We start from the raw sequence: 49,013 nt of genomic DNA, 5'->3' as shown, positions 1-49,013 counted from the left end.
CGCCATCGCCGCCGTCGCCGCCATCGCCGCCGCCGCCATCGCCGCCATCGCCGCCGCCGCCATCGCCGCCGCCGCCATCGCCGCCATCGCCATCGCCGCCAACGCCGCCATCGCCATCGCCGCCGCCGCCATCGCCGCCGCCGCCGCCGCCATCGCCGCCAGGACCGGGTTCGACGCCGCCGGTTCCCGTGCCGGCACCTGCGCCACCGCCGCTGCCGTCTCCGCCTCCCCCAGTGTCGCCACCGCCCGTGTCGCCACCACCACCGCCACCGGCGGAGGTGTCAGGCACCGCGTGTTCGTAGTCGTCCGATGGAGGCGCCTGTCCCAACTGGACCGTGCGTGGGTCGATGTCGCCGTCGCAGGCAGCCAAGACGGCCAGAGCGAGCAGGGAAAAACAGAAACGCGTCGGAGAAACCATGGCTATCGCCTGATCGGGTTGCGTGAGCGCGAAGTGTGTTGAGCCGTTCGGGGTGTGACTGTGGCCCAGTTCGCATTCTGCTCGGGGGCGGATGGCTTCGCCAGTTGTCGGCAATCTGTGTGCGAATGTGTGATCGATAAATGAGATAGCTGTGCTGGCGCTGTTGCAGCGTTGGGACACTGACGCCGTAGAGGACAGCGCGCGTTCGGGTGCCTACAATTACCGGTTAAACCACAGGTACAGCGTCATGTTCACGACCACGATCAGGGCCGCAGCAGTGGCGGCGTGTCTGCTCTCCTCGTCGCTGCTCGCCGGCCAGACCTTTGTCAGTGTCGAGTGGCCGCAGACTGCGGCTGCGCGCGAGACACGGGATGCGCTGCTGCGCGCCGGCACCCTGGAAAAACTCGTTGAGGTTGCGGACCGGTACACGCTGATGCGCGGTGAGCTCGGCGTCACGGTGGGGCACGCGTCCAAGAGTGGGTTCGATCCGACCACCAACACCATCGTGCTCAGCTATCGACACTGGCAAAGTGTGGTGCGTCGGGCCACGGCGGTTGGACACCTCGCCGAGGGGCAATCGCTTGGTACGCTCGCGGATGACGCGATGATGTACTCGGCGATCCACTTGCTGGCGCATGCCGTCATGGCGCAACAGGACCCGGCGACGCAGCGGCTGGGCGACGATGCCGTCTCTGATCTCGCGACCGTGATCCTGCTGGAGTTCGTGCCTGACGGCGCGCGCATCGCGCAAAACGCCATGTACCTGTACGACGACACCATCGCCGTGGCCGGTGAAGACAGCTACTGGCTGGACCACGGCCACAGCATCGAACGTGTCTGGTCGGGTACCTGCCACCGCGACGCCGACACCGGACGTGATGACCGCGCCGTGTGTCAGAGCAACTACAACCAGATGGTGGCGAGTTGGGCCTCGGTGTTCGAACCCGAGCAGGCTGAACGCATGCTCAAAACGGCGTCCCGTTGACCCGTTGAGCGCAGCGCCCGGCAACCGGACGGGCTCCGGAGGGCCGGGAACTCAGGACGCGGACTGACCGGTCTTCGCGGTGGCCCGTTGCAACAAGGCCTGGAGCTTGCGCTGGTAGCGCGTTTGCACGATGTCCACCAGTACCATCACGAAGATGACCAGGTAGAACGTGGCTTTGCTCAGCGGCTCGATGGCGTAGCCGAACAGGCTGAGGTGCGCGAGGTGGGCGCCCTCCGAGATGAGCATGACAGCGACCAGGAACAGGATGAACAGGCCCACCACCTCGTACATCCGGTTCTTCTTCAGGAAGTCGGTGACGCGGTCTGCCAGCCAGATCATCAGAACCCCGCCGATGATGATGGCCGTTGCCATGACCGTGAAATTGTCGGTCAATGCCATCGCCGACAGGATCGAGTCAAACGAGAACACGGCGTTCATCAGCACGATCCAGGTCAGCGCGGCGAAAAAGGATTTGCGTGGTCGATCGCCTGCCTCGTGCACCTCAATGACGAGCATGTGGCTGATCTCCTTGGTGGCGGTGTAGAGCAGGAACACCCCGCCAATCAACACAACCACGGCTTGCAGATTGAATGTCCCGACGATCACGCCGACCCACTCGATGTGGAAGAGCTCGGTCTGAAACTTGTCGAGCACCGACACCAGGGCCCAGAGCAGCACGATGCGCAGGATCACGGCGAGCGCAATACCAAGCTTGCGCACTTGCGACTGCTGTGCCTTGGGCACACTCTGTGATTCGAGCGAGATATACAGCAGGTTGTCGAAGCCGAGCACGGCTTGCAACATCACCAGCATCATCAAGGTGAAGAGATTTTCGAAGCTGAACAGGTCCATCGGTTGGGCTCTCGGCGGTCTGGCGGCGGGTGACGCTAGGGTCGGTTGAGACGCAGCGCCGTATCACTGTAGACCGATCGTAGCGACAGTTTGGTCTGGGTGCCAATGACCCCCGGGAGATTCATCAGATCGTCGAAATACAAGCGTTCGAAGTCCTGTGCGTCGCGGTAGGCCATCTTGACGATGTAGTCGGCGTCGCCGGCGATCAGGTGCACTTCCAGCACCTCCGGTATGGCCACAATAGCGCGCTCGAACTGCTTGAACAGGTCGCGTGATTGGCGCTCCATGCGGATCAACAGGAACGCGGTGCCGGCACGGCCCAGTCGCGTTCGCCCCAGCAGGGCGACGTAGCGGTCGATGACACCGAGGTCCTCAAGGCGTTTCACGCGGCGCAGGCACGCGGACGGGGAGAGATTGACGCGTTCGGACAGGTCGGCATTCGACATGCGCCCATCGTGCTGCAGCAGTTCGAGAATCCGTCGGTCGCGGTCGTCCAGTTCCACCGCGTCTGTGGTACCACGTTGCATGATCTGAATAATGTTCTGTGTTATTCGGGAATGTTAGAAGAAAATTGTTTTCCAGGGTGGAATTGTCGCCAAATAGCAACACTATACGGTATGGGGCGGTACAAACTGTGCGCGGGATTTGACAAGGCCGGAACGTCCCGGTCAGTCCGCCAACTGGAGTACGCCCCATGAAAATCGGATGCCCCAAAGAGATCAAGAACCACGAGTACCGCGTGGGTCTGACACCGACTGCCGCGCGCGAACTGGTGCGCGCGGGTCACAGTGTGACGATGGAGTCCGGTGCCGGTGCCGGGATCGGCGCGGACGATGCCGCGTACACCGCCGTTGGCGCCGGTGTGGTCGACACCGCCGAGGAGATCTTCGCCGAATCGGACATGGTCGTGAAGGTCAAGGAACCCCAGGCCGCCGAGCGCAAACAGTTGCGTGAAGGCCAGCTGCTGTACACCTACCTCCACCTCGCCCCCGACCCCGAGCAAACGCGGGACCTGTTGGCCTCCGGCGCGACCTGTGTCGCCTACGAGACCGTGACCTCCGCGCGTGGCGGTTTGCCGCTGTTGGCGCCGATGTCCGAGGTGGCGGGTCGGCTGTCGATTCAAGCCGGCATGACCGCACTCGAGAAGCCCCACGGTGGCCGCGGGCTGTTGCTCGCCGGTGTTCCGGGCGTCGAACCCGCGAAGGTCGTGGTGATCGGCGGCGGTGTGGTTGGGCGCAATGCCGCCGAAATGGCAGTGGGCCTGCGCGCCGACGTGACCGTGCTCGACCGCAATGTCGACACGTTGCGGGCGCTCGACGCCCAGTTCGAGGGTCGTGCACGCACTGTGTACTCGACCCACGATGCCCTGGAGCGCCACGTGCGCGAGGCCGATCTCGTCATCGGTGCGGTGCTGATTCCGGGGGCGTCTGCACCGAAGCTCGTCACCCGTGAAATGATCGCCGGCATGAACCCGGGCGCCGTGTTGGTGGATGTCGCAATCGACCAGGGCGGGTGTTTCGAGACCTCGCGCGCCACCACCCACGCCGACCCCACGTATGAGGTCAGTGGCGTCGTGCACTACTGCGTCGCCAACATGCCGGGTGCCGTGCCCCGCACAAGCACCTACGCGCTGAACAACGCGACCTTGCCGTACGCGATGGCACTGGCGAACAAGGGTGTCAAGCAGGCGCTGCTCGACGACGTGCACCTGCGCAACGGCCTCAACGTGATCGCCGGCAAGGTCACGCACGCCGAAGTCGGTGAAAGCCTCGGTTTGAGTGTCACGGACCCCGTCTTCGCCCTCGAGGCGGCCTGAGCGGCCGCCTGACCCGGTCAATCCTCGGGTGCGGTCCGTCACAGGGCGGACCGCTCTGAGTTGACCACCGCGGCAGAATCCGTCAGCGTGCGGTCCGACTGCGCTCGCCGTCATCGGCGAGCGTCGCTTTTGAGCAAACTGCCGCCCCGACGGCCCCCTATCATGCCGCCGCAGCCAGCGCGCGGGAGGGTCTCGCCGTGGGCATGTCGAAATCCACAGGGTGCAGGCCTGATGTCGCGCTACTCCGTTTTCTCCTTGGTGCGGAACGCACTGAGCTACCACCAGAACTGGCAACGCGCCTGGCGCAGCCCGGACCCGAAACGCGAGTACGACATCGTGATCGTTGGCGGCGGCGGGCACGGCTTGGCCACGGCGTACTATCTGGCCACCGAGTGCGGCATCACCAACGTCGCGGTGGTCGAGAAGGGCTGGCTCGGTGGCGGCAACACCGGCCGCAACACCACGATCGTGCGCTCGAATTACCTCTGGGATGAGTCTGCCGCGATTTACGACCACGCGATGACGCTCTGGCAGGGCCTGTCTCGCGAGCTCAACTACAACGTGATGTACTCCCCGCGAGGCCTGTTGCACCTTGCGCACAGCGTGCACGACATGCAGGAGATCCAGCGCCGCGGCAACGCGATTTACCTGAACGGGATCGACAGCGAATTCCTCTCGCCCGAGCAGGTCAAGGCGATGGTGCCCTACATGCAGATGGACGGCCGCTACCCGGTGCTCGGGGCGCTGCTGCAGAGGCGCGGCGGCACTGCCCGACACGATGCGGTGGCCTGGGGGTATGCGCGCGGCGCCGACGCCGCTGGCGTTGACATCATCCAGAACTGCGAAGTGACCGGCTTCGACATCCAGGACGGCGCCGTTGTCGGCGTTGAAACCACGCGCGGCCGCATCGGTGCGAAGAAGGTCGGGGTGGTTGCCGCGGGCCACTCCTCGGTCGTCGCGGAGATGGCGGGCTTTCGCATGCCGCTCGAGTCCTTCCCGTTGCAGGCGCTGGTGTCCGAACCGGTCAAACCGGCCGTAGACTGCGTGATCATGTCGAACGGCGTGCACGCCTACATCAGCCAATCGGACAAGGGCGAGCTCGTGATCGGGGCCAGCTCCGACGCCTACAACTCCTACACACAGCGCGGCAGTTTCGACGTCATTGAGGACACGCTGCAGGCCATCTGCGAGTTGTACCCCCTGTTCACGCGCATGCGCATGCTGCGCCAGTGGGGTGGCATCGTCGACGTGACGGTGGACCGCTCGCCGATCCTGACCAAGACGCCCGTGCGCAACATGTACTTCAACTGCGGTTGGGGCACTGGCGGTTTCAAGTGCACACCGGGCTCCGGCCACGTGTTCGCGCATTCGTTGGCCAACGGTGAGATGCACCCGATAGCGGCGCCGTTCTCGATGGATCGCTTCCACAGTGGTGCCTTGATTGACGAAGGCGCCGCGGCTGCGGTGGCACACTAAGGGGAAACGAGCATGCTGTTGATCACTTGCCCTTGGTGCGGCGAGCGCGACCAAACGGAATTCCATTGCCACGGCGAAGCGTTCATAGCCCGGCCTGCGAATGCACTCGACATGACCGACGAGGAATGGGGCGACTACGTGTTTTTTCGCAAGAACGTGAAGGGTATCCACTACGAGCGTTGGTCCCACGACCACGGTTGTGGTCGCTGGTTCATTGCAGTTCGAAACACGGCCACTGACGAGTTTTTGGGTTTCTACAAGCCGGGTGAAGAGATTCCGGCTTTTGAGTTGGAGGGCGCATGAGCGCGAACTACCGACTGCCAACGGGTGGCCGCATCGACCGCGGCCAGCCGGTGCGATTCGAGTTCGACGGCCAGAGCTACTCGGGGTACGCCGGCGACACACTCGCCTCGGCGCTGTTGGCCAACGGCGTGACGCTGGTCGGCCGGAGCTTCAAGTACCACCGGCCACGCGGCATCCTCGCCGCCGGCGTCGAGGAGCCAAACGCCCTGGTGCAGCTTGAACGTGGTGCCTACACCGAGCCGAACACACGTGCCACCAGTGTCGAGCTCTACGACGGCCTGCAGGCCGACAGCCAGAACCGGTGGCCCAGCCTCAAGTACGACATCGGCGTGGTCAACAGCTGGTTGTCGCGGTTCTTTCCGGCGGGCTTCTACTACAAGACCTTCATGTGGCCCGAGCGCATGTGGACGACCTACGAGCACGTCATCCGGCGGGCCGCGGGCCTTGGTGTTGCGCCGAAAGAGCCGGATCCGGACCGCTACGAGCACCGCTACGACCAGCCCGATCTGCTGATCGTCGGCGGCGGGCCGGCGGGCCTCGCCTGTGCGCTGGCCGCGTCTCGCGCGGGCAAACGGGTGGTGCTGGTCGACGAGTCGGCCGAACTCGGCGGTGCCCTGCTCGGCGACACGGCCGAGATCGACGGCAAGGCGGCCGTGGACTGGGTGGCCGACGTGGCGGCCGAGCTCGCGGCGGCGGACACCGTGCGTGTGTTGACGCGCACCACGCTGACGGGCTACTTCGATTACAACTACCTGATTGCCACCGAGCACGTGACAGCGCATCTCGGTCCGCAACGCAGCGACGCCGTGCCACGTCAGCGCCTGTGGAAACTGCGGGCAAAACAGGTGGTGCTCGCCACCGGCGCCATCGAGCGCCCGCTGGTGTTTGCCGACAACGACCGTCCTGGGGTCATGCTAGCGTCGGCCGTGCGGACCTACCAGCACCGCTACGGGGTGTTGCCCGGCCACGCCGTGGTCGTGTTCACCAACAACGACAGCGCCTATGCGACTGCGATAGACGCGGTGGGTGCCGGCCGCCCGGTGACGCTGGTGGATTGCCGTACAAGCGCCGGTGACGCGGTCACGGAGCGCGCCCGCAGCGCCGGTGTCGAGTTGGTGTTCGGCAGCGCCGTGACGGCCGTGCGCTACAGCGGCGGCATCCAGGGCGTCGACGTGATGAGCCTGAGTGCCGACGGGCGCACCGTGTCGGGGTCCGTGCGGCGCATCGACTGCGACCTGGTCTGTTCGAGTGGCGGCTGGAACCCGGCGGTGCACCTGCACAGTCAGGCTAAGGGAAAACTGCGGTGGTGCGAGGACACCCAGACCTTCGCACCCGCCGCAACCGCCCCCACCATGGCGCACGCGTCGGTGGGCGCGTGCAACGGCAGCCTGACCTTGTCGCACTGCCTTGAGGAGGGCTGGGCGGCCGGTGGTGGCGAGGGCGACGGCCCGCGGGCCGAGGCGGCGCCGGTCGGTGCGGCACTGCGCCCGCTCTGGGTGGTGCCAACCGACCACCCGCTTGGCGAGGGGCCGAAAAAGCACTTCCACGAGTTTCAGAACGACGCCACGGCCGCCGACCTGCTGCTCGCCCAGCGCGAGGGCTTCGAGTCCATCGAACACACCAAGCGCTACACCACCACGGGGATGGCCACCGACCAGGGCAAGACCTCGAACGTCAATGCGATCGGTATCGTGGCCGAGTCGCGCGGTGTGCCCGTTCCCTCGATCGGCGTGACCACCTTCAGGCCACCCTACACGCCGCTGACCTTCGGCGCCGTGGTCGGGCAGAACCGACGTCACCTCTTCCACATGGTGCGCAAGACGCCCATGCACGCCTGGTCCGAGGCGCATGGCGCGGTGTTCGAGGACGTCGGCGACTGGAAGCGGGCGCGCTACTACCCGCGCGGCGGCGAGGACATGGACGCGGCTGTGCGGCGCGAGTGCAAAGCCGTGCGCGACGGCGTGGGACTCTTCGACGCCTCCACGCTCGGCAAGATCGACCTGCAGGGGCCGGACACCGCCTGGCTGCTCGAGATGCTGTACACCAACGCGTGGCAGGGTCTCGCAGTGGGCAAGTGCCGGTACGGACTCATGCTCAACGAGCACGGTATGGTGTTCGACGACGGTGTCACCACGCGACTCGGTGAACACCACTACCACATGACCACCACAACCGGCGGCGCTGCGCGGGTCATGGGTTGGATTGAGGAATGGCTGCAGACCGAGTGGCCCGACAAGCGTGTCTACGCCACCAGCGTTACAGAGCAGTGGGCGGTGATGGCCCTGAACGGCCCGCGGTCCCGCGAACTGCTGCAGAAACTCACGGACGACGACGTCAGCAATGAGGCGCTGCCGTTCATGTCCTACAAGGCCGTCACCCTGGCCGGTGTGCCGGCTCGGGTGTTCCGCATCAGCTTCACCGGCGAACAGTCCTTCGAGGTCAACGTACCGGCGCGCTACGGTCGGCATGTCTGGGAAGCCCTGGTGGCAGCCGGGGCGGACATGGAACTCGTAATGTACGGCACCGAGACCATGCACGTGTTGCGCGCGGAGAAGGGTTTCATCATTGTCGGCCAGGATTCGGACGGCACCATGACGCCGGCGGACCTCGGCATGGACTGGATCGTCAGCAAGAAGAAGGCGGACTTTCTCGGCAAGCGCTCACTCAGCCGCAGCGACACCGCACGCCAAGGGCGCAAACAGTTGGTCGGCCTGCTGACCGAAGACCCGGAACTGGTGTTGCCAGAGGGCGCTCACATCGTCTCCGAGGTGCGCGCCGCGCCGCCCATGCCGATGCTGGGCCACGTGACGTCGAGCTACTACAGCCCGAACGTCGACGGCGGGCGCTCGATCGCGATGGCCGTGATCGCAGACGGGTTCAACCGCAAGGGGAGCACGGTCGACCTCGCGCTGATCGACGGCCGCGCCGTGCGCGCCAAGGTGGTCGATCCGGTCTTCGTCGACCCTGCCGGTGAACGGGTGAAAAGCTGATGACGACACAGAACGGAACACCGGCGGCGCGCACCGCGCTGCAGGACACCAACGCCCTCAACGGCGCCGTCAGCGTGCGCGAGCTGCCGTTGTCGGGAAAGATTGCCGTGCGGGGTGCCGCCGACGACGCAGCGTTTGCCGCCACCCTCGCACCCGGGGACAACCCCCTGCCGACGGCGGTGGGCGAGCGTGCCGAGGCCGACGGCGTGCGCGTGGTCTGCCTGGGACCGGACGAGTGGCAGGTGCACGTGCCGCTGGATCGGGTCGACGCCGAAGTGACGCGCCTGCGGGACGGCTTCGGCACGGCGCACAGCGCGGTGGTCGACGTCAGCGACTACTTCACCGTGCTCGAACTCGGCGGTGTGGCCACGCGCGAGGTGTTGGCCAAACTCACGCCGCTCGACGTCTCCGCCCAGGCCTTGCCCGCGGGCTCGACTCGACAGACGCGGATGGCAAAGTGCACCGTGCTGCTGACCATCCAGTCGGATCACTGCGCGCGCCTGCAAGTGCGTTGGAGCCACGCGGAATACCTGCACGACTACCTCGTCGAAGCGGCCCGCGAGTTCAACCTCTGACGGCAGCGGGTGGCGTTTCGCGCGCGAGCGGGGCGCCCCGGTCACGGGTACAATGACGGACCGAATCCGCGCTGTGCGGTGAACTGGCATCCAGAGGAACTCCGGTTGTGCCCTTCGATTTGCGAGCGAGCCTTCTGTCCCTGAGCCTGCTGGCCGTGCCCCTGGTCGGCGTGGGCATCACGCTCGAGGACTACGTCGACCCCAACAGCGAGTGGGAAGAGGCGTTTGTCGTCGGGCAGTTCTCGGCCAACAACCGCAACTTCAACGCCGAGCTGGCCAACCAGAGCCAATCTCAGGCCGCGATCGACAGCGGCACGGTGCTGCCGCGCGCCGATTTTCAATCGAGCTACAGCCTGACCATCAACGCCGATTACCGGCGGGTCTACAGCACCTTGCCGCTGGTCTGGAGCATCGAGGGCAACGCGACCGGCACGCTCTCGCGTGGCACCGCCGACGGGGCCGGGAGCGCGGACAACATCACGAGTTCGGCGGTCGGTCGCTACGACAGCTACCGCGACCGCAACCCCAATCAATTCTGGTTTGCCGGTGGCGAGTTTCGAGATGAAACGCCGGGTGCCGATGCGTTCGCCTTTGTGCAGGCCGGTGTCGGCTACGGACGGGTGATCAACGCCACCGCACTGGCACGGGCAATCCGCATGGTCTCCGTGCTGCAAGAGTACCGCCTGCTGACCATCTACCCGTCCGACGTGGTGCTGTTGCACCTCGCGCAGACGATCAACCGCGAGGCGGAATACCGTGCGCGTCTCGGCGAGGACGGCTACCGCGAGGCCTGGTACGACGACATCGAGGAGACGCTGCTCGGCGCGGGCCTGATCGACGGGCAGGGTCTCGGTGCGCTGGGTGTCATCAAGATCGACGAAGTGCTCAGCCGCGAGAACATCAACACGCGCGAGCACGGCTTTGTCACCCGCCTGGGTGTGGGCTACCTGGTGTCCGACCCCGGTGGCGACGACGGCGACGCCGCAGTCAACCTCAACTTCCGCTACGCCAAACCCTTCGGCAACCGCGGACAACTGATCGAGGATGCGAGTTTCAGCCGCTCGCTTGAACGCAGTGGCCAGGGCAGTTTCCGCAACCAGCTGAGCTACACCTACGAGATTTCCGACGTGGTGGACTGGGTCAACAACTGGAGTCACGTGCGCCAACAGAGCGACACCAGCGACACGCTGACCAGCGGGTTCATCTACGACATCAGCAACACCTTCGAGCTCGACCTCTCGGTCAGCGTGTCCCGCTCGGATGAGGATGCCGTCTCGGGGGTCAAAGGGCGCTTGAACACCGCGCTGCGCTACCGGTTGCGTTGACCGAGAGCGCCACGCGATCCGACGCCATCAGCTCGCCTTGCGCACCGGGCGACGGCGACCTGCACGGGCCGGTTTCGGTGTCGTTTCACCTCGGAACAGCCTGCGTGTCCCCTCGGATACCGACCCGAGGGAGGCTTCAATGGCGTCGAGTGTGGGCAGAGCGCCGCGCTCGTGCGTGTCGATCACGGTGCGCATGGCGGCCAGATGGGCCGGTGTGGTGCCACAGCAACCGCCGATGATGCGTGCGCCCGCATCAATAGCCAGAGCGGCGTACCGTTGCATGACCTCGGGTGTACCGGAGTAGACGATCTTGCCGTCAAGGTATTGTGGAATACCGCAATTGGCTTTCGCCACGAGGGCGTCGACGCCGAGTGGCGTCTCGCGTTGCGACGTGACAAGAGCTGCGACGACTTCTGACGCGCCGAGGCCACAATTGCCTCCCCAAGCCGCAGGGCGTGTGGCTTGTGCCGCTTGAAATTGCCGGACATCGGTTGGGGTGAGGCCCATCATGGTACGGCCATTGGTGTCGAAGCTAACCGTCATCACGAACGGCAGGCCCGTTTCGGCCGCGGCCGTTACCGCAGCCTCTGATTCCTCGCGTGACGACAGGGTCTCGAGCCACAGCACGTCGGCGCCGCCGTCGGCGAGTGCCAGCGCCTGCTCGCGGAAGATGTCGGTGGCCTCGGCCACCGTGCGCGGTCCACTCGGCTCCAGGATATCGCCGGTCGGGCCCATGGATCCCGCGATGGCCACGCGCCGGCCGCTGGCGTCGACGGCCTCGCGCAACAGGCGGGTCGCAGCCACGTTGAGCTCGCGCACGCGGTCCGACGCCCGGTGCAGTGCCAGGCGACTGCGGTTGCCGCCGAAGGTGTTGGTGAGCACGATGTCGGACCCGGCGTCGATGAAGGCCCGGTAGTGCGCGCTGATCCGATCGGGGTGATCGGTGTTCCAGAGCTCCGGTGCGTCACCGCTTTGCAAACCCATGGTGAACAGGTTGGTACCCGTCGCGCCGTCCGCGAGCAGCACGCGGCCGCTGGCGAGCAAATCCTCGAATGTGTTGGTCATCGCAGACTGCCGGATGGGGATCCTGCCTCGAGTGTAGGGCGCGGCGCGGCGGCTGGCGCTGAAGAAATTTCCACGCCCGATTGCAGACAATTCAACTCGACGTTGACAGGGCGCTGAAAAACCATTGTGAAGACCGGGCGTCCCCACCCAATTGCTTCGTTGCTGTCGCTCCGGCGCACCGGCTGCTCGAACCTCGCCTATCTGCCCGTGTGCCGGACCAGTGATATGTCTCGGCCTCTGCCGGAGCGCCGGGCCGGCTGCTCGCGCCTCGCATGTGGTCTTCTCGCGACGTTTTTCAGCATCCGGTTAAGAGCGCCGCCAGGCTGTCGTACCCGTCCACGTCGGCGTGCGGCGGCGGCGCCGTGGGGTGGGCCCACGCCAGTTGGTCGGGGTTGTACCAGACGCCGTGGCAACCGAACTGCTGGCAACCGATCACGTCCGTGACCGGGTTGTCGCCAACGTGCGCGAGTTCCGCTGCCGGCACCGACACGGCCTCGCAGGTCTGTTTGAAGATCCGCGCGTCCGGTTTGGCCGCGCCGGCGTCCTCGGAGCGCACAGACGCGCTGAAGTAGGTCGCCAGGGGCGTCTTGAACACGTCGGCGTTGCCGTTGGTGCAGGCCACCAGCGGGTAGCGGGCGGCCAAGGCCTCGAGAAAGGCCTCGCAACCCGGGTAGGGTGTGACCGCGTTGCGCAGTGCCAGAAATTCCTCGAGCAGCGCGTCGCCGCCGTCGCGGTAGCCGAAGGACGCCAACAGCTCGTCGAAAAACACCCGACGCAACCGCGTCAGGTCGTGGTGCAAGGCCGGGTGCGCCTGAAAGAACGCCATCCGACGCGCGCGCAGCGCGTCGAAATCGAGCGCGTCAGACACCGCGCTGTAGCGCGCCTGGATGCGCGCGTAGATCGCGGTCTCGGCTGCGATCAACACCGGCTGCACGGGCCATAGCGTGTCGTCCAGATCGAAGGAGATGGCCCGCACACGGGTGAAATCGGGGTGGTGAATGCGCACAGTCGGCAGGTCGCAGCGTCGGAGTCAGCCCTACACTATAAGCCTCTGCCGCGCGGATGACACGCGATCACAGTTCGGGACCCCACATGAATTTCAACGCGCTGGACCTGATCGGTCTGCTGGTTTTTTCACTTGGCTGGTTCGGCTACGTCAGCCTCGCCGACGGCGTGTACCGCGACCGCAGCATCACGGCGCGCATGGACGCGATCCGGCGCGACTGGATCGCCGGGATGGCTGCGCGCGAGATCCGCATCGTCGACTCGCAAATCCAGTCCGCCCTGATGCAGGGGGTCGGTTTCCTCGCCTCGACTGCGGTGCTGATGATCGGTGCGATGACGGCGATGCTCGGTTACGGCGACGCGACGTTTTCGCTCTCCGAGACCGGCTTCGACCCGAATTCCGTCGGCGTCAACTGGCGCATCAAGGTGGTGCTGGTTGCCGGCGTGTTTGCTTTCGCGTTTTTCAAGCTGATGTGGAGCTATCGTCTGTTCAACTATTGCGCCGTGTTGATGGGGGCGATGCCAGAGCAATCGGCACCGGCGTCGGACGTCGAACTGCGCATCGAGCAGTTGGCGCAACTCCACATGTTGTCCGCGGAACACTTCAACAACGGGCTGCGCGCGTACTTCTTCGCCATCGCCTGCTTTCTGTGGCTGTTGCACGCGGCCGGTCTCGCCGTCGGAACGATCTGGGTGCTCTACGTGCTGTGGCGCCGGGACTTCTCGTCTCGATCGCGGGCGATCGTTGGTGGGGACGTGCGGCGGTGAGGGCGGGGGCGCCTGCGACCGGATTGTCTCGAACCCTGCAATACGACCACCCGAGTCGGGTGCCGATGGCGTGAGCAACCGGTCGCAGGCTGGCGACCCCTATCGCGTTGCAGCAACCCCTTACTGCGCTGCGAGTGGGATGCATTCTGCGTCAAGCGCCTGACGCTGGCTGTGACCGTGTCGAGGGTTCCCGGCCAGCCGGGCTCTGCACACCGCGGTGTGTGCCGGTTTTGAGACACAGCCCACGGGATGGGCGAGGGGGTGGCGCACCGTGGGCGTGCGCCGTGTCGCAGATTCTCAGCGTGTGCCGAAGATCTTGTCCCCGGCATCGCCGAGCCCGGGCAGGATATAGCCGTGCTCGTTCAGCCGCTCGTCGAGTGCAGCGGTGTAGATGTCCACATCCGGATGGGCCGCCTGCATGGCGTCGACGCCCTCGGGGGCCGCGACCAGAAAGAGCGCGCGAATGTCAGAGCAACCCTTGGCCTTGAGCATGTCAATGGTCGCGATCGCGGTGCCGCCAGTCGCGAGCATCGGGTCCAGCACCACGGCGCGGCGTTGGTCGACGTCCTGGCAGAGTTTTTCGAAGTAGGGCACGGGTTGCAGTGTGGTCTCGTCGCGGTACAGCCCGACGACTGACACGCGCGCGCTCGGGATCGCCTCGAGGCAGCCGGTCAGCATGCCGAGGCCGGCGCGCAGGATCGGCACCACCGTCAGCTTTTTACCTTGCAGTTGTTCGACGTCCACCGCACCGGACCAGCATTCGATCGTTGTGGTCTCGGTGGGCAGGCTGCGGGTGGCCTCGTAGGTGAGCAGCATACCCACCTCGCCAGCGAGGTCGCGAAAGCTCTTGATGCTGATGTCGGCACGGCGCATGAGCCCGATCTTGTGCTTGATCAGGGGGTGGTCGATCACATGCAGCGTCATGGTGGGGTCCGGTCTGAGGTGGTCTGGTGACGACAGGGTAAACAGCCGGCGGGTGGAAGTCACCCGCCGGTGTACTCAGACGCGGTGTCGCATCAGCCGCCGATGGCGATCAGCTCGACGTCGAAGATCAACGCCTGGTGCGGGCCGATCGACCCGCCGGCGCCGCGCGCGCCGTAGGCGAGGTCCGAGGGAATGTAGAAGGTGTATTTGCTGCCCACGGGCATGAGCTGCAAGCCCTCGGTCCAGCCGGGGATCACCTGGTTGAGCGCGAAGCTCGTCGGTTCGCCACGGGCGATCGAGCTGTCGAACACCGTGCCGTCGATGAGTCGGCCTTCGTAGTGCACCGTGACCTGATCCGTGGCCGCCGGCTTCGCGCCGTCGCCGGCAACCTTGACCTCGTACAGCAGGCCGGAGTCGGTGGACATCACGCCTTCGCGCGCAGCCTGCTCGGCGAGAAAGGCCTCGCCGGCCGCGCGTGCTTCTGCGGTGGCCGCTTCCTGCGCCTTCTGTGACTCGGCCTGGACGATCTGGTTGGCGGTGTCGAGGTCGATTTCAAGCGCCGCCTTCTGGTGCGCCGCTTTCAGCCCCTCGAGCAGCCGATCGTAGTCGAGCTCCTGGTACGGGGTGAGTATGCGGTCACCGATCAGGGCGCCGAGGCTGTAGCTGAGGTCCTGCATGTCTTGATTGGCTCCAACGCTGCCAGCAGTGGTCAAGCCTGCGGCGAGCAGCAGGGCCGAGGTAATCGTTTTCAATGGAGTGAGTCCTTGGTGCCGCAGCCAGGCTGCGGGAGGGTGGTAGCGCGCGTAGCGCGCCGAGCCAGGCACCGCCGGTTGGTGGTGCGTGGGGCATTGTAGTGTGGTGAACAGGACCGTTCCACGCTTTCGCCGCTGGGCACCACACCGTTGGGATGGCTGTCCGGGGTCAGGGTTCCGCGCGTGGGCGGCAGCCCGACCGGGTGGATGACAGGCACTGCATGCGGTTGTGCGCACCGCGCACCCGATGCCACGACACCCTACACTGCGGGTCCGAATTCGACGGAAATGCGGAAGATGGCGGACAGACTGGTGCTGCATGCCGGGACGGCTGCGCGTGAGTACATTCGGCAGCACGGCTTGCAGCCAGCGCACGTCCGCGCCGTGGTCGGCGCCTCGGGTGCCGCGAAGTGGCTCGGCATCTGCGGGCTCGATCAGGCCGTGTTTGGCGACTGGTTGCCGCGTGACGGCGCACAGCCGATTGATCTGCTCGGTACCTCGATTGGCACTTTCAAGTTGGCCGCTGCCTGTCAGGACGATCCGCGGCAGAGTCTGGCGACCCTGGCCGAGGCCTACATCGCGCAGCGTTACCACGGTGTGCCCACGCCCGAGTCGATCTCACGGGAGACTGCTCGCATCGTCTCGGTCGCGCTGCCGGACGGGGGATCGAGCATCCTCTCGCACCCGCGCTACCGCTTTCATGTTGGCACCGCGCGCTGCCACGGCGGGCTGGCCGACCCGCGGCCCGGCGGGCAGAAACGCGCTATCGTCGCGGGCTTCTTCGCCAACCTGAGGGGCCGTGCGCGACTGCATCACTGGGCCGAGCGGGTGGTGTTCAGTGACCCGCGCAGCGCGTGGCCATTGGCACCGGTCGACGGCGTGCCGAGCCAACAGGTGGCGCTGTGCAACGAGAACCTCGGTGACGCGGTGGTAGCCTCGGGGGCACTGCCTGTCTACATGCAGGGTGTGCACGACATCCGTGGCGCGCCCACGGGGGTGTACCGTGACGGTGGGCTGCTCGACTACCACCCGGTGCCGGACTGGCTGTTCGCTGCGAATGCGCGCGAGGGCGTGGTGCTCTACCCGCACTTCTTTGCGCACGTGAGTCCCGGCTGGTTCGACAAGGCGCTGCGCTGGCGACGTGCCCGAGCGCAGGACTTGCGCAACGTTCTGCTGATTTCACCGTCGGCTGCGCACGTCGAGCGCCTGCCCGGCGGTCGGCTACCGGACCGACGGGATTTCAGCCGGTGTGCCGATGCCGACCGTCAGGCGCGCTGGCGCGCGGCACTGGCCGAGAGCCAGGCCTTGGGTGAGGCGTTTCTCGCGTTGGTCGACAAGCCGGAGCGCCTGGTGGCACAGGTGTTACCGATCCCAGCGTAACGCGCCGTGCGAAGTTCGCCCGTCAGTCGGGACGCACCGCGTAGCGGCCGCTGCCGAGAAACACCATGGCAAGCGCGGTGAAGAGGAAGAAGGCCTGCACCTCTAGCGCATAGCCGCCGGTTTCATTCAGCAGCATCAGTTCGCTCTGGTGTGCGAGGAACAGCGCAAAGCCCATGTTGACCACGATGATCAACCCACCGAAACGGCAGAAGGCGCCGAGGATGATCATGATCGGCGCGAGGATCTCGCCGACGTAGACACCGTATGCCAACTGTGGCGGCAGGTTGTAGCCTGCGAGCATGTTCTCGAGCCACACCAGGTCACCGCTGAGCTTGGCGTAGCCGTGGAACAGCATCAACACGCCGAGCGTCAAGCGCAGGACGAGCTTGCCGAAATTGTTGCCAGCCGTGTTGGTTTCGTTGATGTGATCAAGCATGGATTGGCTCCGTTTTATCTGTGTTGCGCGCACGGTAGCACGCGAATGGGCATAGCTATAGCACAGGCCGGCGCCGGCGTTGCACATTCACACGGCGCGTCAGACAAGTGTCAGAGCGGTGACGCTGCTGCAGTGTCAGCGGCGGCGTTGAGGTGGTAAATCAGTACAACTTCCGTGCGCCACTTCAGCGGCCAGGCCGATCGATTCGCCCAGTGTGGGGTGCGGGTGAATGGTCTTGCCGATGTCGACGTCGTCGGCACCCATTTCGATCGCGAGACACACTTCGCCAATGTAGTCACCCGCGCCCGTGCCGACGATGCCGCCGCCGATGATCCGGCCGCTCTCGGCCTCGAACAGCAACTTGGTGAAGCCTTCGGTGCGGTTGTTCGCGATCGCGCGCCCGGACGCCGCAAACGGAAACTGGCCCTTGCGGTAGTCGATACCGGCCGCCTTGAGCTCGCTTTCCGTCTTGCCGGCCCAGGCGACCTCGGGGTCGGTGTAGGCCACGCTCGGGATCTGCATCGGGTCGAAGGCCGCCGCTTTGAGTTTGTCGTCGTTCAGCAACTCGCCTGCGATGACCTCGGCCGCGACGTGCCCTTCGTGCACTGCCTTGTGTGCCAGCATCGGCTGGCCGACGATGTCACCGATCGCGAAGATGTGGGGCTGTGCCGTGCGCATCTGCGCGTCGACGTCGAGAAAACCGCGCTCGGTCGGCGTCAGGGCCGCCTGCTCGACGTGCAGCAGCGTGCCGTTGGGTCTGCGCCCGACGGCCTGCAACACGAAGTCGTACACCACGTCGGCGTCCGGTGCCGCCTCGCCCTCGAAGCTCACCCGGATGCCGGCCTCGATCGCTTCGGCCGCCGTGGTGCGTGTGTTCAGCATCACGCGGTCAAAGCGCGACGCGTTGTGTTTCTGCCAGGCCTTGACCAGGTCCGGGTCGGCACCCGGCATCAGCGATCCGGTCATTTCGACAATGTCCACCGACGCGCCGAGGGTCGCGTACACGGAGCCGAGCTCGAGGCCGATGATGCCGCCGCCGATCACCAGCATGCGCTTGGGGATGGCCGGCAACTCGAGTGCCCCGGTCGAGTCGACGACACGCGGGTCGTCCGGCAGAAACGGCAAGTTCACCGATTCGCTGCCCGCCGCGATGATGCAGCGATCGAAGCCGATGTGGGTTTCGCCGCCGTCGGCGAGGGCCACCCGGAGGCGATTGGGCCCGGCGAAGGTCCCGACACCGCGCACCACGTCCACCTTGCGTTGTTTTGCCATGCCGGTGAGGCCACCGGTCAGCTTGGCGACCACGTTGTCCTTGTGCGTGCGCAAGCCGTCGAGGTCGACTTCGGGGGCGGCAAATCGCACGCCGGCGTGCGCAAGGTGGGCGGTTTCGTCGATCACCGCGGCGATGTGCAGCAACGCCTTCGAGGGGATACAGCCGACGTTCAGGCACACACCGCCGAGTGTCGGGTTGCGTTCGATGAGCACGGTGTCGACGCCGAGGTCGGCCGCCCGGAACGCGGCCGAGTAGCCGCCAGGTCCGGCACCGAGCACCAGCAGCTGGCAGTGTCGGTCGGTGTCCTGTGCAATCGACGCAGCAGCCGGTGTCTCGGGTGCAGCGGCGGGGGCGTCGAGAGGCGCGTGAGCGGCGGGTGCGGCCGAACCGGACTCGGCGAGCTCCATCACGCCGATCACGCTGCCCGCGGATATCGTGTCGCCCACCTTGACCTGCAGGCTTGTGAGCGTGCCAGCGTGTGGGGCCGGAATGTCCATGCTGGCCTTGTCGCTCTCGACTGTCAGCAGGGACTGCTCGACTGCCAACACGTCGTTGACCGACACGTGGACTTCGATGATCTCGACGTCGTTGAAGTCGCCGATGTCGGGCACTTCGATGGTGTGCAGTTCAGCCATGCCCGCGGCCCTAGAGCATCAGCCGGCGAATGTCGCCGAGCAGCGTGGAGAGGTAGGCGCAAAAGCGGGCGGCGTCGGCGCCGTCGATTGCACGGTGGTCGTAGGAGAGCGACAGCGGCAACATCAACCGGGGCTCGAAACTGTCGCCGTTCCACACCGGTTGCATCTTGGCGCGCGAGACGCCGAGGATCGCGACTTCCGGCGCGTTGACCAGCGGGGTGAAATGCGTGCCGCCGATGCCGCCCAGGCTGGAGATTGTCATGCAGGCGCCCTGCATTTCGTCGGGTTTGAGTTTCTTTTCCCGCGCGCGTTTGGAGACGTCCATCATCTCTTCGGCGAGGTCGAACACCGACTTGGTGTCAACGTCACGGAACACGGGCACCACCAGGCCGTTCGGCGTGTCCACCGCGATGCCGATGTGGTAGTACTGCTTGTAGATCAGCGCTTCGCCGTCGGGCGAGAGCGAGGCGTTGAATTTCGGGAACGCCTTCAGCGCGCGCGCCAGGGCGATCATCTGGAAGCTGAGGCTGCTGACGCGCACGCCGCGCTCGGCCGCGTCTTCCTTGATCGATTTACGAAAGGCCTCGAGCTCGGTGATGTCGGCCTCGTCGTTGTGGGTCACCAGTGGCACGTTCAACCACGACCGGTGCAGGTTGGCCGCCGAGAGCTTGTTGATCCGGCTCAGCGGGACGCGTTCGATCGGACCGAAGCGGGAGAAGTCGACCTCGGGTATCGGTGGAATGCCGGCCCCGCCAGCGCTGGCGCGGCCGCTGGCGTTGACGCCCACACTGCCGGCGTTCTCGACCACGCCCCGGACAAAGTCGGTGACATCCTGCTTGAGAATCCGGCCCTTCGGTCCGGTACCCGAGACTTGCGTGATGTCGGCACCCAGCTCGCGCGCGAACTTGCGCACCGACGGGCTGGCGTGGGCTTTTTTGCCGGTGTTGCCGGACAACGCCGCTGTCGGCGAGCGCGACGCGGCGGGCGCGCGAGGCGCCGGTGCCGTGCTTGCAGGGGCAGCGGGGGGTGGCGGCGGTGCGTCGGGCACGGCGGCGGGCGCGGCCGGTTGGTCTTTCGCAGCATCGGCTGCCGCAGCGACGGCTGCCGCAGCGACGGCTGCCGCACCACTCGCGCGGAGCACGGCGACCTGGTCGCCCTCGGAGACCGTGCTGCCGACCTCCACATCGACCTGCACGATCTCTCCGGCCTGCGGGCTCGGCAGGTCCATGCTGGCCTTGTCGCTCTCCAGCGTCAGCAGGGCCTGCTCCGCGTCGACCGTGTCGCCGGGCTTGACCATCACCTCGATCACCGTGACCGTGTCCGTGCCGATGTCCGGCACGGTCACCGGCACGGCCTGGCTCGCGCTGGGCGTGGCCGGTTCCGGTGCACTGTCGGTCGCATCGGCGTCGGCAGCCGGCGCGGCGTCGCCCGACGCAGCGGCGCCCGACGCGACGGCGCCCGACGCAGCGGCGCCCTCGAGGGTGACGATGACGGTGCCCTGCGACACGGCATCGCCGGTGCTGACGTTCACAGCGACCACCGTGCCGGCGTGCGAACTCGGCACGTCCATGCTGGCCTTGTCGCTCTCGAGCGTGACCAGCGATTGCTCCTCCGCGACGGTGTCGCCGACCGCAACCAGCACCTCGATGACCTCGACCTCGCCAGAATCGCCAATGTCCGGGACGCGCACTTCAATCTGTTGGCTCATGGTTCCGTCCCGCGATCAGGCAAACATGGGGTCAGGCTTGTTGCCACTGAGCTTGTACCGCTTCATGGCATCGCCGACCAGGCTGCGTGGCACCTTGTTGTCCTCGGCGAGCGAGTGCAACGCAGCGACCACAACGTAGAACCGGTTGACCTCGAAGAACTCGCGCAGCTTCTCGCGGGTGTCCGAGCGGCCGTAGCCGTCGGTGCCGAGCACCGTGTAGGCGCCCTTGAGCCAGGGCCGAATCTGTTCGCCCCAGGCCCGGATGTAGTCGCTCGAGGTGATCGTCGGCAGCGACTCGTCGAGCACCTGCGCCACCCAGGGCTCGCGTTGCGGCTTGTCCGGGTTGAGCATGTTGTAACGTTGGCAGGCGGCACCGTCGCGAGCGAGTTCGTTGAAACTGGTCACCGAGAACACGTCGGCGTCGACACCGAAGTCGGCCTTGAGCAGTTTCGCGCCCTCGATGACTTCGCGCAGGATCGTGCCCGAGCCGAGCAGCTGCACCTTGTTCGTCTCACCCTCGGCGCCGTGCAGTTTGTAGATACCGCGGATGATGCCTTCCTCACTGCCTTCGGGCATCGGTGGGTGAGCGTAGTTCTCGTTCATCACCGTGATGTAGTGGTAGACATCATCCTGGTCCTGGTACATGCGCTTGAGGCCGTGCTGGATAATCACGGCCAGCTCGTAGGCGTAGCAGGGGTCGTAGGTGACGCAGTTCGGAATCGTGCTGGCGAGCACGTGGCTGTGGCCGTCTTCGTGCTGCAGGCCCTCGCCGTTGAGTGTGGTTCGGCCGGCGGTGCCGCCGAGCATGAAACCACGCGCTCGCATGTCCCCCGCCATCCAGGCGAGGTCGCCGATGCGCTGGAAACCGAACATCGAGTAGTAGATGTAGAACGGCACCATGTTGACGCCGTGCGTGGAGTAGGCTGTCGCGGCCGCGACCCAGGAGCTCATCGCGCCGGCCTCGTTGATACCTTCCTCGAGGATCTGACCGCTCTTGTCTTCCTTGTAATACATGATCTGGTCGCGGTCTTGCGGTTCGTACAGCTGGCCGACCGAGCTGTAGATGCCGAGCTGACGGAACATGCCCTCCATGCCGAAGGTGCGCGCCTCGTCGGGCACGATCGGCACGACGTTTTTGCCGATTTGCTTGTCCTTGACCAGGGTGTTCAGGATGCGCACGAAGGCCATCGTGGTGGACATCTCGCGGTCACCCGAACCGTCGAGCAGCGCCTGGAACGCCGCGAGTTTCGGCACATCGAGGGGAGCTGCGAATTTCTTCCGTGCCGGCAGGAAGCCACCAAGGGCGCGTCGCCGCTGGTGCAGGTAGGTCATCTCCGGGCTATCGGTGTCGGGCTTGATGTATTCGAGTTGCTCGACCTGCTCGTCACTCAGCGGTATCTCGAAGCGCGTGCGCATCTTCTTGAGTGCCTCGAGCGCCATTTTCTTTTGCTGGTGCGTGGCGTTGGTGCCCTCGCCACTCTCGCCCATACCGTAGCCCTTGACAGTCTTGGCGAGAATCACAGTGGGGCGATCGTGGGTGTTCACGGCGGCGTGGTAGGCCGCGTACACCTTGTGCGGGTCGTGCCCGCCGCGGTTCAGTCGCCAGATATCGGCATCCGCGAGGGTGGACACCAGCGCCTTGGTGGCCGGGTGCTTGCCGAAGAAGTGCTCGCGCGTGTACGCACCGCCTTTCGCTTTGAAATTCTGGTACTCGCCGTCGACGGTGTCCATCATCACCTGTTGCAGGTGACCCTCGGTGTCGCGCGCGAGCAACGGGTCCCAGTACGAACCCCAGATCACCTTGATCACGTTCCAGCCCGCGCCACGAAACACGCCTTCGAGCTCCTGGATGATCTTGCCGTTGCCGCGCACCGGCCCGTCGAGCCGCTGCAAGTTGCAATTGATGACAAAATTCAGGTTGCCGAGTTTCTCCCGGCCCGCGAGCGAGATCGCGCCGAGCGACTCCGGCTCGTCCATTTCCCCGTCGCCCATGAACGCCCAGATCTGGCGGTTGCCGGTCTGGCTCAGGCCGCGGTCCTCGAGGTACTTCATGAACCGCGCCTGGTAGATCGCCGAGAGTGGCCCGAGGCCCATCGACACCGTCGGAAACTGCCAGAAATCCGGCATCAGGTAGGGGTGTGGATAGGACGAGAGTCCGTCGCCGTCGACTTCACGCCGAAACTTGTCGAGGTCGTCGCTGCTCAGGCGCCCCTCGAGGAAGGCGCGCGCGTAGATTCCCGGTGCGCTGTGGCCCTGGATGAACAGCAGGTCGCCGCCGTGGTCCTTGGTCGGAGCGTGCCAGAAGTGGTTGAAGCCGACATCGTAGAGGGTCGCGGCGGACGCGAAACTCGCGATGTGGCCGCCGAGGCCCGAGTCGTCCTGGTTGGCCCGCAGCACCATGGCGGTGGCGTTCCAGCGGATCATCGAGCGAATCCGGTGTTCGAGCTCGTGGTCGCCAGGGCTCGGGGTCTGCTGCTCGACGGGGATACTGTTGATGTACGCCGTGGTCGCCGTGTAGGGCAGGTTGGCGCCGCTGCGGCGCGCCTTGTCGATCAATTGCTCGATCAGGAAGTGCGCACGGTCGACGCCCTCGTGTTCGACCACAGCGTCGAGCGCGTCCAGCCACTCACGTGTCTCTGTGGGATCCGTGTCGGGACGCTTGCTCATGCCAACCTCTCATTCCGGTGTCGAGTGACGGCCCGCGCCCAGGCGCGTTGCCGTTGCACTGTCCCTGTGTCTCGCTGGTGCACGTCGGGACCAGTATCGCGCAAGTATAGATTGATGCGCACCCGCGCTGCAGTCACACAGGGGCGACGACATCACCGAACAGTTTGTTGCCAATGAAACCGCTTGGACACACGCGAGGGTGGTCGTCTGGTGCGCTGCCGCGGATGGCTACGGGCGGGCGTAGGCTCAGGCCGGGGCGGCCAGCACCCACCCCTTCGGGCCACGGTGAACTGACGTGATATCCACGTCTGTGACCGTGGCCGGGTCGGTTGGCGCGGGGCTGCGGCGCTCGACGCGCACGAAATTTTCGGTGTAGCCGGTTTGCACCGTGATGCCGTCGTCCGTGAGCAGACCCTGGCCCTCCCACAGCACGCGTTGGCGCGTGCCCACCATCGACATCAGCGTGCCATGCTTGAGTTGATCGGCGAGGGCGTGCAACGCCTGCGAGCGCGCGGCCTTGACCGCGCTGTCGACCGGGTCCGGGAGGCGTGCTGCCTTGGTGCCCTCGCGTTCGGAAAAGCTGAAGATGTGCATGTGGCCGAAGCCGATCCGCTCGACGGTGGCGAGCGTCTCCTGCCACTCGGCGTCGGTCTCGCCGGGAAAACCGACAATGATGTCGGTGGTCACGTTGAAGCCCGGCACCTGTGCACGGGCGTCGGCGACCATGGCTTCGAATTCCGCGGTCTTGCAACGCCGTGCCATGCGCCTGAGCACGCTGTCTGACCCACTTTGCAGCGGCAGGTGCATGTGCGGCATCAGGCGCGGGTTGTCGAACAGTCGCCAGAAACCCTGCGGCAGGTCCCAGGGCTCGACCGACGCGAAACGCAGGCGCGGCAGATCGGTATCAGCCAGAATGGCCTCGACCAGGTTGCTGAGATGGCAGTCGAGATCCGAGCCATAGCCGCCGACGTGCACGCCCGTGAGCACCGCCTCCTGAACGCCGAGCGTCGCAAGGCGGTTGATCTCATCGACCACCTCGGCGATCGGGCGGGACCGTTCTGCACCTCGGGCCGTGGTGACAATGCAGTAGGTGCAGCGGTAGCGGCAGCCGTCCTGGACCTTGATGAACGCCCGGTGCCGGTTGCGCATGAACAATGAGGGTTCGGCCGGTGCGGTGGCGATCTCCGGCATCACCGGCAGTTCGAGCTTTGCCAGTGCCGTGTCGACCAGACTGTCTTTGGCGGCGTTGTCCAGCACCAGGTCGACGCCGAGTTCGGCCGCCACGCTTGCCTCGGACAGCGTGGCGTGGCAACCGGTGACAACGAGCTTGCCGTTCGGGTTGGCGCGGTGGAGACGCCGCAGCGTCTGGCGGGATTTGCGCACAGCCTCGCGGGTCACCGCGCAGGTGTTGAGCACGGTCAGGTCAGCCGTGTCCGGTGTCGGCACGAGGGTCGCACCGCGTGCGCGAAACTGCTCCGCCCAGGTTTCCAGTTCGGCTTCGTTCAGCCGGCATCCAAGGGTGTTGAGGTGTACGTTCATGCTGGACAGTGGTGGTGTCAGCTCGGAAACCAGACCAGTTTCCGCGCCGTGCGGGTCCGCGATTCTTCCACAAAGCCGCAGCGTTGGTAGAAACGCCGGGCCGGGTTGGAGTGCAACACCGACAGGCGGATCGGTTTACAGCGTCGGCGGCCCCGCGCCTGGCACTGTTCGACCAAGCGCAAGCCGATGCCCTGGCCTTGCCAGTCGGGGTGGATGAACAGCTGCTCCAGGCGAAGTTCGCGGCTTGATTCCTCCAGCGCGAAGAAGCCGATTCGCGTGCCGTCGACCATGAGCACCCGCCAGCGGCCCTCGGCGCACCGTGCGCCGATGTGCCGCGTCATCGCGGCCGCGTTCCAGCGCCCGACGTCGCACTCGATCCAACGGCGCAGCGTGAGCTCGATGAGCTGTGCTGTGAAAAAGCGGTCGGCGGCCGTGATCGCCCGCGAGCGGACGGCGCTGGGGCGAATGGCTTCGGAGGCCTGCGGTGCGGGAACGTCGTGTAACAGCAGGGCCATGCCGCAGCCGTGTCGGTGTGGTGGACCGACAGTGTAACAGTGACCGTGTCGGGCCAACGCTCCGCCGGCGTCTGTAGCCGTTTATGAAACTTGACTACACATTTTTGGTCTTACTAGTATCTTCCGGGGAAATACTGTAGCTGTACTACATCATTGGAAGGACTGCCATGACACGAGTTGCTATCAACGGATTCGGGCGTATCGGCCGGCTCACGCTCAGAGCCTGGATCGAATCAGGCCGCGACGACCTCGACGTGGTTGCCGTCAACGACCTGATGCCGGTTGACACCATGGCGCACTTGTTCGCCTACGACTCCAGTCACGGACGCTTTGACGGCGAGGTGGTCGCGGGTTCGGACAGCCTGACCGTGGCGGGCCGCCGCATCGCCGTCTACCAGCAGCCGGCGCCGGAAAAACTGCCGTGGGGTGACCTTGGGGTCGACACCGTGCTCGAGTGCACGGGGCGGTTTGCCACGCGCGAGGCGGCGGCGCGCCACCTCGATGCCGGCGCCGAGCGCGTGTTGGTGTCGGCGCCGGCTAAGGGCGCCGAAAAGACGGTGGTGTTCGGGGTCAACCACAACGCCATGTCGGCTGACGACAGGGTGGTGTCGAACGCCTCCTGCACGACCAACTGCGTCTCGCCCGTGGCGGCGGCCTTGCACGGTGCGTTGGGTATCGAGCGTGGGTCGGTGACCACGGTACACGCCTACACCGGCGACCAATCGCTGGTGGACGCACCGCACAAGGACCTGCGGCGAGCGCGTGCAGCGGGGGTTGCGATCGTCCCGACGGCCACCGGTGCGGCCCGCGCCGTCGGCGACGTGCTGCCGGCGCTTGCGGGCAAGCTCGACGGCCAGGCGTTGCGTGTGCCGACCCTGAACGTGTCACTGGTCGAGCTGACTGTGTCCGTCGGCACCGACACCACGGTCGAGGAGGTCAATGCGGTGCTGGAGCGGGCAGCCGACGGGCACGTGATGGGCATCAGCAAAGCCCCGCTGGTGTCGTTGGACTTCAACCACCGGAGCGAGTCGTCGATCGTGGACACCGCGTTGACGCGGGTGGTGGACAAACGGTTGGTCAGTGTCAGCGCCTGGTACGACAACGAGTGGGGTTTCGCCAACCGGCTGCTGGACACCAGCGTGCACTGGAGTCTGGTGTCAGCCGACGCCGAAGCTGTGGCCTGAAGCCTGACTCGGCTGGCCGCCGGCTCAGGACTGCAAACGGACGCCTGCGGGCGTCCGTTTGCGTTTGGTGACCGGTGGGCCCGGGCAGGGCCCGGGAATGGCAGCCAATACGTGCAAAAGTAATTAACATAAATAACGCATCACGTATTACACATAAATTTCGCACTACGCCACAGTGTCGCGGTTGGCATGTTGGCTGGCGTCCGCCTGGATGGTGTGCCCCAGGGGGCGGCTGGCGTAGTTCGCCTGCGTTACCATCACACGCCCAGAGTGTCGGAGGCTGGAAGGTGCAGTCGAGCAGAATGATCACGGCGGTGGAGGCCCACGCGGAAGGGGAAGGCGGTCGGGTGATCACCGGCGGTGTACCGCACCTCCCCGGCGCCACCGTGTTCGAGAAGAGGCAGTTCTTCGAGGCACACCACGACACCCTCCGAACGTTGATGCTGCAGGAGCCGCGGGGCAACCCGGCGCTGTGTTGCAATGCGCTGGTGCCGCCGTGCCACCCTCGGGCCGACGCGGGTTTCATCATCATGGAGCAGACCGAGTACCCGCCGATGTCCGGCAGTAACACCATGTGCGTGGTGACGACGCTGCTCGAGACCGGCATCCTGCCCATGGCCGAACCGACGACCGACCTGGTGCTCGAAGCACCGGCCGGGCTGATCGAGGTCCGCGCCCACTGTGAACGCGGGAAGGTCACACGAGTGAGTTTTCTCAATGTGCCGGCCTTCGCGGTGCACCTGGATGTGCCGCTCGAGGTGCCGGACCTTGGCACGGTGACCGTCGACATCGCCTGGGGCGGCATGTTCTTCGTAATCGCCTCTGCGGCCCAATTCGACCTCGACCCGGTGGCCGAGAACGGCAGCGACACCGTGCGCCTCGGCGAGGCCTTGCGACGTGCGGCGGCCGACCAGTACCCCGTTGTCCACCCGGAGAACCCGGCGATCCAGGTCCCGACAATCTCGCAATTGACAGCGCCACCGCTGGCCGGCGACACCGACGGTCGCGGGGCCGTCGTGCTGTCCACAGGCGGGGCGCGCGGTCGGCAGGGCGGTTTGACCGGCGCGCTTGACCGCTCGCCCTGCGGCACCGGCACCTGCGCGAAACTGGCGGTGTTGCACGCCAAGGGGCTGATCGACGTCGGCGTCGACTACGTCAACGCCGGGCCGCTGGGTACCCGTTTCACCGGGCGCATCGAATCGCTTACCCGGGTCGGTCCGCACCCGGCGATCGTGCCGCGGCTGTCTGGCACGGCGTGGATATCGGGTGTGTCGCAGTACCTGCTCGACCCGACCGACCCCTTTCCGTCCGGCTTCACCGTCGGCGACATCTGGGCCTGAGCGCGCGCGCAGTCAGAATGGGGCGCTGCGCGGCGTCCGCGGGTAAGGTATGGCGTCGCGGACGTTGGACAGGCCTGTTGCGTAGACCACAAGACGCTCGAATCCGAGGCCGAAACCCGCGTGCGGCACACTGCCGTAGCGGCGCAGGTCGCGGTACCAATCCAGGTGCGTCTTGTCGACACCGATCGCATCCATGCGCGCGTCGAGCACGTCGAGCCGTTCTTCCCGCTGCGAGCCCCCGATGATCTCGCCGATGCCGGGGGCGAGCAGGTCCATGGCGGCAACGGTCCTGTCGTCGTCGTTCAACCGCATGTAGAAGGCCTTGATGTCCTTCGGGTAGTCTTGCACGACGACGGGGCCTTTCACGTGTTGCTCGCACAGCCAGCGCTCGTGTTCGCTGGCGAGGTCGATACCCCAGCTGACCGGGAACTCGAAAGACTCGCCGGAGTTTTGCAGGATTGACACCGCTTCCGTGTAGCCCATGCGCGTGACCGGGGTATCGACGAAATGCCGCAGCCGCGCGAGGCAGGTCTTGTCCACACGCTGGTTGAAGAAGGCGAGGTCGTCCTCGCGCTCGTCGAGCAGCACGCCGATGGCGTGCTTGACCAGGTCGTCGGCCAACGCCGCGAGGTCGTCGAGGTCGGCGAAGGCGATTTCCGGTTCGATCATCCAGAACTCCGCCAGGTGCCGACTGGTGTTGGAGTTCTCGGCCCGGAAGGTCGGCCCGAAGGTGTAGACCTTGTCGAGTGCGAGGCAGTAGGCCTCGACGTTCAGTTGGCCCGAGACCGTGAGGTAGGCATCGCGCCCGAAGAAATCCTTGCTGGTGTCGACCGCGCCGCTCTCCGTGCGCGGCAGGTTGGCGAGGTCCAGCGAGCTCACCCGGAACATCTCGCCCGCGCCCTCGGCGTCGCCTGTGGTGATGATCGGCGTGTGCACCCAAAGGAAGCCGTTGTCGGCGAAGTAGCGGTGGATCGCCTGGGCGAGGGTGTGGCGCACCCGGGCGACGGCGCCGAAGGTGTTGGTGCGCGGCCGCAGGTGGGCGACCTCGCGCAGGTACTCCATGCTGTGCGCTTTGGGCTGAACCGGGTAGGTGTCCGGGTTGTCCACCCAGCCCACCACCTCGACCGCGCTGGCATTCAGTTCGATTGACTGACCCTTGCCCTCGCTCTGCACGACTTCCCCGGTGGCGATCACACTGCAGCCGCTGGTCACGCGGCTGATGTCGCTCGCGTAGTTGGACAACTCGGCGCGCGCCACGACCTGGAATGCATCGAAGCAGGAGCCGTCGTGTACCTGAATGAACGACAGGCCGGCCTTGGAATCACGCCGCGTGCGCACCCAGCCGCGCACGGTGACGACGTGACCGACGTCGGTTGAACTCAGGTCTGCGATGCGGCGCACGGGTGCTGTCATGGTGTCGATTTCCTCGTGGATCGCGTCATTGTAGGCGACCGTGCGATCAACCCGGAACGACACCGGCGGCATCGGTGCAAATGTGGGTCACGCGCCGGTCTTGCCCGCCGCACCCACTGGGTCTCGGTATACTGCCGAGCGACTCAGCAGGTGGACTGACCGTGGCCCTCAAATCGACCGTGCACAAGTTTCGTGTGTCGCTGAACGACCTCAACCGCGGACTCTACGAGTCGCCTGAGTTGACCGTTGCCCTGCACCCGTCGGAGACCGTCGAGCGCATGGTGGTGCGCGTGCTGGCGTGGTGCCTCAACGCCCAACCTGGCCTTGCGTTCTGCAAGGGCCTCTCCGACGTCGACGAACCGGACCTCTGGGTGCGGGCGCTCGACGACTCCGTGACGCTCTGGATCGAGGCGGGCGAGCCCTCGGCAGACCGTGTCAAGCGGGCGAGCCGGCTCGCCGGCGCCGTGCACGTCTACAGCTTCAATGCCAAGGCAGCCACCTGGTGGCAAGCCGAACAGCGTGCGTTCGAGCGGCTGAACTGCAGCGTGTTCGGTTTTGCGTGGGACGCGGTGGCGTCGCTCGCAGCCTGCGTTGAACGGACCAACGATTGGTCTGTCACAGTCAGCGAGCAGTCGATTTTCGTCTCGACCGCGCAAGGTGACACCGCTTTGGACGTCGTTCAGCTGGCATGACCGAGACCCCTGTAGCCCAGGACACCGACACCCGGCACCCCGTCGGCGCAACGGCGAGACCACTCGACGGCGTGCGCGTGCTCGAACTCGGCCAGCTCATTGCCGGCCCGTTCTGTGCGAGTGTGCTCGGGTGGTTCGGCGCCGAGGTCATCAAGGTCGAACCGCCCGGGTCGGGCGACCCGCTGCGCAACTGGCGGGAGCTGGACGAGACCGGAACCTCCTGGTGGTGGTACAGCCTGGCGCGCAACAAACGCTCGGTCGCGATCGATCTGCGCACCGACGCGGGCCGCTCGCTGGTCGGTGAACTGATCGAAACCGTGGACGTCGTGGTCGAGAATTTTCGGCCCGGCACCCTCGAGAAATGGGGTATCGGCCCCGATCGCTACCGCGACACCCACCCCCACATCGTCTTCACCCGTGTGTCCGGGTACGGTCAGGACGGGCCCTACGCGTCGCGGCCTGGCTTTGCGTCGGCCTGCGAGGCGATGGGGGGCATGCGGTACGTCAACGGGCACCCCGGTGCGGCCCCGGTGCGCGCCAACCTCAGCATGGGCGACACGCTCGCGGGCCTGCACGCCGTGATCGGCACCCTGCTGGCCTTGCTGCAGCGCGCCCGCCCGGGCGGGCGCGGGCAGGTTGTCGACGCCTCCATCCTCGAGTCGGCCTGGAACATGCTCGAAGGGGTGGTACCGGAGTTCAGCGGTGCCGGGGTGGTGCGCGAGCCGAGCGGCACCACCGTGACCGGGATCGTGCCCACCAACACCTACCGCTGCGCCGACGGTGCGTTCATCGTCATCGGCGGGAACAACAACAGCATCTACAAACGCCTCATGCACACCGCCGAGCGAGATGACCTCGCCGAACACCCCGAGATGCAGGACAACGCTGGCCGCGTGCAACACCAGCGCGCAATCGACGCGGCGATACAGGCCTGGACATCGACTCTCGACAGCGGCGACGCGCTCGACGCACTGCGCACGGCCGAGGTGCCGAGTGCGCCGATCTACGCGGTATCCGACATGGCCGGCGACGCGCACTTTCGCGCGCGCGGGTTGTTCGAGGCGCTGCCCTTGCCGAATCACCCCGGCTTCGAGGTGCCGGCGCTGCACCCGCGACTCGCGGACACGCCAGGGCAAACGCACACCCCGGGGCCGGCGCTCGGCGCCGACACCGAGGCTGTGCTGTCCGCCGTGCCCGGCATGACCGCTGACCGCCTCGCGGACTTGCGCGACGACGGGGTGATCGCATGAACGGCGAACGCCGTCGCATCGCACTGGCGGTCACCGGGGCCTCGGGCGTGCAGTACAGCTTCCGGCTGTTGCAGTGCCTGCTGGCGGCCGACATCCGGGTGCACCTGATGGTGTCCAAGCCTGCCCAGATCGTGATCGGCATGGACACCGATATCCGTCTGCCCTCGCGTGCCGCCGAGATGCGCGCGGTGTTGCTCGAGCTCTACGGGGGCGACGCCGGGGAACTCGATGTCTACGGGCAGGACCAGTGGACTGCGCCGGTCGCGAGCGGCTCGGGCGCGCCCCACGCGATGGTCGTGTGTCCGTGCACCACCGGCAGCCTGGCCGCCTTCGCGGCCGGCACCTGCAACAACCTGATCGAGCGCGCGGTCGATGTTGTGTTGAAGGAAGGGCGAAAACTGATTGTCATGCCCCGTGAGATGCCTTTCAACGCCATCCACCTCGAGAACATGCTGCGCCTGAACCGGGCCGGCGCGGTCATCATGCCGCCGAACCCGGCCTTTTATAACCGCCCGACCACCCTCGACGAGATGATCGACTTCGTTGTCGCGCGGGTGCTCGACCAACTCGACGTGCCGCAAACGCTGGCGCCGCGCTGGGGACTGGACGATGGAGACTGAGATCCACCACGAGGTGCCGCTTTTCATGCTCGGCACCGTGCTCTTCCCGGACGGCGACCTGCCGCTGCGGGTGTTCGAACCGCGCTACACCGACATGGTCGCCAACGCGATGCGCAGCGGAAACCGCTTCGCCATCGCCGCCATTGCCGAGGGGCAGGAAGTCGGCGAGGCGGCGGTGCCGAGCAGTGTGGTCACCGAGGTCGATATCGTCGATTTCGAGCCGGGCGATGCCGGTTCACTGCGCATCGTGGTGCGTGGCTTGCGCAAGTTGCGTGTCGAGCACAGCCGGGTGCAGGCGGACAAGCTCGTGCTCGGCACCGTCAGTGCGTTGCCGGCCGAGCCCGAAGTCGGCGTACCGGCGGCCCACGCCGACACCGTGGCGCTGCTGCGCGCGGTGCTCGAGAAAACCCAGGAGTGGCCGACCGGCCCACACGCCTGGCGTGATGACGCGGCCTGGATCGGTGGGCGCCTGGTCGAGCGCTTGCCGATCGACCTCGCCGGCAAACAGCAGCTGCTCGAGATGAGCGACCCGCTGGCGCGCCTCGGTGTGCTCGCCGAGGTCACCGCGTTGATGCAAGCCTGACGCGGGTTCAGAGCGTCTTGATCAGCACCTTGCTGTTGCGACTCGGGCTGTAGCGGGCCTGCACGGTCGGGGGCAGCTGGTCGGTTTCGCCCGGCTGGAAACCGCGCTCCAGAAACCAGTCCGCCGTCTGCGTGGTCAACACGAACAACGCGTTCAACCCCCGGTTGCGGGCCGCGGTCTCGCAATAGGTCAGCAGCTTCGCGGCCCGGCCGCCGTTGCGGTAGTCGGGGTGCGTGGCCAGGCAGCAGAACTCGCCGAGTCCGCAGGCGTGCGGCAGCAGCGCGGCACAGGCCACCAGCAAACCGTCGCGCTCGACCACTGCAAAGTGACCGATATCCAGCTCGAACTGTTCAACCGCCCGTGCCACCAGGCTGCCGTCCGACACCAGCGGTGCCGTCAAGGCCACCAGGCCCGCCACGTCGTCCGCCGCGGCGGCGCGCAAGCCTTCGTAGTTGTCAGCCGAGACCATCGCACCGGCGCCGTCGCGGGTGAGCAGCTCGGTCGGCAACGCACCGTCGCGGTCGGCGTCCAGCAGGTAGGCACGCGTGACCCCGCGCCGGCACGCGGTGGCGGCGCTGCGCAACGCGAGCGCGCTGGCCGCGTCGCCGTGGCCCTCGCACCAGCGGTCGGCAGTGGCCGGTGTCAGGTCGCGCTGGCCGGCATCGAGCACCGGTTGCACCACGCTGTGGCGCGCGAGGAAGATCAATTTGTCGGCGCGCAGCGCGATCGCAATCTCGGTGGCAAGCTCCTCATGGCGCAGGTTGTAGAGCTCGCCGCTCGGCGCCCAGCCGACCGGTGATTGCAGCACCAGTGCGCCACCGTCGAGCTGCGCGCGCAGGTGCGTGGTGTCGACACGTCGCACGACGCCGGTGCATCCGTGGTCGACGCCGTCGTGGATGCCGTAGGGTCGTGCGGTGACGGCGTTGCAGGTTGCGACCTGCACGCGTTTGCCGTCGAACGGCGACGCCAGGGCGCTGGCTGACAAGCGGGCCTCAATGCTCAAGCGCTCGCTGCCGGCCACCGACTGGACACAGGGCATGTCGTGCGCGGGCGTGATGCGGATGCCCTTGTGGAAGTGCGATGGACTGTTGGTGGCCGCCAGTGCGCGGTCGAGTGGGTCACGGATACCGTGCACGAGCACGATGCGTGCGCCGAGCGAAGCGAGTCGGGTACAGTCGCCGAGCAGTGCGCGGTTGGCCTCGTCGCTGTCGCCCGGCGTCCAGGCCAGCACGAACGTCGCCCCGCGCAGCGCCTGAAGGTAGGGGGCGGCTTCACGGAACCAGTTGAGGTTGGCGGCGTCTGTGGCGTCAGGCGGCACGGTGTGGCGTCCAGTTTCAGTGGCAGTACGGGAATTGCATGCGCTGTACCAGCACCCTGCCGATCGAACAGTATAACCGGGCTGCAGCTGACGGCGATTGCCGTGGTGTGGCCACCAACCAGGAGCCGCCGCGTGCGCCGTTTGAGCTTTGTCCCCCTGTTGTGTCTGTGTGTACTCGCGTTTCCGCACGCAACGCGTGCCGACAGCGCCGCGCGTTGGTCCGACACCGTGAGCCAGGTTGCGGATTCTGTCGTCTCGATCTCGCTCTCTCGGCAACGCGCCTTCGACGATGACGCCCAGGGCGGCACCTCGGCGACCGGGTTCGTCGTCGACGCCGAGCGCGGCATCCTGTTGACCAACCGCCACGTGATCGGCGCGGGTCCGGTGCGCGCCTTTGCGACCTTCCAGAACATGGAGGAAGTCGAACTGGTGCCGCTCTACCGCGACCCGGTGCACGACTACGGCTTCTTTCGTTACGATCCGGCGGCCTTGCAGTACAACACGCCCCGCAGCCTTGCGTTGCGGCCCGAGGGGGCCCGCCGGGGCCTGGACATCCGCGTGATCGGTTCCGACGGCGGTGAGCAGCTCTCGATCCTCGCCGGCACCATCGCACGGCTCGATCGGGCGGCGCCGCGCTACGGCCGGTACGGTTTCAGCGACTTCAACACCTTCTACTACCAGGCGGCGTCCGGCACCTCGGGTGGCTCGAGCGGCTCGCCGGTGGTCGACATCGACGGCAACGTGGTGGCCTTGAACGCGGGCGCCAATTCGAACACCGCGAGCAGTTTCTTTCTGCCGCTGTGGCGGATCCGCGAGGCGCTCAACCGACTTCAGGCCGACCTCGACGTGCCCCGCGGCGGGCTGCAGACGGTGTTTCGGCACGAGGCCTTCCGCACCGTGGCGCGCCTCGGCGTGCCCACCGCCGAGGCAGCGCGCGCGCGCGAGGCCAGCGATGACAACACCGGCATGTTGGTGGTCGAGCAGGTCTTCCCCGACGGCGTCGCCGACGGGGCGCTGGTCGCCGGAGACGTGCTGGTCGAGATCGCCGGGCAACCGATCTACCGGTTTGCGAGCCTCGACCAGGCCCTTGACGACACCGTCGGCGAACAGGTGTCGGTGACGGTCTACCGCCAGGGTGAACGCATCGAATCGCGCATCGCCGTCGCAGATCTGCACGCCGCAATCCCGGACCGGCTCGTGGAATTCGGCGGTGCGGTGCTGCATGACATGACCCTGCACCAGGCGCGGACGATGAACCTGCCGCGCCGCGGCGTGGCGCTGGTGGCCACGCGCTTCATGTTCCAGCGCTCGAACATGCCGGTGGGCGCGGTGATCACCCACGTCAACGAGAAGCCGATCGCCACCGTCGACGACCTCATCCCGATGCTCGGCGCAGCGCGCGACGGCGAACGCTGGATCGTGCGGTTTGTCGTGCCGCGGCGCGAGTACACCAGCGAGCTGACCACGGTCACCGTCGACCGCGAGTGGCACCGTGAGTCGGTGTGCGAGCGTCGGGACGGCGAGCGCGACTGGGCCTGCCAGCCGATCCCGGCGTCCAAGGGCGACGCGGTCGACGTGGTGGGGAACGCAGACCCGGTGCCCTTCGACGACCCGTTGCTGGCGCAGTTCGGCAACCTGCTCGTGCGGGTGGACTTCGATTCACCGCACCTGATCTCCAATGCCTACGCCAGCAACTTCCGCGGCACCGGGCTGATCGTGTCGCCAGAGGAAGGCCTGGTGCTGATTGACCGTAACACCGTCACGGTCTCGCTCGGCGAGGCCTGGGTCACGGTCTTCGGCAGCATCCGCGTGCCGGCCGAGGTCGTCTACCTGCACCCGGTGCACAATGTGGCCTTGCTGCGGGTCGACCCGGCGCGCCTGCCGATGGACCGCCTGGCCGCACCGCAGCTCAGTGCCGAGCCTGCAATCAACGGGGCGGCGTCGCAGTTCATCGGTTTCGGCCTCGGCGGCGAGGTCATCTCGCGCGGTGTCGGCACGCCGACCGAGCGCACGCTGGTCTTCAACCGCTCGAGCCTGCCGCGTTTCACCCAGACCGTGTTCGACGGCTACGACTTGCAAAACCCGCCGCCGAGCCTCGGTGGCGTGCTGGTCACGCCGGACGCCGTGGTGCACGCCTTCTGGACCAGCTTTGCCTTTCAGGAGGGCCGTGAGGTGGCCGAGGGCGAGTGGGGCTTTCCCGCGGACCTGGTGCTGGAGACCCTCGAGAACTACCGCAACGGTGACCCCTACTACGCGATTGACGTCGACTGGCGCTACCTGCCGCTCAGTGACGCCCGCGAACTCGGCCTGAGCGACGCCCAGCTCGGCGACCTCGCACGGCTGAATCCGCGCTTCCCGCGCGCCCTGTACGTGCGCCAGGTCTACAACGGCGACACACCCTCACCGCTGCAGGTGGGCGATGTGCTGTTGTCGGTTGACGGGCGGGCGGTTAACACCTTGCGCGCGCTCGAGCGCGCCAGCCAGCGCGAGCGCGTGGATCTGCGCGTGGTGCGGGCCGGTGTCGAAATGACGCTGACGTACACGCCCACACCGCTCGACGGCACCGGGGCCACGCACCGGGTGAGCTGGAACGGACTCTCGGTGCAGAACCCTTCGCGCGAAGTGCGTGCGCGCACGGTCGGTCGCGCCGATGGCGTCTATGTCAGTCACGTCGAGAGCGGATCGCCGCCGCTCGCGGAGGGCCTGTACCGCAACCGCTTCATCACCGCGATCAACAACCAGCCGATCCACACATTGGCCGACTTCAAGGCGATTCTGGCGGACGTCGAGGCGGGCGACACGGTGCGTTTCTCCTTCCGTGGCCTGAACGGCCGGCGTGGCCTGGTCGCCATGGTCAGCGACCCGGGGTTCTGGCCGCGCTACGAACTGCAGCGTGACGACACCGGTCGGTGGCGTCGGCACAGCTGGTAGACTGATCGTTTCCGTGTCGCCACAGAGCCCACCGCCCGTGACCTCGCAGCCGTCTCCGTTCGAGCACGACACCGACGTGGTGGTCGTCGGCGCCGGCATGGTCGGCGCGACCTGCGCCACCGCGCTGTTGCAGGCGGGGTTCTCCTGCGTGCTGGTCGAGCGCACACCGCCCGTGCCCATGGACCTCACCGTGCCGCCCGGTATCCGCGTCAGTGCGCTGAACCGCGCGAGCGAGCGGGTGCTGCGGCATATCGGCGCCTGGGACCACATCGCAACCCACCGCGCGGCGCCGTTTCGGCGCATGGCGGTCTGGGAAGACGACGACGGCGCAGAGACCGTGTTCGACGCGGCCGAAGTCGCCGAGCCCCACCTCGGCCACATCGTTGAAAACAACCTGATTCAAGAGGCGGCACTGGCGGCCTACGACCGCGCGGGCGGGGTCTTGCTGTGCCCGGCAGCGGTCGCGCGCTTCGACCGCGACGGGTCTTACACGCACGTCACGCTCGACGACGGCACGCGCGTGCGCACCCGGGTGCTGGTGGCGGCGGACGGGGCCCGATCGACGCTGCGCGGGCTCGCGGGCATCGACGCGCCCGGCGCGACCTACGATCAGCACGCGCTGGTCGCCACCGTGGCGACCACGCTGGGCCAACAGGACATCACCTGGCAGCGCTTTCAGCCGAGCGGTCCCGAGGCCATGCTGCCGCTGACCGGCAACCGCGCATCCCTGGTGTGGTACCACAGCCCGGCGCGCGTGGCCGAGTTGCGGGCGCTGGACGAGGCGGACTTCATTGACGTGTTGCTCGACACCTTTCCGGCGCGGCTGGGCGGTGTCGAGGCGGTCATCGAGCGCAGCAGTTTCCCGCTCACTCGGGCGCACGCCGAGCGCTACGTGCAGGCCGGGTTCGCGCTCATCGGCGACGCGGCGCACAGCGTGCACCCGCTCGCTGGTCAGGGCGTGAACCTCGGTTTCATGGACGCCGCGGCGCTGGTCGACGTGCTCGTCGACGCGCGGGCGCAGCACCGCGACATCGGCGCCGAGCGGGTGTTGCGGCGCTACCAGCGCTGGCGGCGCGGTGAGAACACGTTGATGTCGGAGGTGTTGCACGGCTTTCAGCGTGGCTTCGAGAGCCGTGCACCCGGTGTGGTGCTGGCCCGTCGGCTGTTGCTGAGCTCGGGCGCCCGGGTGCACCCGGCGCGCCACCTCGCGTGCCGCTACGCGATGGGGCTGGCCGGCGACCTGCCAACGCGTGCCCGCGCCGACGACCGCACGCCCGCAAGCGCCTAGCGGCCCGTTCGGGTCGCCGCGCTCAGGCCTGCGACTGCGCGGCGAGCAGGGTGCGCAGGCGAATCAGGCCGGCAGTCGAGCCGTCGACCCCGTCCGGCGCGGACTCACCCGTGACCATGGGCAGGCGGGCGTTGGCCAAGGCCTTGCCCAGCTCCACGCCCCACTGGTCGTAGGAGTTGATACCCCAGATGCACCCCTCGACGAACACGCGGTGCTCGTACAGCGCGATCAGCATGCCGAGGTGGTGTGGATCGAGCTGCGGGTACATCAGCGTGGTTGACGGCCGGTTGCCGGCAAACACGCGGTGGGGGGCGAGCGTGGCGATGGCCTCGGCATCGAGCCCGGCGCGCTGCAATTCCGCAGTGACCTCGTCCAGGCCACGGCCGCGCATCAAGGCCTCGGACTGGGCGAAACAGTTGGCCACCAGCAGGGCGTGGTGGTGCTGCAGGTCGGCCTCGTGGCCGCGCGCCGCGACCAGGAACTCCGCCGGGATCACTGTCGTGCCCTGGTGGATCAGCTGGTAGAAGGCGTGCTGGCCGTTGGTGCCGGGTTCTCCCCAGACAATCGGCCCGGTGTCGCGGCTCAGCGCCTCGCCCGCGAGCGAAACGGACTTGCCGTTGGACTCCATGTCGAGCTGTTGCAGGTAGGCCGTGAAGCGCGCGAGGCGCTGGTCGTAGGGCAGCACCGCCCGGCTCGCGTGGCCCTCGACATTGCGGTTCCAGACGCCGACCAGGGCGAGCCAGACCGGCAGGTTCTCGGCCAGTGGCGCGGTGCGAAAGTGCGTGTCGAGCGTGTGGGCACCCTGCAGAAAGTCGCGAAAGGCCGCCTCGCCGATCGCGAGCATGACCGGCAGGCCGATCGCCGACCAGACCGAGTAGCGGCCGCCAACCCAGTCCCAGAAGCCGAACACCCGCTCGGACTGGATACCGAATGCGGCGACCTTGTCGAGCGCGGTCGACACGGCGGCGAAGTGGGCGCCTACCGCGTCCTCGCCGAGCGCGTCGGCAATCCAGCGGCGGGCCGACGCCGCGTTGGTCATGGTCTCGATCGTCGTGAAGGTCTTCGAGGCGACGATCACCAGGGTGGTCGCCGGGTCGAGTCCGGCGAGCGTGTCGTGCAGGTGGGCGCCGTCGACGTTCGACACGTAGTGCGTGCGTGGACCGTCGTGCCAGGGCGCGAGCGCCGCGGTCACCATCGCGGGCCCGAGGTCCGAGCCACCGATGCCGATGTTGACCACGTCGGTGATGGCGGCCCCCGTTGCGCCGCGCGCTGTGCCGTCGCGCACGGCGGCGCTGAACGCGGCCATCGCGTCCAGCACGGCGTGCACCGACGCCACGGCATCGCGCGGTACGGCGGAGTCCGACCCGCCCACCGGTTCGCGCAGCGCGACGTGCAGCACCGCGCGGTTTTCAGTGCTGTTGATCGGGTCCCCGCGAAACAGCGCATCGCGCCGTTCGGTGACGCCGCGCTCGACCGCCAGAGCGAGCAGCGCGGACCAGGCGTCGGTGTCGATCCGGTTCTTCGAGATGTCCAGCAGCAGGCCGTCGAGGCGCTGCGAGAAGCGGTCGAATCGGGTGGCATCGGCCTCGAACAGTGCACTCAGGGTGGTGCGTCGGAGGCGCTCACCGTGGGCGGCGAGGGGGTGCCAGGCGTTCTGCGTCATAGGGGTGTGTCCGGTGTGATGGGCAATGTCGCTGTGGTCGCAGTGGGGTCTGCCGGAAGCTCAGGGCACCTCGACGCCCGCTTGGGCGAGCAGTGCCACCAACCGCATTAAAGGTAGGCCAATCAGCGCCGTCGGGTCCCGGCCCTCGAAGCGTTCGAACAGCGCAATGCCGAGGCCCTCGGATTTGAAACTGCCGGCGCAGTCGAAGGGCTTCTCTTTCCAAAGGTAGCGCTCGATCTGGCGGGCATCGAGCGGGCGAAAGACCACCGCGAACGGCTCCACCACCGTCTGGTGGTCACCGCTGCGCGCGTCAAGCAGGCAGAGCCCGGTGTGGAAGGTCACGCGCCGGCCTGACAGGCTCTGCAGCTGCTGCGTCGCGCGTTCGAAATTGCCGGGCTTGCCGAGGAGGTTGCCGTCGCACTCGGCGATCTGGTCGGAGCCGATGATCAGCGCGTCAGCGTGCTCGGCGGCGACGCTGGCGGCCTTGGTGCTGGCGAGCCGGTGGACGAGTTCCGCCGCGCTTTCGTCGGGCAGCGGGCGCTCGTCACAGTGCGGTGCCGCAGTGCGAAAGGGCAGCGCGAGCCGGCCGAGCAGGTCTGCGCGGTAGCGCGAGGTGGAGGCGAGGTAGAGCGGGGCGGCGGTGTTCACACGGAGCGGTTCCAGGGCGGATTTCGGAGCGGGCGGTCGACGCCAGCGACGCGCAGAGCCGGGTTTTGACTTGCTTCGGCCATGACAGTAAACTTGACCGGTTATATGACTCAGTCTATCCCAGACAGCTTCAACGTCGCGGCCCTCGCGCGCGCGCGGGCGTCCTTCGAGGGCGTGGTGTCGACCGACAGGGTACCGCGCTTTGAGGCGCTGCTGGACGACGGGCCTGCGGACGTGCAGGTCGCCTTGCGGTTTGCGTTCTCGCCGCTCGGCCCCGCCCAGGTGACGGGGCACTTGAGCGCGACCGTGCCGCAAAGCTGTCAGCGTTGCCTGCAGCCGACGTCGGTCGAGGTGCAGCAGGGGTTCCGCTTTGCGTTGCTCGAGAGCGAGGCCGAGGCGAACAAATTGCCGGACGACGCCGACTGGTTGCGGATGGACGAAAACGGGCGTGTCGATCTCCCGCAACTGATCGAAGACGAATTGATACTGAGCTTGCCGCAGTACCCGGCGCACCCGGAAGGCGCGTGCGAGGGTGACATCGCCGCCGTGCTGGACGGTTTGGCGGGTGACGGCAAGGACGAGCAGACGCGCCGACCGTTCAGCGGCCTCGACGCGTTGCTCAAGGCAAACACGCCGCCGGGTGAGTGACCCGACGGCACACCTAAACAGGAGCTTGATGTCTCATGGCAGTTCAACAGAATCGCAAGTCCCGCTCTCGCCGCGGCATGCGCCGGGCGCACGACAGCCTCGGTGGACCGACGCTGTCGGTCGACGCCACCACCGGCGAAACCCACCTGCGTCACCACGTGACGGCGGAAGGCTACTACCGCGGCAAGCAGGTCATCGACAGCGCTGAAGACGTCGAGGACGACGACGACGAGTGAGCCCCGCTCACCGTACAGCGATCGACGAATTGGCGCGCGGGGCGTGATCAACACGCGACCCCAGCGCGCGACACGGCCACTGCTATGCTTGTCAGCCAGTGCGACCGATTCAACGGCGCCCCACGTGGGCGCCGTTCCCGTGTGAGAGAGGCGTGGATACAGATTCCCGGCTGGTCATAGATGCCATGGGCGGTGACGGCGGTGTCAACGTCGTCGCCGAGGCCGCCGTGGCCGCGCTCGATCGCCACCCGCGACTCCAGCTCTGCCTCACCGGTGACCGCGACGCGGTGACCCGGGCGCTCGGCGCGCAGGCGTCGCACGGCCGCGTGCGCATCGTCCACACCACCCAGACCGTGGCCATGGATGAAGCGCCTGCGCTGGCGCTGCGCGGCAAGAAAGACTCCTCCATGCGCGTCGCCTTGAACCAGGTCAAGGACGGTGAGGCGGACGCTTGCGTCAGCGCCGGCAACACCGGCGCACTGATGGCCACCGCGCGGTTCGTGCTCAAGACCCTGCCCGGCATCGATCGACCGGCGCTCTGCACGAGCCTGCCGGCGGCTGGCGGCCACACTCACATGCTCGACCTCGGCGCCAACCTCGGCTTCGACGCCGACAACCTGTTTCAGCTCGCGGTCATGGGCGCCGAGCTGGTGTCGGCCGTCGACGCCATCGATGCGCCACGTGTCGGCCTGCTCAACGTCGGTTCCGAGGAGCTCAAGGGCCTGGAGGCCGTGCGCGAAGCGGGCCGCATGCTCGCGGCAAGCGACCTCAACTACATTGGATTCGTAGAGGGCAACGACATCTTCAGCGAGCGCGTGGACGTCATCGTCTGTGACGGGTTCACCGGCAACGTCGCGCTGAAGACCGCCGAGGGCGCGGCGCGGTTTGTCGTCTCGACCGTCAAGCGGGTGTTCGGCAGCAGCTGGTACGGCCGGTTGGCGGGCGCGGTGGCGCTGCCGCTGCTGCGTGCCGTGTCGCGTGAGATCGACCCGGACCGGCACAACGGCGCTAGCCTGCTCGGGATTAATGGTATCGTGATCAAGAGCCACGGCGGTGCCAACGCACGCGCGTTTGGTCGCGCGATTGACCTCGCCGTGCTCGAGGCGGCGAACAAGGTGCCGGACAAAATTCACCAGCGACTGGCCGTGCGTCAGCAGGCGAGAACAGGCACAGCATGATCAACGCGCGGATCTGCGGTACGGGCAGCTATTTGCCGGAGCGGGTGCTCAGCAACGACGAGCTCGCGACGCGTGTCGACACTTCCGACGAGTGGATCCGCGAGCGCTCCGGCATTGCGCAGCGGCACATTGCGGCCGACGACGAGACCACCCTCGACCTCGCCGAACACGCGAGCCGTGCGGCACTCGAGGCGGCGGGGCGACGGGCCGAAGACATCGACCTCATCGTCCTCGCCACGACCACGCCCGACCAGATTTTCCCGAGCACCGCGTGCCTGTTGCAACACCGGCTCGGCAACGTCGGCGCGGCCGCTTTCGATGTGCAAGCCGTGTGCAGCGGCTTCGTGTACGCGCTGGCGGTCGCTGACAACTTCATCAAGGCGGGGGCGGCGCGCTGCGCGCTGGTGATCGGCGCCGAGACCTTCTCGCGCATCCTGAACTGGGAAGACCGCAGCACCTGCGTGCTGTTCGGCGACGGGGCGGGTGCGGTGGTGCTCGAAGCCTCGGACGAGCAGGGCGTGATGTCCACGCACCTGCACGCCGACGGCGCACACGCCACCGCACTGCACGTGCCGGCCGGGGTGTCGCAGGGCTACGAGGCGGTCCAGCAGGGCCGTGCCTTTGTCGAGATGCGCGGCAACGAAGTCTTCCGCATGGCGGTCACCAAAATGGGGGACGTGGTCGAAGAGGCGCTCGCCGCCAACAACCTCGACCGCACCGAGCTCGACTGGCTGATCCCGCACCAGGCCAACATCCGGATCATCAAGGCAACCGCGCGCAAGCTGCAGATGGGCATGGACAAGGTGGTGGTCACCGTCGATCGCCACGGCAACACCTCGGCCGCCTCGATCCCGCTCGCGCTCGACGAGGCCGTACGCACCGGCAAGCTCACGCGCGGCCAGCTCTTCCTGATCGAAGCCTTTGGCGGCGGGTTCACCTGGGGCGCCGCGCTGATTCGCTACTGAGTGGCCGTGTGAACACCGAGCACGACACCGACGCCACCGAGCCCGAACCGGAGTCCGGCACATCGCCGCCGGAGGCCTTCGACAGCCGCGCCTTCCTGCGCACCGTGACCACGCGGCCGGGCGTCTACCGCATGCTCGACGCCGACGGTGACATCATCTACGTCGGCAAGGCCGGCAACCTGCGTGCGCGCCTGTCGAGTTATTTCAACAAGGTGGTCGACAGCATCAAGACCGCGCGCCTGGTGGCCAAGATCGCCGGTGTGGACGTCACGGTGACCCGCACAGCCGCCGAGGCCCTGGTGCTGGAAAACCAGCTCATCAAGCAGCACCGGCCGCGCTACAACGTGCTCATGCGGGACGACAAGAGCTACCCGTACGTGTACATCAGCACCGAGGACACCTACCCGCGCGTGAGCTACCACCGCGGTGCGCGCAAGAAACCGGGCGAGTTCTTCGGTCCGTACCCGCACAGCCGTGCGGTGCGCAAGACCCTGAGCTTCGTGCAGAAGCTCTTCCAGGTGCGCCAGTGCGAAGACAGTTATTTCAAGAACCGCAGCCGGCCGTGCCTGCAGCACCAGATCAAGCGCTGTCGCGCGCCGTGTGTTGGGCTGGTGTCCGAGGCCGACTACCGCGCTGACGTCGAGCTGACCGTGCGCGTGCTCAACGGCCAGAACCAGGCGGTGCTCGACGAGTTGGTGGTCGACATGAACCGCGCGGCCGAGGCCCAGGACTACGAGCGCGCCGCGGTGTTGCGTGACCGGATCACCGACCTCAAACACATCACCGACCAGCAGTTCGTCGAGGGCAAGGCGGGCAACGTCGACGTGATTGCGTGTGCGACAGACCGGGGGCAGGCCTGCATACAGCTCTTCTCGATCCGCAACGGGCTCAACCTCGGCAACACCGCGTTCTTCCCACGGATGCCGGCCGACGCGACGGCCGAGGAGGCGCTCTACCGTTTCGTGGTGCAGAACTACCTTGACCACGGGGCGCCGCCGCAACTTATCCTCAGCCACCGCGTGGCCGAGGTGGACGTGTTGGCGACGGTGCTGAGCGAACAGGCCGGACACAAGGTCGGCATCAGTGATGCCGTGCGCGGTGAGCGGGCGCGGTGGCTCGACATGGCGCGCAACAACGCCGAGCTCGCGCTCGCCCAGCACCTCTCCTCGCGCGCGGGGCAGCTCGAGCGTTTCGAGGCGCTGACACGGACACTCGGTCTCGACAGCGTGCCCGAGCGCATCGAGTGTTTCGACATCAGCCACACGCAGGGCGAGGCCACAGTGGGCTCCTGTGTGGTCTTCGACCGCGAGGGGCCGGCACGGCGTGCCTACCGCCGCTTTGACGTCAAGGGCGTCACCGCCGGAGATGACTACGCTGCCATGCACCAGGTACTGACACGGCGGTATACTCGCCTGCTCGACGAAAACAAGTCGCTGCCGGACCTGGTGTTGATCGACGGCGGCAAAGGGCAACTCGGGGTCGCGGAGGCCGTTTTTGACTCACTCGGATTGCAGAGCGTTGCCCTGGTCGCGGTCAGCAAGGGCGCAGCACGCCGCCCCGGTGACGAAGTGCTGATCCTGAGTTACCGCAACGGCGAGACGATGCAGCTCGCCTCGGACTCGGCTGCGCTGCACCTGATCCAGCACGTGCGCGATGAATCGCACCGGCACGCCATCGCCGGCCACCGTGGCAAGCGTGGGCGGGCGCGTCGCCGGTCGGTGCTCGAGGACATCAAGGGCCTGGGTGCAAAACGCCGACAGGCCCTGTTGACGTATTTCGGTGGCATTCAGGCCTTGCAGCGCGCGAGCGTCGAGGAAATCGCGCGGGTGCCCGGCATCAGTCGCACCCTGGGCCAGGGTGTGTACGATTATTTTCACGACAAATAGCGCTCGGAGAAGCGCCGCTGTTATGCCTCAGAACCTGCCAACGCTGCTGACCTTGATGCGCATCGTGCTCTTGCCGGTGCTGGTTGCGGTCTTCTACACACCGGTCGAGTGGGCCCGGCCCGCGGCCGCGGCGCTCTTCATCATCGGCGGCATCACGGACTGGCTCGACGGTTACCTTGCGCGCAAGTGGCAACAGGAGTCGCGCTTCGGTGCCTTTCTCGACCCGGTGGCGGACAAGCTCATGGTCATGACCGCACTGGTGCTGGTGGTCGAGGCCGCCGCGAGCTGGGTGATCACGGTGCCCGCGATCGTCATCGTCGGTCGGGAGATCACCATCTCCGCGTTGCGCGAGTGGATGGCCGAGATTGGCCAACGTGCCAGTGTTGCGGTGTCTATCTGGGGCAAGCTCAAGACCACCTGCCAGATTGTCGCGCTGGTGGTGCTGCTCTACGAGTCGCCGCTGTTCGGCGTCGACCTCTGGCCGCTCGGCGTCGTGCTGCTCTACGTGGCCGCGATCCTCACCATCTGGAGCATGATCCAGTACATTCAGGCGGCGATCCGGAGTTGACGGACCGGGGGTTTGCTGCCATTATCCTCGGCTTGGTGCGGCGGGAATAGCTCAGTTGGTAGAGCACAACCTTGCCAAGGTTGGGGTCGCGAGTTCGAGTCTCGTTTCCCGCTCCAAGATTTCTTACTGAATAACAGCGACTTACGGGTGACCGGGTCGCTGTTTTTCGTTGTAGCGAAGACACTGAGTAGACAAACATCTCGCCGGTCTGTGTCTACGCAGATCACGGCCTCTTGAGGTCTTGAAGCTGAAGATCGTCCCTGACACTCTGATAGTGTTCATCCTGTAGGGCACCAGGCGTGTTCAGGTAGATATCTGTCATCCGCCCATCGCTGTGCGCCATCAGCTCGCGCACGTAGTCCTTCGAGAAGCCGGCTTGGCGGTACGGTCGTGACCCGAATCCACGGATCTCGTGAAAGGTTGGCGGCTTGCCGCCGACGGCGAGGCCGCAGGTGTCTCGGACCTTGGAAAACCCTTTGGCGAGGTAGCCGGGGACCACAGAGAATGGATGCGATTTGTTGTTCAAGTGCTGCGGGCGCTGGATATCGGGGCGACGGCGGACCCAGTAGGGACAGGCGATGCCGTCGCTCAAGCTTTGGCTGAGTTGGGTGTCGAAACGCGAGCTCGGGTCACAGGTTGTCACACACCAGCACGTTGTGACGTCACAGGCAGAGGCCAACGGAGTAACACCAGCCGCGATCCTCATCGGGTCCCTTGCGTTGTTCGATGCAAGCGAACGGCTGGCACAGCCGGTGTGGATAGGCCGATGGATCGAAGGGTCTGTGCTTCATCCCTCCGGAAGCCAGAGCAGTGCAGACTCCGATTCGAGTGATTCGATGTCGCGGTTTGCCACAGGTGCGCCCAAGCGTGAGCACGTCGCGTGAGCAGCGGCCCGCTGACCCAGGCCGCAGTCGACAGGATCAACGGCGATGCTCGCGAGGCGAAGGAATCACGCAAGCGGGATTCAAGGGACTGCACGCTTGGCGTTGGTGAGGACGTGGAGGTGAACGGCGCGCTGTTCGAGGTTGCGGCCATTGAGGGTGATCGTGTCCACGTAATTGTTCACGCACCAGCGTCGAACGCTGATGCTGACGTATTGCCTCGACCCGAATGTCCTCACCATGGTCGCTGTAACTTGCATTCCACTCACCGCAGGCCAGGTGGGCGCATTCGGCGGTACTGGGAGTGTGTCGAACCTGATTGCGCTTTCAAGACCAGCACCACCGACGATGAGTCAGTGAAGTACGCGGCTGTTAGTCATGGCCGCCCCACAGGCGTGTACAACCAGCAGCCGCCAGACATCGACACAGCGCAGGACATGCAGCCATGGAGACTGGCGCACTCGACAGAGCGTTAGAGCTTGTCGCTCGAATCAGCTCGGTTTCAGACCGAGTGTCAGTCATGCAGGCGCTGGAGCGATTGCCAGACAGCCCGGTGCTGCTACTGCGTGTGGCGGTATGTCGAGACCAAGTGTCACGGGTAAAGCTCGAGGCCGCACTGGTTGTCGAGATGTTCAAACACCATCGACGGCATACAGCCACCTGGAACCCAAACAAATACCCCGCGCTGCCAACCGCATGCGCGACCGTAGTGGTACGCGAGTTTCTGGACAACCGGCAATACGGCCGACCAACCGTTGCGCGCGCGTTGCAGCGCCCGTCGATGGACACTCGGCACTTCGATCAACAAGCCAAACCGATGTTGATCTCGATGCGGACTGTGCTCCGGTCGTGGATGGCGTGTGCACGTCGAGCCCTGAAAAGGGCGTAGCGATCTAGGCTGCCCGGCGAGCCTGCCCCCGGCGGCCATTGCGCCCTTGGGCTGCCTTTCGCTGAGCGTCGAACAGTGAGTTTCCGAACTGACCAAACTGCGCGGCACACTCGTCGATTTCCGCCTGAGTGATTCCAAGGTACGCGCGCGTTGTGGCTGTGCTGCGGTGTCCGAGCCATGCTGCAATAACCTCGATATCAATGCCAGCTTTGTAGGCGAGGTACGCGGCCGTCTTTCGGGGCGTGTGTGTCCCGATGGTGGTCTCGATGCCGGCGTCAGTCGCGCTCTTTCGCCAGGCGTTGTAGATGGCCTGCCTGGAGTACATCGTCTCCACTCGCTCTGACCGGCCACGATAGGGTGAGGGGAACAGCAGCACCTGTCCCGGTTGTCGATCATCGAACAACTACTTGACGATGTCCGCAGTTCGCTTGTGACTCAGCGGCCGGACGATCGCGCCAGTCTTCTTATGCTTGATCTTCACGCGCATGGCGCCGGTGTAGAAGCCCTGCTGGTTGAAGTCGGTGAACTTCAGCTTGAGAGTGTCGCTGATTCGTTGTGCGAATCCGTACGCCAAGCACCAGATCTGCCAGTGGGTGAGCCCGCACCGCGCCAGCACCGCATTCTCGAACGTGATCACCTCAGCCTCTGATCGCAGTGGGTCGACGTATTCCAAGGCCCTTTTTACTCCCTTCGACAAACCGAAAACGGAACTGTAAACATCAAATTTATTCTGTTCGCGTGAACCCGCAAACCGCATATATAATGCTGTTAGCGCACATCGTGCTGTTGACAGAATATCAAAACGACAACAGCAAAACGTACAAAACGTAGGTTCGGCGCGAGTTCAGCGACACGAGGTCAGTAAGGTGAGTACAGTTTGGTCAGATGAGCCTGGTTTTCCAGGTAGGCTGGGAGATAAGTGGGCCGGGGTTGGAGAACAAGAGCCCTACATCATTCCGCCACAGATCATCGGTAGCACCCAAGCCTTTATCCGTTTTAACAAGGGTGGTATGGATGAGTGGGAATACTACACCGCGCTCAGAGACTCCCATTCCAAATTTGAGGAGCTGATTGATCACTACGGAAAGTGCATTCACTGGGCGAATTCTATAGAGGACCCGATCTTCAAAGCGCATGCAATTCGCGTGTTCGAGGAATTTCCGCACTTGCTGAGCGCAAGCACTTTAACGGTAAGACTATTTAAAAGAATTGTACTTGGCGAAATATCTGTATTGACAACAAGGTTTAAGCAGAAGGCTCATCAAAAATCACTTGGAGAAAGGATAGAGAAGACAGAGCGACGTATGGGTTCTACCCCGCCATCTCGGACACTTCAGAAAAGAGCCATAGTGGCCGCTAGGAGTGTTTATGAAGACAAGACGACAATACAGTGCCGAGTTCAAGCGCGAAGCGGTTGAACTGACT

The 49,013-nt window shown here is 66.1% G+C and carries 44 protein-coding genes and 1 tRNA gene; 26 read left to right on the top strand and 19 right to left on the bottom strand.

All coding sequences use genetic code 11. The features are described from left to right. Together AAGA11_12300 and AAGA11_12295 are read left to right on the top strand one after the other, a co-directional pair. Nucleotides 1–460 (top strand): hypothetical protein (locus tag AAGA11_12300; protein MEM9603637.1); only part of this gene is annotated, 460 nt, incomplete at its 5' end. Between the two features lie 205 nt (nt 461–665). Further along, nucleotides 666–1,403, top strand: a complete 738-nt coding sequence (locus tag AAGA11_12295) for a DUF4344 domain-containing metallopeptidase (protein ID MEM9603636.1) — start codon at nt 666–668, stop codon at nt 1,401–1,403. Between the two features lie 51 nt (nt 1,404–1,454). On the opposite strand, the gene AAGA11_12290 is transcribed toward AAGA11_12295, so the two are convergent. Then, the gene (locus AAGA11_12290) at nt 1,455–2,255 is read right to left on the bottom strand and encodes a TerC family protein (protein MEM9603635.1); all 801 of its coding nucleotides are present in this window, start codon (nt 2,253–2,255) and stop codon (nt 1,455–1,457) included. Nucleotides 2,256–2,290: 35 nt separating this feature from the next. Then, nucleotides 2,291–2,782, bottom strand: coding sequence for an Lrp/AsnC family transcriptional regulator (locus tag AAGA11_12285; GenBank protein ID MEM9603634.1), 492 nt, complete (start codon nt 2,780–2,782; stop codon nt 2,291–2,293). Nucleotides 2,783–2,949: 167 nt separating this feature from the next. Here AAGA11_12285 and ald point away from each other — a divergent pair, with 167 nt between their 5' ends. The 6 genes from ald to AAGA11_12255 all read left to right on the top strand — a co-directional run bounded on the left by ald (nt 2,950) and on the right by AAGA11_12255 (nt 10,740). Beyond that, nucleotides 2,950–4,071 (top strand): alanine dehydrogenase, encoded by a 1,122-nt coding sequence (ald, locus tag AAGA11_12280; protein MEM9603633.1) that lies wholly within the window; start codon nt 2,950–2,952, stop codon nt 4,069–4,071. Nucleotides 4,072–4,302: 231 nt separating this feature from the next. Further along, nucleotides 4,303–5,547, top strand: a complete 1,245-nt coding sequence (locus tag AAGA11_12275) for a sarcosine oxidase subunit beta family protein (protein ID MEM9603632.1) — start codon at nt 4,303–4,305, stop codon at nt 5,545–5,547. A gap of 12 nt (nt 5,548–5,559) precedes the next feature. Then, nucleotides 5,560–5,850, top strand: coding sequence for a sarcosine oxidase subunit delta (locus AAGA11_12270; protein MEM9603631.1), 291 nt, complete (start codon nt 5,560–5,562; stop codon nt 5,848–5,850). Further along, complete coding sequence (locus tag AAGA11_12265) at nt 5,847–8,840, top strand: sarcosine oxidase subunit alpha family protein (GenBank protein MEM9603630.1); 2,994 nt, start codon at nt 5,847–5,849, stop codon at nt 8,838–8,840. Before AAGA11_12270 ends, AAGA11_12265 begins: the two co-directional genes overlap by 4 nt. Continuing rightward, entirely contained in the window at nt 8,840–9,415 is a 576-nt protein-coding gene (locus AAGA11_12260) for a sarcosine oxidase subunit gamma family protein (protein MEM9603629.1), read from the top strand. The genes AAGA11_12265 and AAGA11_12260 overlap by 1 nt, the downstream gene beginning before the upstream one ends. Before the next feature lie 107 nt (nt 9,416–9,522). Continuing rightward, complete coding sequence (locus AAGA11_12255; GenBank protein MEM9603628.1) at nt 9,523–10,740, top strand: hypothetical protein; 1,218 nt, start codon at nt 9,523–9,525, stop codon at nt 10,738–10,740. 27 nt (nt 10,741–10,767) lie between these two features. Here AAGA11_12255 and bmt read toward each other — a convergent pair whose 3' ends face one another. After that, the gene (gene bmt, locus AAGA11_12250) at nt 10,768–11,805 is read right to left on the bottom strand and encodes a betaine--homocysteine S-methyltransferase (GenBank protein ID MEM9603627.1); all 1,038 of its coding nucleotides are present in this window, start codon (nt 11,803–11,805) and stop codon (nt 10,768–10,770) included. A 295-nt stretch (nt 11,806–12,100) separates the two neighbouring features. Next, nucleotides 12,101–12,811, bottom strand: a complete 711-nt coding sequence (locus AAGA11_12245; GenBank protein ID MEM9603626.1) for an HAD family hydrolase — start codon at nt 12,809–12,811, stop codon at nt 12,101–12,103. Between the two features lie 86 nt (nt 12,812–12,897). On the opposite strand from AAGA11_12245, the gene AAGA11_12240 reads away from it, so the two are divergent. Further along, a complete protein-coding gene (locus AAGA11_12240) occupies nt 12,898–13,578 on the top strand; it encodes a DUF599 domain-containing protein (GenBank protein MEM9603625.1) in 681 nt (226 codons plus the stop codon). A gap of 297 nt (nt 13,579–13,875) precedes the next feature. On the opposite strand, the gene upp is transcribed toward AAGA11_12240, so the two are convergent. Together upp and AAGA11_12230 are read right to left on the bottom strand one after the other, a co-directional pair. After that, nucleotides 13,876–14,502 (bottom strand): uracil phosphoribosyltransferase, encoded by a 627-nt coding sequence (gene upp, locus AAGA11_12235; protein ID MEM9603624.1) that lies wholly within the window; start codon nt 14,500–14,502, stop codon nt 13,876–13,878. Between the two features lie 92 nt (nt 14,503–14,594). Beyond that, complete coding sequence (locus AAGA11_12230; protein ID MEM9603623.1) at nt 14,595–15,179, bottom strand: FKBP-type peptidyl-prolyl cis-trans isomerase; 585 nt, start codon at nt 15,177–15,179, stop codon at nt 14,595–14,597. A gap of 372 nt (nt 15,180–15,551) precedes the next feature. Between AAGA11_12230 and AAGA11_12225 the strand changes: the two genes are divergently transcribed. Next, entirely contained in the window at nt 15,552–16,634 is a 1,083-nt protein-coding gene (locus AAGA11_12225) for a patatin-like phospholipase family protein (GenBank protein MEM9603622.1), read from the top strand. A 22-nt stretch (nt 16,635–16,656) separates the two neighbouring features. Here the strand turns inward: AAGA11_12225 and AAGA11_12220 are convergent, their stop codons facing one another. From AAGA11_12220 to AAGA11_12195, 6 genes are all read right to left on the bottom strand, one after another. Next, nucleotides 16,657–17,070 (bottom strand): DoxX family protein, encoded by a 414-nt coding sequence (locus tag AAGA11_12220; GenBank protein ID MEM9603621.1) that lies wholly within the window; start codon nt 17,068–17,070, stop codon nt 16,657–16,659. A 135-nt stretch (nt 17,071–17,205) separates the two neighbouring features. Further along, nucleotides 17,206–18,978 (bottom strand): dihydrolipoyl dehydrogenase, encoded by a 1,773-nt coding sequence (gene lpdA, locus AAGA11_12215; protein MEM9603620.1) that lies wholly within the window; start codon nt 18,976–18,978, stop codon nt 17,206–17,208. 10 nt (nt 18,979–18,988) lie between these two features. Further along, nucleotides 18,989–20,686 carry a dihydrolipoyllysine-residue acetyltransferase gene (gene aceF, locus AAGA11_12210; GenBank protein MEM9603619.1) on the bottom strand — a complete coding sequence of 566 codons (1,698 nt, stop codon included), beginning with the start codon at nt 20,684–20,686 and terminating at the stop codon, nt 18,989–18,991. A 15-nt stretch (nt 20,687–20,701) separates the two neighbouring features. Then, nucleotides 20,702–23,353 carry a pyruvate dehydrogenase (acetyl-transferring), homodimeric type gene (gene aceE / locus AAGA11_12205; GenBank protein ID MEM9603618.1) on the bottom strand — a complete coding sequence of 884 codons (2,652 nt, stop codon included), beginning with the start codon at nt 23,351–23,353 and terminating at the stop codon, nt 20,702–20,704. A gap of 246 nt (nt 23,354–23,599) precedes the next feature. Then, the gene (gene mtaB / locus AAGA11_12200; GenBank protein ID MEM9603617.1) at nt 23,600–24,892 is read right to left on the bottom strand and encodes a tRNA (N(6)-L-threonylcarbamoyladenosine(37)-C(2))-methylthiotransferase MtaB; all 1,293 of its coding nucleotides are present in this window, start codon (nt 24,890–24,892) and stop codon (nt 23,600–23,602) included. A 17-nt stretch (nt 24,893–24,909) separates the two neighbouring features. Beyond that, on the bottom strand, nt 24,910–25,407 hold the full coding sequence (locus AAGA11_12195; protein ID MEM9603616.1) for a GNAT family N-acetyltransferase: 498 nt from the start codon (nt 25,405–25,407) through the stop codon (nt 24,910–24,912). Between the two features lie 167 nt (nt 25,408–25,574). Between AAGA11_12195 and gap the strand changes: the two genes are divergently transcribed. Together gap and AAGA11_12185 are read left to right on the top strand one after the other, a co-directional pair. Next, the gene (gene gap / locus AAGA11_12190; protein ID MEM9603615.1) at nt 25,575–26,591 is read left to right on the top strand and encodes a type I glyceraldehyde-3-phosphate dehydrogenase; all 1,017 of its coding nucleotides are present in this window, start codon (nt 25,575–25,577) and stop codon (nt 26,589–26,591) included. A gap of 287 nt (nt 26,592–26,878) precedes the next feature. Then, nucleotides 26,879–27,931 carry a proline racemase family protein gene (locus tag AAGA11_12185; GenBank protein MEM9603614.1) on the top strand — a complete coding sequence of 351 codons (1,053 nt, stop codon included), beginning with the start codon at nt 26,879–26,881 and terminating at the stop codon, nt 27,929–27,931. A 12-nt stretch (nt 27,932–27,943) separates the two neighbouring features. Here the strand turns inward: AAGA11_12185 and asnS are convergent, their stop codons facing one another. Continuing rightward, the gene (gene asnS / locus AAGA11_12180) at nt 27,944–29,344 is read right to left on the bottom strand and encodes an asparagine--tRNA ligase (GenBank protein ID MEM9603613.1); all 1,401 of its coding nucleotides are present in this window, start codon (nt 29,342–29,344) and stop codon (nt 27,944–27,946) included. A gap of 161 nt (nt 29,345–29,505) precedes the next feature. On the opposite strand from asnS, the gene AAGA11_12175 reads away from it, so the two are divergent. Genes AAGA11_12175 through AAGA11_12160 form a run of 4 tightly spaced genes read left to right on the top strand, consistent with a single transcriptional unit; the run spans nt 29,506 to nt 32,489 of the window. Further along, complete coding sequence (locus AAGA11_12175) at nt 29,506–30,036, top strand: YaeQ family protein (GenBank protein MEM9603612.1); 531 nt, start codon at nt 29,506–29,508, stop codon at nt 30,034–30,036. Beyond that, a complete protein-coding gene (locus AAGA11_12170) occupies nt 30,033–31,286 on the top strand; it encodes a CoA transferase (GenBank protein ID MEM9603611.1) in 1,254 nt (417 codons plus the stop codon). The genes AAGA11_12175 and AAGA11_12170 overlap by 4 nt, the downstream gene beginning before the upstream one ends. Continuing rightward, nucleotides 31,283–31,906 carry a flavin prenyltransferase UbiX gene (locus AAGA11_12165; protein ID MEM9603610.1) on the top strand — a complete coding sequence of 208 codons (624 nt, stop codon included), beginning with the start codon at nt 31,283–31,285 and terminating at the stop codon, nt 31,904–31,906. Before AAGA11_12170 ends, AAGA11_12165 begins: the two co-directional genes overlap by 4 nt. Next, nucleotides 31,896–32,489: an LON peptidase substrate-binding domain-containing protein gene (locus AAGA11_12160; protein ID MEM9603609.1), complete on the top strand. Its 594-nt coding sequence runs from the start codon at nt 31,896–31,898 to the stop codon at nt 32,487–32,489. Before AAGA11_12165 ends, AAGA11_12160 begins: the two co-directional genes overlap by 11 nt. A 7-nt stretch (nt 32,490–32,496) precedes the next feature. Here AAGA11_12160 and argA read toward each other — a convergent pair whose 3' ends face one another. After that, nucleotides 32,497–33,807, bottom strand: a complete 1,311-nt coding sequence (gene argA, locus AAGA11_12155) for an amino-acid N-acetyltransferase (protein MEM9603608.1) — start codon at nt 33,805–33,807, stop codon at nt 32,497–32,499. Nucleotides 33,808–33,939: 132 nt separating this feature from the next. On the opposite strand from argA, the gene AAGA11_12150 reads away from it, so the two are divergent. Continuing rightward, on the top strand, nt 33,940–36,738 hold the full coding sequence (locus AAGA11_12150) for a trypsin-like peptidase domain-containing protein (protein ID MEM9603607.1): 2,799 nt from the start codon (nt 33,940–33,942) through the stop codon (nt 36,736–36,738). A gap of 37 nt (nt 36,739–36,775) precedes the next feature. Then, nucleotides 36,776–38,026 (top strand): UbiH/UbiF/VisC/COQ6 family ubiquinone biosynthesis hydroxylase, encoded by a 1,251-nt coding sequence (locus AAGA11_12145; GenBank protein MEM9603606.1) that lies wholly within the window; start codon nt 36,776–36,778, stop codon nt 38,024–38,026. 22 nt (nt 38,027–38,048) lie between these two features. On the opposite strand, the gene pgi is transcribed toward AAGA11_12145, so the two are convergent. Next, the gene (pgi, locus tag AAGA11_12140; GenBank protein MEM9603605.1) at nt 38,049–39,689 is read right to left on the bottom strand and encodes a glucose-6-phosphate isomerase; all 1,641 of its coding nucleotides are present in this window, start codon (nt 39,687–39,689) and stop codon (nt 38,049–38,051) included. 60 nt (nt 39,690–39,749) lie between these two features. Further along, nucleotides 39,750–40,337, bottom strand: a complete 588-nt coding sequence (locus AAGA11_12135) for a nucleoside triphosphate pyrophosphatase (GenBank protein MEM9603604.1) — start codon at nt 40,335–40,337, stop codon at nt 39,750–39,752. Between the two features lie 105 nt (nt 40,338–40,442). Between AAGA11_12135 and AAGA11_12130 the strand changes: the two genes are divergently transcribed. The 7 genes from AAGA11_12130 (at nt 40,443) to AAGA11_12100 (ending at nt 45,934) form a co-directional block, all read left to right on the top strand. Then, entirely contained in the window at nt 40,443–40,985 is a 543-nt protein-coding gene (locus AAGA11_12130; GenBank protein MEM9603603.1) for a YceD family protein, read from the top strand. Nucleotides 40,986–41,020: 35 nt separating this feature from the next. Then, nucleotides 41,021–41,221: a 50S ribosomal protein L32 gene (gene rpmF, locus AAGA11_12125; GenBank protein ID MEM9603602.1), complete on the top strand. Its 201-nt coding sequence runs from the start codon at nt 41,021–41,023 to the stop codon at nt 41,219–41,221. Nucleotides 41,222–41,373: 152 nt separating this feature from the next. Next, complete coding sequence (gene plsX / locus AAGA11_12120; GenBank protein MEM9603601.1) at nt 41,374–42,399, top strand: phosphate acyltransferase PlsX; 1,026 nt, start codon at nt 41,374–41,376, stop codon at nt 42,397–42,399. Beyond that, the gene (locus tag AAGA11_12115) at nt 42,396–43,364 is read left to right on the top strand and encodes a beta-ketoacyl-ACP synthase III (GenBank protein MEM9603600.1); all 969 of its coding nucleotides are present in this window, start codon (nt 42,396–42,398) and stop codon (nt 43,362–43,364) included. The genes plsX and AAGA11_12115 overlap by 4 nt, the downstream gene beginning before the upstream one ends. A gap of 8 nt (nt 43,365–43,372) precedes the next feature. Further along, nucleotides 43,373–45,250: an excinuclease ABC subunit UvrC gene (gene uvrC, locus AAGA11_12110; protein ID MEM9603599.1), complete on the top strand. Its 1,878-nt coding sequence runs from the start codon at nt 43,373–43,375 to the stop codon at nt 45,248–45,250. 22 nt (nt 45,251–45,272) lie between these two features. Then, nucleotides 45,273–45,818 (top strand): CDP-diacylglycerol--glycerol-3-phosphate 3-phosphatidyltransferase, encoded by a 546-nt coding sequence (pgsA, locus tag AAGA11_12105; protein ID MEM9603598.1) that lies wholly within the window; start codon nt 45,273–45,275, stop codon nt 45,816–45,818. 40 nt (nt 45,819–45,858) lie between these two features. Further along, nucleotides 45,859–45,934, top strand: a tRNA-Gly gene (locus tag AAGA11_12100). Nucleotides 45,935–46,041: 107 nt separating this feature from the next. Here the strand turns inward: AAGA11_12100 and AAGA11_12095 are convergent. From AAGA11_12095 to AAGA11_12085, 3 genes are all read right to left on the bottom strand, one after another. Beyond that, nucleotides 46,042–46,410, bottom strand: a complete 369-nt coding sequence (locus AAGA11_12095) for a hypothetical protein (protein ID MEM9603597.1) — start codon at nt 46,408–46,410, stop codon at nt 46,042–46,044. A gap of 1,182 nt (nt 46,411–47,592) precedes the next feature. Beyond that, nucleotides 47,593–47,913, bottom strand: a complete 321-nt coding sequence (locus AAGA11_12090) for a tyrosine-type recombinase/integrase (protein ID MEM9603596.1) — start codon at nt 47,911–47,913, stop codon at nt 47,593–47,595. Between the two features lie 78 nt (nt 47,914–47,991). After that, the gene (locus AAGA11_12085; protein ID MEM9603595.1) at nt 47,992–48,225 is read right to left on the bottom strand and encodes a hypothetical protein; all 234 of its coding nucleotides are present in this window, start codon (nt 48,223–48,225) and stop codon (nt 47,992–47,994) included. A gap of 229 nt (nt 48,226–48,454) precedes the next feature. Between AAGA11_12085 and AAGA11_12080 the strand changes: the two genes are divergently transcribed. Then, nucleotides 48,455–49,006, top strand: a complete 552-nt coding sequence (locus AAGA11_12080) for a hypothetical protein (protein MEM9603594.1) — start codon at nt 48,455–48,457, stop codon at nt 49,004–49,006. Nucleotides 49,007–49,013: the final 7 nt, after the last annotated feature.

The sequence above is a fragment of the Pseudomonadota bacterium genome (assembly GCA_039196715.1).
In the GTDB taxonomy this organism is placed as follows: Bacteria; Pseudomonadota; Gammaproteobacteria; order CALCKW01; family CALCKW01; genus CALCKW01.
Note: the sequence above shows the minus strand (reverse complement) of the source record. Positions and strands in the feature narration are given on the sequence as shown.

Bases quoted from the DNA above. Each gene is read 5' to 3' on its own strand.
- AAGA11_12295 (MEM9603636.1), top strand. From the start codon at position 666: ATGTTCACGACCACGATCAGGGCCGCAGCAGTGGCGGCGTGTCTGCTC.
- AAGA11_12290 (MEM9603635.1), bottom strand. From the start codon at position 2,255: ATGGACCTGTTCAGCTTCGAAAATCTCTTCACCTTGATGATGCTGGTG.
- AAGA11_12285 (MEM9603634.1), bottom strand. From the start codon at position 2,782: ATGCAACGTGGTACCACAGACGCGGTGGAACTGGACGACCGCGACCGA.
- ald (MEM9603633.1), top strand. From the start codon at position 2,950: ATGAAAATCGGATGCCCCAAAGAGATCAAGAACCACGAGTACCGCGTG.
- AAGA11_12275 (MEM9603632.1), top strand. From the start codon at position 4,303: ATGTCGCGCTACTCCGTTTTCTCCTTGGTGCGGAACGCACTGAGCTAC.
- AAGA11_12270 (MEM9603631.1), top strand. From the start codon at position 5,560: ATGCTGTTGATCACTTGCCCTTGGTGCGGCGAGCGCGACCAAACGGAA.
- AAGA11_12265 (MEM9603630.1), top strand. From the start codon at position 5,847: ATGAGCGCGAACTACCGACTGCCAACGGGTGGCCGCATCGACCGCGGC.
- AAGA11_12260 (MEM9603629.1), top strand. From the start codon at position 8,840: ATGACGACACAGAACGGAACACCGGCGGCGCGCACCGCGCTGCAGGAC.
- bmt (MEM9603627.1), bottom strand. From the start codon at position 11,805: ATGACCAACACATTCGAGGATTTGCTCGCCAGCGGCCGCGTGCTGCTC.
- AAGA11_12240 (MEM9603625.1), top strand. From the start codon at position 12,898: ATGAATTTCAACGCGCTGGACCTGATCGGTCTGCTGGTTTTTTCACTT.
- upp (MEM9603624.1), bottom strand. From the start codon at position 14,502: ATGACGCTGCATGTGATCGACCACCCCCTGATCAAGCACAAGATCGGG.
- AAGA11_12230 (MEM9603623.1), bottom strand. From the start codon at position 15,179: ATGCAGGACCTCAGCTACAGCCTCGGCGCCCTGATCGGTGACCGCATA.
- AAGA11_12225 (MEM9603622.1), top strand. From the start codon at position 15,552: ATGGCGGACAGACTGGTGCTGCATGCCGGGACGGCTGCGCGTGAGTAC.
- AAGA11_12220 (MEM9603621.1), bottom strand. From the start codon at position 17,070: ATGCTTGATCACATCAACGAAACCAACACGGCTGGCAACAATTTCGGC.
- lpdA (MEM9603620.1), bottom strand. From the start codon at position 18,978: ATGGCTGAACTGCACACCATCGAAGTGCCCGACATCGGCGACTTCAAC.
- aceF (MEM9603619.1), bottom strand. From the start codon at position 20,686: ATGAGCCAACAGATTGAAGTGCGCGTCCCGGACATTGGCGATTCTGGC.
- aceE (MEM9603618.1), bottom strand. From the start codon at position 23,353: ATGAGCAAGCGTCCCGACACGGATCCCACAGAGACACGTGAGTGGCTG.
- mtaB (MEM9603617.1), bottom strand. From the start codon at position 24,892: ATGAACGTACACCTCAACACCCTTGGATGCCGGCTGAACGAAGCCGAA.
- AAGA11_12195 (MEM9603616.1), bottom strand. From the start codon at position 25,407: ATGGCCCTGCTGTTACACGACGTTCCCGCACCGCAGGCCTCCGAAGCC.
- gap (MEM9603615.1), top strand. From the start codon at position 25,575: ATGACACGAGTTGCTATCAACGGATTCGGGCGTATCGGCCGGCTCACG.
- asnS (MEM9603613.1), bottom strand. From the start codon at position 29,344: ATGACAGCACCCGTGCGCCGCATCGCAGACCTGAGTTCAACCGACGTC.
- AAGA11_12170 (MEM9603611.1), top strand. From the start codon at position 30,033: ATGACCGAGACCCCTGTAGCCCAGGACACCGACACCCGGCACCCCGTC.
- AAGA11_12165 (MEM9603610.1), top strand. From the start codon at position 31,283: ATGAACGGCGAACGCCGTCGCATCGCACTGGCGGTCACCGGGGCCTCG.
- AAGA11_12160 (MEM9603609.1), top strand. From the start codon at position 31,896: ATGGAGACTGAGATCCACCACGAGGTGCCGCTTTTCATGCTCGGCACC.
- pgi (MEM9603605.1), bottom strand. From the start codon at position 39,689: ATGACGCAGAACGCCTGGCACCCCCTCGCCGCCCACGGTGAGCGCCTC.
- AAGA11_12130 (MEM9603603.1), top strand. From the start codon at position 40,443: ATGACTCAGTCTATCCCAGACAGCTTCAACGTCGCGGCCCTCGCGCGC.
- rpmF (MEM9603602.1), top strand. From the start codon at position 41,021: ATGGCAGTTCAACAGAATCGCAAGTCCCGCTCTCGCCGCGGCATGCGC.
- AAGA11_12115 (MEM9603600.1), top strand. From the start codon at position 42,396: ATGATCAACGCGCGGATCTGCGGTACGGGCAGCTATTTGCCGGAGCGG.
- pgsA (MEM9603598.1), top strand. From the start codon at position 45,273: ATGCCTCAGAACCTGCCAACGCTGCTGACCTTGATGCGCATCGTGCTC.
- AAGA11_12090 (MEM9603596.1), bottom strand. From the start codon at position 47,913: ATGTACTCCAGGCAGGCCATCTACAACGCCTGGCGAAAGAGCGCGACT.